The organism is Corynebacterium auriscanis (assembly GCF_030408435.1).
Lineage (GTDB): Bacteria > Actinomycetota > Actinomycetes > Mycobacteriales > Mycobacteriaceae > Corynebacterium > Corynebacterium auriscanis.
On the sequence record NZ_CP047046.1, the window covers coordinates 1,094,554 to 1,152,224 of the forward strand.

Annotated in this window: 43 protein-coding genes, 1 tRNA gene, 3 rRNA genes, 1 pseudogene and 1 riboswitch (2 of these 49 only partly in view); of the genes and pseudogenes, 29 read left to right on the forward strand and 19 right to left on the reverse strand. The window is 58.7% G+C overall.

Features of this window, described 5'->3' with window-relative positions:
* A protein-coding gene (locus CAURIC_RS04565) for an argininosuccinate synthase (protein ID WP_035113120.1) crosses the window boundary here: on the forward strand, positions 1-871 show its 3' portion. Its footprint begins 326 nt before the window's first position; only the last 871 of its 1,197 coding nucleotides appear in the window; its start codon lies off the left edge, out of view; it ends in the stop codon at positions 869-871.
* Between the two features lie 215 nt (positions 872-1,086).
* Positions 1,087-2,532, forward strand: a complete 1,446-nt coding sequence (argH, locus tag CAURIC_RS04570) for an argininosuccinate lyase (RefSeq protein WP_035113119.1) — start codon at positions 1,087-1,089, stop codon at positions 2,530-2,532.
* A 142-nt stretch (positions 2,533-2,674) separates the two neighbouring features.
* Here the strand turns inward: argH and CAURIC_RS04575 are convergent, their stop codons facing one another.
* The 6 genes from CAURIC_RS04575 to thiC all read right to left on the reverse strand — a co-directional run bounded on the left by CAURIC_RS04575 (position 2,675) and on the right by thiC (position 8,708).
* Positions 2,675-3,841, reverse strand: a complete 1,167-nt coding sequence (locus CAURIC_RS04575; RefSeq protein WP_290183386.1) for a ThiF family adenylyltransferase — start codon at positions 3,839-3,841, stop codon at positions 2,675-2,677.
* A 3-nt stretch (positions 3,842-3,844) separates the two neighbouring features.
* Positions 3,845-4,660: a thiazole synthase gene (locus CAURIC_RS04580; protein ID WP_035113117.1), complete on the reverse strand. Its 816-nt coding sequence runs from the start codon at positions 4,658-4,660 to the stop codon at positions 3,845-3,847.
* Positions 4,661-4,665: 5 nt separating this feature from the next.
* On the reverse strand, positions 4,666-4,878 hold the full coding sequence (thiS, locus tag CAURIC_RS04585; protein ID WP_035113116.1) for a sulfur carrier protein ThiS: 213 nt from the start codon (positions 4,876-4,878) through the stop codon (positions 4,666-4,668).
* Positions 4,879-4,988: 110 nt separating this feature from the next.
* Entirely contained in the window at positions 4,989-6,176 is a 1,188-nt protein-coding gene (thiO, locus tag CAURIC_RS04590) for a glycine oxidase ThiO (RefSeq protein ID WP_290183387.1), read from the reverse strand.
* Between the two features lie 17 nt (positions 6,177-6,193).
* Entirely contained in the window at positions 6,194-6,901 is a 708-nt protein-coding gene (locus tag CAURIC_RS04595) for a thiamine phosphate synthase (protein ID WP_412766388.1), read from the reverse strand.
* A 16-nt stretch (positions 6,902-6,917) separates the two neighbouring features.
* A complete protein-coding gene (gene thiC / locus CAURIC_RS04600) occupies positions 6,918-8,708 on the reverse strand; it encodes a phosphomethylpyrimidine synthase ThiC (RefSeq protein WP_070433582.1) in 1,791 nt (596 codons plus the stop codon).
* A gap of 4 nt (positions 8,709-8,712) precedes the next feature.
* Positions 8,713-8,841, reverse strand: a riboswitch (TPP riboswitch).
* A 146-nt stretch (positions 8,842-8,987) separates the two neighbouring features.
* On the opposite strand from thiC, the gene CAURIC_RS04605 reads away from it, so the two are divergent.
* Complete coding sequence (locus CAURIC_RS04605) at positions 8,988-9,164, forward strand: Trm112 family protein (RefSeq protein ID WP_035113114.1); 177 nt, start codon at positions 8,988-8,990, stop codon at positions 9,162-9,164.
* Between the two features lie 59 nt (positions 9,165-9,223).
* Entirely contained in the window at positions 9,224-10,588 is a 1,365-nt protein-coding gene (tyrS, locus tag CAURIC_RS04610) for a tyrosine--tRNA ligase (protein WP_052094721.1), read from the forward strand.
* Positions 10,589-10,804: 216 nt separating this feature from the next.
* On the opposite strand, the pseudogene CAURIC_RS04615 reads toward tyrS, so the two are convergent.
* The 6 genes and pseudogenes from CAURIC_RS04615 to CAURIC_RS04640 all read right to left on the reverse strand — a co-directional run.
* Positions 10,805-11,263: pseudogene (locus CAURIC_RS04615) on the reverse strand (IS30 family transposase); the annotation flags it as partial.
* A gap of 294 nt (positions 11,264-11,557) precedes the next feature.
* Entirely contained in the window at positions 11,558-12,256 is a 699-nt protein-coding gene (locus CAURIC_RS04620; RefSeq protein WP_290183388.1) for a helix-turn-helix domain-containing protein, read from the reverse strand.
* 136 nt (positions 12,257-12,392) lie between these two features.
* Positions 12,393-14,108 carry an ABC transporter family substrate-binding protein gene (locus tag CAURIC_RS04625; RefSeq protein WP_052095004.1) on the reverse strand — a complete coding sequence of 572 codons (1,716 nt, stop codon included), beginning with the start codon at positions 14,106-14,108 and terminating at the stop codon, positions 12,393-12,395.
* Between the two features lie 156 nt (positions 14,109-14,264).
* The gene (locus CAURIC_RS04630; protein WP_035114239.1) at positions 14,265-16,145 is read right to left on the reverse strand and encodes a dipeptide ABC transporter ATP-binding protein; all 1,881 of its coding nucleotides are present in this window, start codon (positions 16,143-16,145) and stop codon (positions 14,265-14,267) included.
* Positions 16,142-17,089, reverse strand: coding sequence for an ABC transporter permease (locus CAURIC_RS04635; RefSeq protein WP_035114241.1), 948 nt, complete (start codon positions 17,087-17,089; stop codon positions 16,142-16,144). The genes CAURIC_RS04630 and CAURIC_RS04635 overlap by 4 nt, the downstream gene beginning before the upstream one ends.
* A 1-nt stretch (position 17,090) precedes the next feature.
* Positions 17,091-18,074, reverse strand: coding sequence for an ABC transporter permease (locus CAURIC_RS04640; RefSeq protein ID WP_282941072.1), 984 nt, complete (start codon positions 18,072-18,074; stop codon positions 17,091-17,093).
* 1,328 nt (positions 18,075-19,402) lie between these two features.
* Here CAURIC_RS04640 and CAURIC_RS04645 point away from each other — a divergent pair.
* The 18 genes from CAURIC_RS04645 (at position 19,403) to scpB (ending at position 41,726) form a co-directional block, all read left to right on the forward strand.
* Positions 19,403-20,923, forward strand: a 16S ribosomal RNA gene (locus tag CAURIC_RS04645).
* A 414-nt stretch (positions 20,924-21,337) separates the two neighbouring features.
* Positions 21,338-24,420, forward strand: a 23S ribosomal RNA gene (locus CAURIC_RS04650).
* Positions 24,421-24,705: 285 nt separating this feature from the next.
* Positions 24,706-24,822: ribosomal RNA gene (gene rrf / locus CAURIC_RS04655) — 5S ribosomal RNA — on the forward strand.
* The 16S, 23S and 5S rRNA genes sit together here, the layout of an rRNA operon.
* A gap of 294 nt (positions 24,823-25,116) precedes the next feature.
* The gene (locus tag CAURIC_RS04660) at positions 25,117-26,127 is read left to right on the forward strand and encodes a tetratricopeptide repeat protein (protein ID WP_035115074.1); all 1,011 of its coding nucleotides are present in this window, start codon (positions 25,117-25,119) and stop codon (positions 26,125-26,127) included.
* 6 nt (positions 26,128-26,133) lie between these two features.
* On the forward strand, positions 26,134-27,126 hold the full coding sequence (locus tag CAURIC_RS04665) for an HAD-IA family hydrolase (protein WP_290183389.1): 993 nt from the start codon (positions 26,134-26,136) through the stop codon (positions 27,124-27,126).
* Positions 27,127-27,181: 55 nt separating this feature from the next.
* Positions 27,182-27,394 (forward strand): hypothetical protein, encoded by a 213-nt coding sequence (locus tag CAURIC_RS04670; protein ID WP_156963500.1) that lies wholly within the window; start codon positions 27,182-27,184, stop codon positions 27,392-27,394.
* Between the two features lie 38 nt (positions 27,395-27,432).
* Complete coding sequence (locus tag CAURIC_RS04675; protein ID WP_070433566.1) at positions 27,433-28,266, forward strand: TlyA family RNA methyltransferase; 834 nt, start codon at positions 27,433-27,435, stop codon at positions 28,264-28,266.
* The gene (locus CAURIC_RS04680) at positions 28,263-29,180 is read left to right on the forward strand and encodes an NAD kinase (RefSeq protein WP_035115069.1); all 918 of its coding nucleotides are present in this window, start codon (positions 28,263-28,265) and stop codon (positions 29,178-29,180) included. Before CAURIC_RS04675 ends, CAURIC_RS04680 begins: the two co-directional genes overlap by 4 nt.
* Positions 29,181-30,851: a DNA repair protein RecN gene (gene recN, locus CAURIC_RS04685; RefSeq protein ID WP_035115067.1), complete on the forward strand. Its 1,671-nt coding sequence runs from the start codon at positions 29,181-29,183 to the stop codon at positions 30,849-30,851. It begins immediately after the preceding gene.
* 1,249 nt (positions 30,852-32,100) lie between these two features.
* Positions 32,101-33,786, forward strand: coding sequence for a hypothetical protein (locus CAURIC_RS04690; protein WP_290183390.1), 1,686 nt, complete (start codon positions 32,101-32,103; stop codon positions 33,784-33,786).
* 58 nt (positions 33,787-33,844) lie between these two features.
* A complete protein-coding gene (gene steA, locus CAURIC_RS04695; RefSeq protein ID WP_035115061.1) occupies positions 33,845-35,038 on the forward strand; it encodes a putative cytokinetic ring protein SteA in 1,194 nt (397 codons plus the stop codon).
* Between the two features lie 14 nt (positions 35,039-35,052).
* Complete coding sequence (locus tag CAURIC_RS04700) at positions 35,053-35,973, forward strand: copper transporter (protein ID WP_035115059.1); 921 nt, start codon at positions 35,053-35,055, stop codon at positions 35,971-35,973.
* 105 nt (positions 35,974-36,078) lie between these two features.
* Positions 36,079-37,743, forward strand: a complete 1,665-nt coding sequence (pyrG, locus tag CAURIC_RS04705) for a CTP synthase (RefSeq protein WP_035115057.1) — start codon at positions 36,079-36,081, stop codon at positions 37,741-37,743.
* A 19-nt stretch (positions 37,744-37,762) separates the two neighbouring features.
* Positions 37,763-38,440 (forward strand): NUDIX domain-containing protein, encoded by a 678-nt coding sequence (locus CAURIC_RS04710; protein WP_052095097.1) that lies wholly within the window; start codon positions 37,763-37,765, stop codon positions 38,438-38,440.
* Entirely contained in the window at positions 38,437-39,342 is a 906-nt protein-coding gene (gene xerA / locus CAURIC_RS04715) for a site-specific tyrosine recombinase/integron integrase (protein WP_035115055.1), read from the forward strand. Before CAURIC_RS04710 ends, xerA begins: the two co-directional genes overlap by 4 nt.
* 152 nt (positions 39,343-39,494) lie before the next feature.
* Positions 39,495-40,313, forward strand: a complete 819-nt coding sequence (locus tag CAURIC_RS04720) for a ParA family protein (protein ID WP_371440925.1) — start codon at positions 39,495-39,497, stop codon at positions 40,311-40,313.
* Positions 40,314-40,322: 9 nt separating this feature from the next.
* Complete coding sequence (locus CAURIC_RS04725) at positions 40,323-41,126, forward strand: segregation and condensation protein A (RefSeq protein WP_035115050.1); 804 nt, start codon at positions 40,323-40,325, stop codon at positions 41,124-41,126.
* Positions 41,127-41,135: 9 nt separating this feature from the next.
* Entirely contained in the window at positions 41,136-41,726 is a 591-nt protein-coding gene (scpB, locus tag CAURIC_RS04730) for an SMC-Scp complex subunit ScpB (protein ID WP_035115049.1), read from the forward strand.
* A 44-nt stretch (positions 41,727-41,770) separates the two neighbouring features.
* On the opposite strand, the gene CAURIC_RS04735 is transcribed toward scpB, so the two are convergent.
* Entirely contained in the window at positions 41,771-43,360 is a 1,590-nt protein-coding gene (locus tag CAURIC_RS04735; protein ID WP_290183391.1) for an HNH endonuclease signature motif containing protein, read from the reverse strand.
* Between the two features lie 298 nt (positions 43,361-43,658).
* On the opposite strand from CAURIC_RS04735, the gene CAURIC_RS04740 reads away from it, so the two are divergent.
* Both CAURIC_RS04740 and der read left to right on the forward strand, forming a co-directional pair.
* Positions 43,659-44,702 (forward strand): pseudouridine synthase, encoded by a 1,044-nt coding sequence (locus CAURIC_RS04740; RefSeq protein WP_172644018.1) that lies wholly within the window; start codon positions 43,659-43,661, stop codon positions 44,700-44,702.
* Positions 44,703-44,735: 33 nt separating this feature from the next.
* Positions 44,736-47,078, forward strand: coding sequence for a bifunctional cytidylate kinase/GTPase Der (gene der, locus CAURIC_RS04745; RefSeq protein ID WP_290183392.1), 2,343 nt, complete (start codon positions 44,736-44,738; stop codon positions 47,076-47,078).
* A gap of 28 nt (positions 47,079-47,106) precedes the next feature.
* Here the strand turns inward: der and CAURIC_RS04750 are convergent, their stop codons facing one another.
* Positions 47,107-48,780 (reverse strand): formate--tetrahydrofolate ligase, encoded by a 1,674-nt coding sequence (locus CAURIC_RS04750; RefSeq protein ID WP_035112777.1) that lies wholly within the window; start codon positions 48,778-48,780, stop codon positions 47,107-47,109.
* Between the two features lie 238 nt (positions 48,781-49,018).
* On the opposite strand from CAURIC_RS04750, the gene CAURIC_RS04755 reads away from it, so the two are divergent.
* Genes CAURIC_RS04755 through CAURIC_RS04765 form a run of 3 tightly spaced genes read left to right on the forward strand, consistent with a single transcriptional unit; the run spans position 49,019 to position 53,183 of the window.
* Positions 49,019-50,470: a glyceraldehyde-3-phosphate dehydrogenase gene (locus CAURIC_RS04755; RefSeq protein ID WP_035112776.1), complete on the forward strand. Its 1,452-nt coding sequence runs from the start codon at positions 49,019-49,021 to the stop codon at positions 50,468-50,470.
* A gap of 51 nt (positions 50,471-50,521) precedes the next feature.
* On the forward strand, positions 50,522-51,805 hold the full coding sequence (locus CAURIC_RS04760; protein WP_290183393.1) for an alpha/beta fold hydrolase: 1,284 nt from the start codon (positions 50,522-50,524) through the stop codon (positions 51,803-51,805).
* 25 nt (positions 51,806-51,830) lie between these two features.
* On the forward strand, positions 51,831-53,183 hold the full coding sequence (locus tag CAURIC_RS04765) for an alpha/beta hydrolase (protein WP_052094641.1): 1,353 nt from the start codon (positions 51,831-51,833) through the stop codon (positions 53,181-53,183).
* A 27-nt stretch (positions 53,184-53,210) separates the two neighbouring features.
* Here the strand turns inward: CAURIC_RS04765 and CAURIC_RS04770 are convergent, their stop codons facing one another.
* Positions 53,211-54,662 carry a DUF5129 domain-containing protein gene (locus CAURIC_RS04770; protein ID WP_035112775.1) on the reverse strand — a complete coding sequence of 484 codons (1,452 nt, stop codon included), beginning with the start codon at positions 54,660-54,662 and terminating at the stop codon, positions 53,211-53,213.
* Positions 54,663-54,815: 153 nt separating this feature from the next.
* Here CAURIC_RS04770 and CAURIC_RS04775 point away from each other — a divergent pair, with 153 nt between their 5' ends.
* On the forward strand, positions 54,816-54,962 hold the full coding sequence (locus CAURIC_RS04775; RefSeq protein ID WP_156963320.1) for a hypothetical protein: 147 nt from the start codon (positions 54,816-54,818) through the stop codon (positions 54,960-54,962).
* On the opposite strand, the gene CAURIC_RS04780 is transcribed toward CAURIC_RS04775, so the two are convergent.
* The 4 genes from CAURIC_RS04780 to CAURIC_RS04795 form a co-directional block, all read right to left on the reverse strand.
* The gene (locus CAURIC_RS04780) at positions 54,959-55,705 is read right to left on the reverse strand and encodes a phosphatase PAP2 family protein (protein WP_156963319.1); all 747 of its coding nucleotides are present in this window, start codon (positions 55,703-55,705) and stop codon (positions 54,959-54,961) included. The two genes, CAURIC_RS04775 and CAURIC_RS04780, sit on opposite strands and share 4 nt — an antisense overlap.
* Before the next feature lie 12 nt (positions 55,706-55,717).
* Positions 55,718-55,791, reverse strand: a tRNA-Pro gene (locus CAURIC_RS04785).
* Between the two features lie 57 nt (positions 55,792-55,848).
* Positions 55,849-56,349, reverse strand: coding sequence for a ribonuclease E activity regulator RraA (gene rraA / locus CAURIC_RS04790; protein ID WP_035112771.1), 501 nt, complete (start codon positions 56,347-56,349; stop codon positions 55,849-55,851).
* Positions 56,346-57,191, reverse strand: coding sequence for an alpha/beta hydrolase family protein (locus CAURIC_RS04795; RefSeq protein WP_052094637.1), 846 nt, complete (start codon positions 57,189-57,191; stop codon positions 56,346-56,348). Before CAURIC_RS04795 ends, rraA begins: the two co-directional genes overlap by 4 nt.
* Before the next feature lie 102 nt (positions 57,192-57,293).
* Here CAURIC_RS04795 and secA2 point away from each other — a divergent pair, with 102 nt between their 5' ends.
* Positions 57,294-57,671: the 5' portion of an accessory Sec system translocase SecA2 gene (gene secA2 / locus CAURIC_RS04800; protein WP_035112769.1), read on the forward strand. The gene runs 2,022 nt beyond the window's last position; 378 of the gene's 2,400 nt are visible here — the first part of the coding sequence; the start codon lies at positions 57,294-57,296; the stop codon falls past the right edge of the window.

Sequence of the window (57,671 nt, forward strand, 5' to 3'; positions counted from 1 at the left end):
CAACGGCACCGCTGTTGCCCACGGTTGTACCGGTAAGGGCAACGACCAGGTGCGCTTCGAGGTGGGCTTTGCCAACACGGCTCCGGATCTGGAGATCATCGCGCCAGTGCGTGACTACGCATGGACTCGCGAGAAGGCCATTGCCTTCGCCGAGGACAACGGCATTCCTATCGAGCAGTCCAAGAAGTCCCCATTCTCCATTGACCAAAACGTATGGGGCCGTGCTGTGGAAACCGGGTTCCTCGAGGACCTATGGAACGCGCCTACCAAGGACGTGTACGCCTACACCGAGGATCCGGCTCTTGGCCAGGCTCCCGACGAGGTCATCATCAGTTTTGAAGCTGGTAAGCCCGTTGCCATCGATGGTCGCAAGGTGACCGTGTTGGAGGCTATTGAGGAGCTAAACCGTCGCGCTGGTGCCCAGGGCGTGGGCCGGTTGGACATGGTGGAAGACCGCCTCATTGGAATTAAGTCCCGTGAGGTGTACGAGGCTCCCGGCGCGGTCACCCTGATCCGCGCACACGAAGCACTAGAGGCCATCACCGTGGAACGCGAGTTGGCTCGCTACAAGCGACAGATCGATGCCGAGTGGTCCAACCAGGTGTACGACGGCCTGTGGTTCTCCCCACTGAAGCGCTCCCTGGATGCCTTCATTGAGTCCACGCAGGAGCACGTCACCGGCGATATCCGCCTGGTGTTGCACGCCGGCTCCATCGCCATCAACGGTCGCCGTTCCAGCAAGTCTCTGTACGACTTCAATCTGGCTACCTACGATGAGGGCGATTCCTTCGACCAGTCAATGGCACGCGGTTTCGTTGAGCTGCACGGTCTGAGCTCCAAGATCGCTTCCAAGCGCGACTTGGCCAACTAGTAGATGCGCGCGCCGCGCTCTGGCGTGGCGTGCAAACCCCACAAAGAGCCATAGCCCATTCGCGCGGTTAAACACAGCCGCCCCCGTCAAGCACAGTCGCTCATTAAGCACAGCCACCCTTTAAGCACAGTCGCCCCAGCAAGCACAGCCGCCCATTTAGTACAGCCGGACTATCAAGCACAGCCGGCCCAGAAAGGTATTCGGAAAGAAACACCATGACCACCCCAGCGCACGGAACAAACGAAGGCGCCCTGTGGGGCGGCCGCTTCTCTGGCGGTCCAGCAGACGCAATGGCGGCCTTGAGCAAGTCCACTCACTTCGACTGGGTTCTGGCGCCGTACGACGTGTTGGCATCTCAGGCACACGCCCGAGTATTGAACCGCGCAGGGTTGCTTTCCGATGCGGATCTGGAGACGATGCTCGCGGGATTAACGCAACTGGGTGAGGACGTAGAGTCAGGTGCCTTTGGACCGGAGCCGAACGATGAGGACGTCCATGGGGCAATGGAGCGAGGCTTGATCGACCGTGTGGGGCCGCAAGTCGGTGGCCGGCTGCGCGCAGGACGCTCCCGTAACGACCAGGTGGCGACGCTGTTCCGCATGTGGGTACGCGATGCCATCCGCGATATCGCCGCTGGCGTGACCGATGTTGTGGATGCGATTGTTGCGCAGGCAGACGCCCACCCAGATGTCATCATGCCTGGTAAAACCCACTTTCAGGCCGCGCAGCCCGTGTTGCTGGCTCACCAGTTGTTGGCACATGCGCACCCGCTGCAGCGCGATATTCAGCGGATGAAGGATCTGGATACCCGTCTGGCGGTATCCCCGTACGGCTCTGGTGCGCTGGCCGGTTCCTCGCTGTCCTTGGATCCGGAGGCCATTGCCGAGGAATTGGGATTTGATTCGGCCGCTGATAACTCGATTGATGCCACGAGTTCGCGCGATTTCGCCTCCGAGGCGGCCTTCGTGCTGGCGCAGACCGCCGTTGATCTGTCTCGCTTCGCTGAGGAGATCATTGCGTGGTCCACGCCGGAGTTCGGGTACGTGACCTTGGCCGATGAATGGTCGACGGGATCGTCGATCATGCCGCAGAAGAAGAACCCGGATGTCGCCGAGCTCATGCGTGGCAAGACAGGCCGGTTGATCGGTAACACGACTGGGTTGCTGTCCACCCTGAAGGCTATGCCACTGGCTTACAATCGCGATCTGCAAGAGGACAAGGAGCCGATCGTGGATTCGGTTACCCAGCTGAACTTGCTGCTGCCGGCGATGGCGGGTTTGATCTCCACCCTGACGTTCCACCCGCAGCGCCTGCGTGAGCTCGCACCTGCGGGATACACTCTGGCCACGGACTTAGCCGAGTGGATGGTACGCCAAGGTGTGCCATTCCGCGTGGCTCATGAGGCATCGGGTTCCTGTGTGCGCATCGCCGAAGGCAGGGGAGTGGATCTAGTGGACCTCACCGATGAAGAACTTGCTGGGGTCCACGAGGCCCTCACTCCGGACGTGCGTGAGGTATTGACGATCGACGGTGCCGTGGCATCGCGTTCCACGCGCGGCGGTACCGCGGGTGTGCGCGTGGCCGAGCAGCGCGAGCGCGTGCGTGCGCAGGCGGAATTGGACCGTGAATGGGCGAGGACATCGCCCATCCCTGGCCGTTAACCCGGCCTAGTTCCCAATTCGGCCTAGCCCCGCACCCGGCTCAGCCCCCAATTTGGCTCAGCCCTGCACCCGGCTCAGCCCCGAACCCGACTCAACCCCCAATTCGGCCTAGCCTCGAACCCGACTTAGCCCTGAACCCGGCTCAGCCCTGCACCCCACCTGGCAGGTTGTACAGCGACACACCAACATCACCGGCGACTTGCCCGTATGTATCCACGAAATGCTGGCTACGCACCCCTGAAGCGCAGTAGACCACTACATCTTCGTTGGCGTGGCGCTGTAGGAAGGCGTTGACTTTTTCCGACGCCTCGTCCAGCGTGCCATCGGATGCCGCCAATTCGGACATGGCCAGAAACTCGGAAGCTGCACCGGCGCCCACCTCGGGCAAGTCGGCCAGTAGCTTTTCGTGATATTCCCGCACGTCCAGCGCTACTGCCCCGCGGCTGGCGATGAGCTCCAGCAATGTGCTGCGCACATCGTTGGCACCATGGTTGGGTACACCGCACGCAACCGTATCTTCAGCGGTTTCTGACAGCTCGCGTACTGGGGTGCGCTCGGGGTCTGCAGCGACGGTGTACACCCGTGTGGTGGCACTCAGTGCATCGTAGGAGAGCATTTTGCCTTCCAAGGGTTCGCCAATGCCAGTAAGTAGCTTGATGACTTCCGTGGCGGCGAGGGAACCCATGACCGCGGTCGTGGCCCCCAGTACTCCCGCGGAAGCGCAATCCGGGATGGAATCCCCGGAGGGCTGGTCGGGAAAGATATCCCGCAAGCCAACAACCCCGGTGCGGAAGACCGAAAGCTGGCCGGCATAGCGCAGAACGGTCGCCCAGACGAGTGGGACTGCGGTGATCTCGGCGGCGTCGGCAACCAAAAACTTCGTAGCGAAGTTGTCCGAACCATCCAGTACAACATCTACCCGTCGGCAGGCTTCGAGGATATTCGCCTCGGTGAGGCGTTCGCGATGGGTCTCAACCGTGAGCTCGGGTTGAAGGCGCCGCAGCTGCTGCGCAGCTACCTCGACTTTTGGGCGCCCCACGTCCGCGGCGCTGAACAGGATCTGGCGCTGCAGGTTGGTTACATCCACCACATCGTCGTCGTACAACACGATGGTGCCCACTCCGGCTGCCGCCAATGATTGCATGGCGGGGCACCCCAAACCACCGGCGCCAACGATCAGGACCTTGGCATCGTGCAGGCGCTGTTGCTGCTGAGGGCCGAACCCAGGCAGGTTCAGGTGGCGGGCGGTGCGCAGTTGCTCCTGCGTGGGCAAACTGAGGAACGGCTTTTCACCGTGGTGGGTAGTCACGGACTACAGCACCTCCTCGGCCCAGTCGGCATCCCATGTTGCCAGACCATCGAAACTGGAGCTAGCCAGTGCCCCCTGCGCATGCGTGCGCTGCGGAATACGACCGGCCGTGCGCGCTAAACGGCCCGCTTCCACTGCGAGCTTCATGGCAGTGGCCATGGCGACGGGGTCCTGGCAGCGATTCACCGCACTGGCGAGCAGCACACCACTGCATCCCAGCTCCATGGCGAGGGTGGCATCCGAAGCCGTGCCCACACCGGCATCCAGCAATACTGGCACGCCAGCACGTGCACAGATCAGCTCGATATTGTGGGGGTTAAGAATGCCCAGGCCGGTGCCAATCGGCGATCCTAACGGCATGACCGCGGCCGCACCTACATCCTCCAAGCGTTTGGCTACCACCGGATCATCGCTGGTATAAGCCAGAACCTCGAAGCCCTCGGCAACCAGCATCTCGCAGGTATCGACTAGCTCCACAACATCTGGCAACAGTGTGCGATCATCTGCGATGAGTTCCAGCTTGACCCAGTTGGTGCCCAACGCCTCGCGCGCCAACTGCGCCGTCAACATCGCGTCTTTGGCTGTGCGACATCCGGCGGTGTTGGGCAACACGTCGATGCCCAGTCGCTCCAAGAGCCCAAATACGGTTTCACCAGCGCCATCTGCCTGCGGTTGACCTGCACGGAAGCGACGCATCGCAACCGTCGTGAGCTGCGTTCCACTGGCCACCAATGCCTTTTCCAACTGAGCCTGGCTGGTCGCGCCACCAGTACCCATGATCAGGTGGGAGGAAAAATCCTTCCCGGCAATCCGCAACATCGCTTTTAACCACCCTGCACTGCGACGAGCAGATCGATCTCATCGCCATCGTCAAGTGTTTGTTCGTCCCAACGACTGCGTGGGACTACAGATTGGTTCAGTGCAACGGCCAGCCCTTTGGCATCGGTCCCGTCGGGGCCGATCTCTTGGCGCACGACCTCTGCGATAGTCACAGGCCCATCGCTGGTGCGCTCTTCCTGATTTACCGTGTAAATCATTGTCACACTCCTCTTTCTTATCGTTAGTTACAGCCCAGCCCAGTATTCCGAACCAGCCCGCCACAGACCGGCCCGCTCCAGCCCAGCATCCACTGGGTTCACAACCGGGTTCACAGCCGGCCTAGGGCACAGGCGCTCAGGTCCACACCCACCGCGCGCGATGCCACATCGAGCGGCTCGTCCGCAGTAGCTTCCGCAGCAGCAGCCTCCGGAGTGGCTAGGTGCAAGCCCATTGCCACACCTGCGCGGGCCCCAAGGGCAGAAAGCAGGATTCCGTGTCGGAAGTAACCGTTGGAGACCACCACGTTAGTCCCCACTGTACCCAGCAACGGCAAGTCGTCTGGAGTACCCGGCCGCGCTCCGGCCAGGGCTTCCAAAAACTCGCATTCTTCCAGCCCAGGCACTACACGGATAGCATCGCGCAGCAGCGTGTGCACCCCGCCAACACCGGGGCGCACACGATCGTCCTCACGGCTAGTGGCGCCAACGGCAATGGTCGCATCAGTACGCGGAATCACATAGATCGGTCGATCTTCTACAAACCCTCGAATTACCCGGTCAACGGGCGTGGGAAGACTGTGCGGAACAGCTAAGCGCACTAGGTCTCCGCGCACAGGGCGTACCGGTAGCCGTGGTGCACCTTCCACATCGTTGGCGCCAAGTCCGTTGCACAGGTACACACTTTTTTCCACGCCCACATCGTTCCCATCCCGCAGTTTCACCGCAGTACACGTGCCGGCATCGGTGATAAGACCCGTGGCTTGCGCCCGCACCATCGTGACACCGCACTGAGCCAGGGCATCCATGGTGGCAGCGCAAAACAGTCGGGGATTAACTTGGTGGTCACCGGGGATCTCCACGGCACCGGAGAGCTGCGGGGACAGGCCGGGTTCAATGGCCCGCGCCCGGCGCAGGGGAATACGACGGATCGTCATCCCATTGTGGCTTTGGTGCTCCATCAGTTCCGATAGATGGGTGGCATCCGCCCGATCCGCTGCCACCACTAGGGTGGATTCGTCGCGGAATCCCGTGGGTAGATCGGAGAGCCGCCGCACGAACGCGATCAGATCCGGCCACAGCTCCGCCGACCGCATCATCAAGGGATAGAGGGCCTCTTGGCCGTACTGCACCTCTGCCACTGGTGCGAGCATCCCACCGGCCACCCACGAAGCCCCACTGATAGGGGCCGGATCCACCACCGCAATGGACTGTCCGGGAACACCCTCGCGCACAAGCTCCAACGCCGTCGTAAGACCAATAATCCCGGCACCGATGATTACGTGCTGGAATGTCCTCATGGAAGGTGACCCTCCTTTCACTGGTCTACATTCGGCACCGACGGGGCGTCGGTAATAAAAGCTCGCACAACTTGGCGCGCCACAGCGGCCGGATCCGCCGCATTCATGAACCCCCGAACGATGGCCACACCGGCCACGCCCGTAGCTGCGAGGTCGGCAGCATCCTCGGCGCGAACATCGCCAATGGCCACGATCGGCACATGGGAAGCCTCCACCAGAGGCGCGTATCCCTTCAACCCGAGGGGCTCCCTACCGGATCGCTTGGTGGGCGTGGGGCGGAACGGGCCGGCGCCAATATAGTCGATGACATCGGCATAATCATTCGCGCCGCGCACCAACTCCAGCGTGCCGGTTGTCAAGCCAATGATGGCTCGCGGTCCCAGTACGGCGCGGGCTAGGCGTGGATCTAGGTCATCCTGGCCGATGTGGACTCCGTGCACGTGATGTTCACCCTGCAGGGCTGCCACCACATCCACGCGGTCATCCACTACAACCTTGGTCTGCGGGTTCGCGCGCTTCACAGCATCGGCAATTCGGATGGTCAGCTCCGTGAGCGCTCGTACCGTAATCGGTTTGCTGCGCACCTGGATGATTCCCGCTCCACCTTTGGCCGCTTGGATAGCGACGCCCACGATGCGTTCGACCTCGTCCTCCGTTGGGGTTGGGGAGGGCTCGGTGACGGCACGACCGGTGACGAAGTAGCAGCCTAAGGTGCGGGGATCCAAGGATGAACGGGTGCGGTTACTTGTCTCGGACAACCGCGGATTCCTCCAAGTAAATCTGGGCACCTTGCTCGCGGAATTCCTCGGCCTTTTGTTCCATCCCGGCCTCTGCGGCTTGAGCAACCTCGGGGTCTAGCTGCTCTCCAAAAGTAGGCATGCCCAGGTCGGTGCCAAGGTCGTCCTTGAATGTGTCGCGGATGTCCTGACTAATGCGCATAGAGCAGAACTTCGGGCCACACATGGAGCAGAAGTGTGCGGTCTTCGCTGGCTCCGCCGGCAGGGTTTCATCATGGTAGGCCTGCGCGGTATCGGGATCCAGGGACAGCGCAAACTGATCGTGCCACCGGAATTCGAAGCGGGCCTTACTCATTGCGTCATCCCACTCCTGGGCGCCGGGATGGCCTTTGGCCACATCGGCTGCATGAGCGGCCACCTTGTAGGTGATCACACCAGTTTTCACGTCATCTTTGTTCGGCAGACCGAGGTGCTCCTTGGGCGTGACGTAGCACAGCATCGCGGTACCGCCCATGGCGATGTTCGCAGCGCCGATAGCGCTGGTGATGTGGTCGTAACCCGGTGCGATATCGGTGACCAGTGGGCCCAGTGTGTAAAACGGTGCGCCTCCACACCACTCTTGTTCCAGTTCGTTGTTGACTTGGACCTTGTTGAGTGGGACGTGACCGGGGCCTTCCACCATGACCTGCACGTCGTGTTCCCACGCCCGACGGGTCAGTTCGCCAATGGTTTTCAACTCGGCGAATTGAGCCTTGTCGTTCGCATCGGCGATGGAACCCGGCCGGAGGCCATCGCCTAGGGAAAACGCCACGTCGTACTGCGCGAAAATCTCGCACAGCTCGTCGTAGTTTTCGTACAGGAAGCTCTCCTTGTGATGCGCCAGGCACCACCCAGCCATGATCGAACCACCGCGAGACACAATGCCGGTGACGCGCTTGGTAGTCAGTGGCACAAACGGCAGGCGCACGCCAGCGTGAATGGTCATGTAGTCCACGCCCTGTTCGCACTGCTCAATGACGGTATCGCGGAAGATTTCCCACGTGAGATCTTCGGCCACACCGTCGACCTTCTCTAGCGCCTGGTATATCGGCACGGTACCGATAGGCACGGGGGAGTTGCGCATGATCCATTCGCGGGTGGTGTGGATATCGTTGCCGGTGGATAGATCCATCACCGTATCCGCTCCCCATCGGGTGGCCCACCGCAGCTTGTCCACTTCTTCACGGATGGAGGACGTCACCGCGGAGTTACCAATGTTCGCGTTGATCTTGGTGAGGAACGCGTTGCCGATGATCATCGGTTCGCTTTCCGGGTGGTTGATGTTGCTGGGGATAATTGCACGCCCCGCGGCGACCTCGCTGCGCACCTTTTCCACGTCGCAGTGCTCGCGCAGCGCCACGAATTCCATCTCCGGGGTGATGTCACCGCGGCGGGCATAATGCATTTGCGTTACTCGCTTACCGCTGGTGGCGCGCAGCGGTTTGCGTGACTGGCCTTTCCATTCCTCACTGGCCGCCCCGCGCTTAGCCGCTCGGTTGCCATCGTCCAATAGGTTCCGACGCCGACCCTCGTACTCCTCGACATCACCGCGTTCTAGGATCCAATTGCTGCGGAGGCTGGGGAGGCCCTCAGTGGGGTCCGCCCATGGGCCACGTGTGCGGTAGATCTTCAGTGGCTGATTCGGGCCGGTGGGGGAATCATCCAGTTGAATCTGTGTTTCCGGGACCTCTAGACCGTTGTGGCGGATTGGGGCATAGCTGTGCTTTGGGTGAATTTCGGATGCGTAGGCGTCCATGAAAGGTTCAGCTCCTTCAACTTCCTTCGCTGGTTCTAACCAGACAGGTTCGGACGGTTCCCGCGCCCCAGGGGTGGGTTGTGTCTAGCGCGGATCTCAGCTCGCTAGATTGCGAGCACCCGTGTTCGGTCTAGTCCACACCTTAGCGAAGCAAGCGGACACTGTGGGGAAGGTTTTTACGACAACAGGGCAATGCGGGGGTATCGCAGGTGCGCAGCGCGAGGGCCAAAGGGTGACCTGACCTGCTGAGCATGGGGGCGTCGGGCTAAAGTAAGAAGCATGATCGATCCGAAACTTCTAGAGATCCTCGCGTGCCCGAAAGATAAGCAACCACTGGAGGATCACGGCGATTATCTGGTCAACCCGCGTTTGGGCTTGGCTTATCCGGTGCAGGATGACATCCCAGTATTGCTAGTGGATGAGGCCGTGGAATGGCCGTTGAGCCCGCGCGCATAAGCCCTTGCAAGTCTCAGTTTTCATGTCAAAGATCGCTTTTTAGAGTTTGAGGTATAGCTATGTCTGAAGATGTTTCGGCACCAACCACGTCCGCCACGGCGAACCTGGTGGATGAGTTGCAGTGGCGCGGGCTGATCGCGCAATCGACGGATCTGGATGCATTGCGCGAGCAGCTGGAAACATCCACCGCGGTGTACGCCGGTTTCGACCCAACTGGTCCTTCACTGCACGCGGGCCACTTGGTTCCACTTCTGCTGTTGCGTCGGTTCCAGCTGGCCGGGCACAAGCCGTTCGCACTGGCCGGCGGCGCTACGGGCATGATCGGCGACCCGCGTGATGTGGGCGAGCGCTCCATGCTTACCGATGAGCAGGTGGGGGACAACCTCGATCGCATCAAGAACCAACTGCGGGCGTTTCTGGTGTTCGAGGGGGAGGAACCCATCGCGGAAGGCGACCGGACTGAGAAGGATAGGGCCCAGGGACATTGGGATGAGGAATCCATGCAGGGCGCGAAGTTGGTGAATAACGCCGATTGGACCGCAAAGATGTCCGTTATCGATTTCCTGCGTGACCTGGGCAAGAACTTTTCGCTCAACACGATGCTCTCCCGCGATACCGTGAAGCGCCGTTTGGAAAACGACGGTATTTCTTACACTGAGTTTTCCTACATGCTGCTGCAGGCCAACGATTACCTGCACTTGCGCCGCGAGTACGACGTGCGCGTGCAGGTGGGCGGCTCTGATCAGTGGGGAAATATCGTTTCCGGAGTGGACCTGAACCGCCGTGTGGATCAGCAGTCCGTGCATGCGCTCACAGTGCCGTTGGTCACTGATTCGGAGGGCAATAAGTTCGGTAAATCCACCGGTGGAGGCAAACTGTGGTTGGATCCGCAAATGACCAGTCCGTACAGCTGGTACCAGTATTTCTTTAACTCTGCTGATGCCGACGTAGTGCGTTACCTGCGGTGGTTCACCTTCCTGGATCGTGCGGAGATCGAGCGTTTGGAGGGCGAGGTTGCCGAACGCCCATTCAAGCGCGAGGCGCAGCGGGTACTGGCCCAAGAAATGACCAAGCTGGTCCACGGCGCCGATGCCGTAGAAAAGGTTGAGCTGGCAGCCCAGGCCTTGTTCGGCCGGGCCGAATTGGACGGGCTGGATGAGGCCACTCTGGCTGCTGCATTGCAGGAGACCGAGGTTGCCGAAGTTTCTTCCGACGCCACGATCGTGGACCTTTTGGTCGCCACCGGGCTAGAGGCTTCCAAGGGTGCGGCCCGGCGCACGGTCGGCGAGGGTGGTGCATACGTCAACAATGCGCGCATCGAGGACACGGAATGGGTACCGGCCCGCGAGGATATGCTGCACGGCAGCTGGTTGGTGCTGCGCAAGGGCAAGAAGCGCTTCGCGGGGGCGAAGGTACAACCCTAGCGCGGGAGCGAAGGTACAACTTAGGCGCGGGAGGGAAGCTACAACCCTAGCGCGGGAGCGAAAGTAGAACTCTGGCGCGGGAGGGAAGCTACAACCCTAGCGCGGGACAGCCGGGCACCCACCCTCAGGTCCTGCTTTCGCGGCGCGGCCGGGCACCCACCCCACCCCCAGGCCCGCACAATGTGCAGCAGAACTCTGACAAAAAGACCGGAAGGGTCAGGCGGTGAATGCAACATCTTCGGATGGGTCGAGGTTAAAGAATACTTCCCTCGGGGTCAGTCCATCTAGCACCACCCGTGGAGTGTCGTTGATGAGGTCTTCATATTCCTGGAGTTGCTCATGGGTCACCGTGGCAAGATCGGTGCCTTTCGGAATGAATCGGCGTAGCTCGGCATTAATATTCTCGTTACTCGGCCGCTGCCATGGGGAGTGCGGATCGCAGAAGTAGAGCTTCAACCCCTCAAAATGTTCGGCCAGCTGACCACTGGCAGCCATTTCCGCGCCCTGATCCCAGGTCAGGGTCTGGACGCGACGGTCTGGGGCGATAGCCATCTGGTTGATCTGCCCGAGCATGTCTTTCAACGCGGTGACCACGGTCTGGGACGTGTGATCGGTGGTTAACAACCTGGCCATGAACAACCGGCTATGCCGTTCTATCAAGGTGATGATCGCGTGCTTTCCACCCTGAGCGCCTCACACGAGGTCACCTTCCCAATGTCCTGGCACTGCCCGGTCAGCAGCGTGTGGTGGGCGGGTGGAGTATTGTCGCGCCATGAACCCATGGTTTCGCCCCGCGTCCGCGAGTCGGTAGCTTCGAGCGGGGTCGTCGTCCTGTGCGACCTGATCGAAAGGGCGTAGTCGACGGTTAACTCATGGCGTAGCCCACCAGCTGCTTGGACGTAGAGGGCTTGGTACATCGTTTCGTGTGACAAGGTCAACTCCTGATGAATGCCGGATAAACGTTTCAGCCTAGCTACGATACGTTTCGGTGAGACCTGCCGGTTCAAGCAGTCGAATGACGATACGTCGTAACGTGGTATGAGCATCAAGTTTTCGCGGTTTCGGGCGTTTGGCTGCATCGATGCTGCGTTGCTGGGCTATCAGTGGGTGATACACCCCGTCGATACTGTTGCGGGTGACTTCGCGGCTGATCACGCTGGGATGCCTGCCGAGTTGTCGGGCGGTCTGGCGGATGGAATAAGACTGGTCCAGGCAAAACTTGATGTAGACCCTGTCGAACGCGGTTAAGCGCATACCCCGGCCGACTTTGACTGTCGCTGGCTGATAATTCACCACCACGGGGTCTACTGACAACACAATGGGTTGATCACGGTTACTTGTCGACGATACCGACGGGCGGGACACAGGCATGACAGAATTATGTACCCACCGGTACACGGTAACTGGGTGGACACCAGTTCTGGCGGCAATATCGTGATCACTTCGCCCAGCACATGCTAAGAACATGACCATCATCTGCGTGGCTGTCTTGCCGGTGGCAAGACCACCACCACGTCCCCGCGCAAGGCGCGCACCTTGGCTTGTGATGTAGTCCCGCAACGCACGGTCGGTACAGCCGGTGGCTTGGGCTGCGTGCAGTGCGCTGTAGCGGTGGTTGGCGATCAGGTCGAAAGCAGCAACAACAGCAGGATCGGGAGTGTAGGACATAATCAACACCTCATGAACAAATCAGGGTGTTGCATTCACCACTAGACCCCACCACCGATTTTTGTTGGACTTCTGCTGCACATTCGTTTCGCTGTTTACAGATTAGATTGGGAGACCCCCGCAATCCAATCGAGTTTTACTTCTCCCAACCGATGTCCTGGACTGCGACGGAAGCAAAGCCCATCGCGCCGTAGTTGGCCAGGCCTGGCTTCACCGCGACAATGTCCGGACCGTTGGCGAAAGGCAGGATACCGTACTGTCCGAAGGCTTCCTTTTCCAGTTCGTTGGCTTTCTTGATCTGCTCATCCTTGCTGCCAATCTTCTGCAGCTCGCGGATCTTGGCGTCAAACTCCTTGGTGCCGGTGCCGGAGCGGTTGAGCTGCGAGTTAGACAGGTAGGTCTGTCCGAAGTACGCCACGCCGAATGGGTCGGAAGAGTTGAAGCCCATGGGGAAGATGTCGAAGTCACGGTTGGTGATGACCTTAGAGAAGTCCGCGGATGGGCGCTCTTCAACCTTAACGTCGATTCCAATGTCCTTGAGCATCTTCTGGGTGGCAGAAGCAGAGGCCTTCACCATGGGGCTATCACCGGTAATCACATAGCGTAGGGACAGTGGCTTGCCATCCTTTTCGCGGATCCCGTTGGAGCCTTCCTTCCAACCTGCTTCGTCAAGTAGCTTCTTAGCTGCTTCGTTGTCGTGCTTGACTACAGATCCGAAGTTGTCTTCGTAACCATCTTGCGTGCCAAATAGCGCGAAGGATCCAGGCAGGGGCTCGCTGTAGTCCAAGCCGTTGAAGCGAATGCTGGCCAGCTGGGAACGATCAATACCGGTCATGATGGCTTCGCGGACCTTGATGTCCTGCAAGATTGGGGATTTTGCATTCAGAGTTACCAGGAAGTTGGATGGTCGCTGCGCGGTGCGGATTTCCGCCTTGTCACCCATTTGTTTCACCGCTGCGTAGCGGTCCTTTGCCCCAACTGCTGTGGCATCAATTTCTCCAGCCTTGAACGCGTTCAGACTTGCTTGGTCCTCCATTTGGCGGATGGTAACTTTTTCCAGTTTGGCGGGTTCTCCCCACCACTTTTCATTCCGAACGAAAGTGACTTCGCCACGCTGGAAGTTGGAACTTGCGGCTTTGAATGGACCCGCGCCCCACTCTGGGTGCAGCTTCTTCAGGTAGTCCTTGTTGAACTGATCAGCGGTTTTAACCTGTGGTGGAAGCAGGTAGTTGAAGAGGCCACCCCACCATGGGTAAGCCTGCTTGAACGTGACCACGGCCTCGTGCTCATCTTTGCCTTGCTTGACGGACTCAATGAGCTCATAACCGTCAGTGGACGACGGCACGTAGGCTTCATCTTCACCGTTGTTGGTCTTCCACGTGTGCTCGAAAGTCTTCCAATCGATGGGGGTGCCGTCGTTGTACTTGGCGGCATCATTGATGGTGTAGGTGATGACGGTCTTGCCGTCCTTATCCTCTTCTTTGACGTCCGTGAGGTAGTCCTTGTTGGGCATGACATCGCCCTTTTCACTGAACAGGATCACCTGCGGGTTGTACATCTTCCACACATTATTGGTGTAGAGAGTACCGTCACCGTGGAATGGGTTCTGTTGCTCGGATATTTCAGAGATGGGCAGTACTAGTTCGCCACCGTCTTTGATCTCATCGCGGCTCTTGGCGTTGTAGGCGGCGGGGGCTACGGATTCGTTAGTAGAGCCTTCGCCTTTTTTGCTGCCTTTTTCACCGTCACCGCCTCCGCAGGCCGCCAGCGTCAATGACGCAACTGCCACTGCGGCGATCGCTCCGCGGCGGGTGTATAAACCCTTACTGCCTCGCGTAGTTTTGATGTTCATGCTGTCGCTCCTCTTGTGAAATGTAAGGGATGGAGTGTGCCCTAGACGTCAGGGGTTTGTTGCTTTGCTTATCGATTACGCAGCGCGTGGCTTAGCGTGGTCGAGTTGCGAAGAACAAAGGGGGTGGCGGTTCTCCGCCGAATCGGTTTTTTCGCATCATGCCTTTTCTCTTTCTGCCCGAGGGTCGGGCACCGGAATAGCTTTGAGCAGCTTCTGTGTGTATTCGTGCTGAGGGTTGGAGAAGATTTCTTCAGCATCGCCTTGTTCGACGAATTCGCCCTTGTACATCACGGCCACGCGGTCGGACAGGTGGCGGATAACGGATAGATCGTGGGCGACGAATAGGTAGGAGAGGCCCAGCTTGCGTTTCAAATCATCAAGCAGGTTGATCACACCGGCCTGGATGGACACATCCAATGCAGAGACCGGCTCATCCAAGACAATGAGTTTCGGGTTTGTTGCTAGGGCTCGCGCTAGGCCGATGCGCTGACGTTGGCCTCCCGAGAACGCACCAGGGAAGCGGTCCACGTGGATGGCGTCGAGACCGACAAGCCCCATCAATTCCTCCACGCGGGAGTCAATATCCCCCTGATAGCCCAGCGAACGTAGGGGCTCGGAAATCACTTCGCGCACCGTCATGCGGGGGTTGAGGGAACTCATCGGGTCTTGGAAAACGATTTGGATATCCTTGCGTGCTTCCAAGCGCTGCTTGTTGGTCATAGTCGCGGTATTCACACCACACAGCTCAATCGTTGCTCCATCGGCAGGGTTCAATTCCATGACCTCTAGCAGCGTGGTGGTTTTGCCCGATCCGGATTCACCCACGATGGCCATACACTCACCAGCTCGGATATCGAACGAGACCGACTTGACGGCGTGTACCGTACCGACACGGCGCTTCACCAATGCGCCCTTAGTTAAGGGGAAATCCTTAACTAGGTTTTCCACGCGCAGGACCTCTTCGCGTTCTTCCCGCGCAATGCCGGCGAATTTATCCTCGGCAAGCTGAGGCTGCGGGTACATTTCTTGCCCGTCGATTTGTGAACCATTGATTTCAGCGGCTCGAATGCAGGCCACAGAATGGGAGGGCTCGTCCGTTAACGGCACAAACGGTGGTTCCTCGGCGGTACACGCTTCGATTTTCACCGGGCAGCGGGGAGCGAAGGGGCATCCCGGTGGCAGGTCCACCACCACCGGTGGCGAACCTTGAATGGGTGTGAGCGGACCGGGGTTGGGCTTGTCCACTCGTGGAGTAGATCCCAGCAGTCCCACGGTGTAAGGCATCTTGGGGTCTTCGAAAGTGTTGAATACATCGGTCTTTTCCACCGGCCGTCCGGCGTACATGACCAGGACCTCGTCCGCCATTCCGGCCACTACACCCATGTCGTGCGTGATCATGATGGAAGCCGCGCCAGTTTCGCGTTGCGCGACTCGAATCACATCGAGGATCTGTGCCTGGATCGTGACATCCAGAGCGGTGGTCGGCTCGTCGCAGATGAGCACCTTCGGCTTGTTGGCGATAGCCATGGCAATGACTGCACGTTGCCGCATGCCGCCGGAAAACTGGTGGGGGAATGCCCGAACCCGCTTGTCCGGTTCGGGAATCCCCACCAAGTCCAGCAATTCAACGGCTTGCTGCCAAGCTTGCTTATTGGATACGTCTTGGTGGCACTGAATTGCTTCGACTAGCTGAGCGCCGATACTGAAAACGGGCGTGAGAGCCGACAGCGGATCCTGGAAGATCATTCCGATTCCCGCGCCCCGAATCTCGGTCATCTGTTTATCGGTGAGACCGATGAGTTCCCTGTCGTTGAATCGTGCGGAGCCCTCCACCTTGGCGTAATCAGGCAACAGCCCCATGATGGCCAGGGAGGTCACCGACTTGCCCGAGCCCGATTCACCGACGATACCTAAGGTCCGCCCGGGGTGTAGATCGAAATCCACTCCGCGCACCGCGCGTACCAGACCCGATTCCGAAGGGAAGGTGACGTTGAGGTCTCGGACCGAGAGGATTGGAGAAGGGTTGTTATTCGTCATGCTCGGCCTCCAGCGTTGGAGTTCGGATCAAGGGCATCGCGCAGACCATCGGCGATGAATGCCATGGACACGGTCAAAAGGGTCAAAACGGCAGCGGGGTAGTAGAACTGCCAGGGGCTGGATTCCAAGGAGGCTGCACCGTTTTGCAGCAGCGTTCCCAAAGAAACGTCCGGGAGTTTCACGCCGAGCCCCAGGAAAGATAGTGCCGTTTCCGAAACCACGGTGGCGACAACCCCCAGGGCGAATTGGATGATGAGGAGGGACCCGATGTTGGGGATGATGTGCCGCAAAATCGTCTTGGGCTTGGATACGCCCATGTACCGGGCCGCTTTCACGTAGTCGTTTTCACGTACGGACAGCGCCAGCGACCAGATCACGCGGGCCGGATACATCCAGCCGAACCCAATCAACACCAGGATGAGGACTTTCCAGTCGCCACCGGAATCGCTTGTAATCAAGGCGATCAGCAGGAACGAAGGGATCGCCAGGAGGAAGTGAATGACCGCGAGGACGATCTTTTCCAAAGGACCGCCGTACAGGGCTGCACCGGCTCCAATGATCGCGGATAAAATGCTGGTAGCTAGCGATACGGCAACGGCGATAGTCAGTGAGCGACCTAACCCATGGACGGTTTGCGCGAATAGGTCGTGGCCGGCGTCGGTAGTGCCAAAAAGGTGTTCAGAATCCGGCTTGGTTGCCAAGTTGAGGAAGTCGGGATCATCGAATTTCCACTCCGTGAACATGCCACCGAACAGCGAGAAAAAGATGAGGCCTACGAAGATCAACAGCCCGACAACTGCCAGCTTATTGCGTACGAATCGCTTGGCGTACAGTTTTAGTTTGCCGTTGTTGGTTTTCTTTCCTGCTTTCTTATCGACGCCCCTCGCCAACTCGTCTTCGCTGTGAATAGGGCGCTTAAGGTCTGCTTGGTTGGGATTGGTCATGCTAGCTCACCCTTACGCGAGGATCGAGGGCCACGACGACGAGATCGGCCAAGATGGCGGAGACAGCAACCATGAGTGCGCCGAATGCCGCAACGGCCACCACTCCGTGGATGTCGTTCTTGGAAATTGTTTCGATGAAGTATTGACCCATGCCACGCCAAGCGAAAATGCGCTCAGTCATCACGGCGCCGGTGAAGATTCCTGGTACGGAAAAGGCAACGGATGTGGCTACGGGAATAATGGACGTGCGCAGCGCGTGTTTCCGAATGGCTTGCCCGCGGGTCAGCCCCTTGGCCCGTGCGGTACGAACGTAATCCGCGTTGAGATTGTCGAGCAGCAGGGAACGCTGCATCATGTGGTAGCCGGCGTAGCTGATGATGATCAGTGAGATGGTGGGTAGCGCAAGGTGCTGCAAGGTATCCACTAATTTCGGGAAAAATCCCTCGATATTGGGGTTGGCGGCACCGGTGACGTAGAAAATGCGCTTTCCCGATGCCTCATTGATCTTGAGGGCGATAGCGACCACAGCAATGGAGGCAACCACCACGTGGGTGTTCATGGTGATGATCGATATTCCCTGCCATGCGCGGTCGCCGAACTTGTACTGCCGTGATGCGGTATACACACCTACAGCCACGCCGAGCACGACGGAAATGATCGTGGCCAGGAGCAATAACTGGGCTGATACCCAAATGCGATAACTAATCTCCCCGTTCACGGGCACACCGATGGGCGAGTTGCCCCAGTCCCAGTGGAACAGAATTCCCGATAGCCACGTCCACCATCTTTCTAGTAGAGGTGTTTCGGGGGATAGGTTTTGCGCTTCTAGAAGTCGGTTGACTTCCTCGGGTTGCAAGGGAGGGCGCCGCCCTACGTAGTTGGATCGGGGGTCAAGGAAGAGTGAGGCTAGGAAATAGGTGAGATTGGTGGCGAGAAAAATCACCACAAGCCAAGTTATTACTTTCTTGGCTAGGTACTTGATCATCAGCGACGACTTTTCTACTGGGGTACAGAGTTTCGTTGCAGCCTCGCCCTTGTGGGCGAGTTGCCTAGCGACGTGGTTCGGTCCGGAGGCGGAGTTGGACTTGCCGGGTTATCCAGCGGGGCCAGGTTGGCTTCGAGAAGGAGCCGGTCGCGGTATGGCAATAGTTACCAGTAGGTAAACATCAGCCGAGGGGAATTGAAGAAAAAAGACTGAGAAAAAGATTGGCGAAAGCATTCACTGCCGCAAAAGTGCAGTTCGCTCACGGGTTCGGCCGAACGGAAACAGCGGGCTGGTCGCCGCGACATGACTAGCTCTGATGCGCCGCACCAATGGGAAGGAGCCAAGTGGCCATAAATCTATGCGCATCGCAGGCGGGGTTGGCAGGCAGAGGTGTGGTGGGTGTGTGGTGGTGGGTTGGTTTGTTGGTGAGGATTCCTTGGGGTTGTGTGGGGTTGGTGTTGGTTGGTGTGTGGTGGTGGGTTGGTGTTGTGTGTTGTGGTGTTTTGGTGGTGTGAGCTGGGGATTTGTGGTTGGTGTGTGGGGTGTGTAGATTTATGCAAGTCAGCGCGACGGGCTGCCCCGTGTTTGTAAGGCTTTTTTGCTTGCCGATGGTGGTGAGTGTGGCTGGGGTGTGTGTTGTGTTGGTTGTTAGGTAAGTAGCACGTTGGGTCCTGCGGCAGTGTGGGGCGGTGTTCACCCGGATTTTGTTTTTTGTTTGGGTCTAGGTTACACTGTGATTCCGTTGCAGCATGATCGCCTCAGTTTGTTGGGGTGTGGTTGTTGTGTGCGAATGTTGTTTGAGAACTCAATAGCGTGATGAACCGAAACAGTGATTGTTGTTGTTTTTGACGTGATACACGGTGACGAAACGATGCATGGTTAGACTGTCCGGATGATGCTGCCTGCGTGCCCTTTGTGTGGTGCGTGGATCATACTGTGTGTGTGGTGATGGTGTGTGGTTGTGTGTGTTATCAGCATGTGGTCGCATTTCTGTTGTGGTGTTGTTTGTGGTGGTGTTTGTGTTTGTCTGATGGTCATGCCGGTCGTGTGGTAACTCGCACGGTGATGCCTGCCTATTGTTGGTGGGGTTGGTTTGAATTGTAATCATCATGTGTGCACGTTGTGTCGTGTGTGTGTGGTGTAGGACGTGTTTTGTTTTTGTGGTCATGGATGAGTCGATGATTGTTGTTTCAATTGTTTTTGTGTGTCGGTGAGGTCACCCCCGTGACTGTTTGAGCTGATGCATTTGATTTATTTTTTGATCAGTAGTTCTTATTTTTTTGGCCATGGTTTGTGGCTCTCTTTTTTGTTGAGTCTGTTGACTGGCTTTTATGGAGAGTTTGATCCTGGCTCAGGATGAACGCTGGCGGCGTGCTTAACACATGCAAGTCGAACGGAAAGGCCCTGCTTGCAGGGTACTCGAGTGGCGAACGGGTGAGTAACACGTGGGTGATCTGCCTCGTACTTCGGGATAAGCCTGGGAAACTGGGTCTAATACCGGATAGGACCGGCCTTTAGTGTGGTTGGTGGAAAGTTTTGTCGGTACGAGATGAGCCCGCGGCCTATCAGCTTGTTGGTGGGGTAATGGCCTACCAAGGCGACGACGGGTAGCCGGCCTGAGAGGGTGTACGGCCACATTGGGACTGAGACACGGCCCAGACTCCTACGGGAGGCAGCAGTGGGGAATATTGCACAATGGGCGGAAGCCTGATGCAGCGACGCCGCGTGAGGGATGACGGCCTTCGGGTTGTAAACCTCTTTCGCTAGGGAAGAAGCCACGTGTGGTGACGGTACCTGGATAAGAAGCACCGGCTAACTACGTGCCAGCAGCCGCGGTAATACGTAGGGTGCAAGCGTTGTCCGGAATTACTGGGCGTAAAGAGCTCGTAGGTGGTTTGTCGCGTCGTTAGTGAAAGCCCGGGGCTTAACTCCGGGTCTGCTGGCGATACGGGCATAACTTGAGTGCTGTAGGGGAGACTGGAATTCCTGGTGTAGCGGTGGAATGCGCAGATATCAGGAGGAACACCGATGGCGAAGGCAGGTCTCTGGGCAGTAACTGACGCTGAGGAGCGAAAGCATGGGTAGCGAACAGGATTAGATACCCTGGTAGTCCATGCCGTAAACGGTGGGCGCTAGGTGTGGGGGTTTTTCACGACTTCCGTGCCGTAGCTAACGCATTAAGCGCCCCGCCTGGGGAGTACGGCCGCAAGGCTAAAACTCAAAGGAATTGACGGGGGCCCGCACAAGCGGCGGAGCATGTGGATTAATTCGATGCAACGCGAAGAACCTTACCTGGGCTTGACATATACGGGATCGGCGTAGAGATACGTTTTCCCTTGTGGCTCGTATACAGGTGGTGCATGGTTGTCGTCAGCTCGTGTCGTGAGATGTTGGGTTAAGTCCCGCAACGAGCGCAACCCTTGTCTTGTGTTGCCAGCACGTTATGGTGGGGACTCGCGAGAGACTGCCGGGGTTAACTCGGAGGAAGGTGGGGATGACGTCAAATCATCATGCCCCTTATGTCCAGGGCTTCACACATGCTACAATGGTCGGTACAGTGGGTTGCGATACCGTGAGGTGGAGCTAATCCCTTAAAGCCGGTCTCAGTTCGGATTGGAGTCTGCAACTCGACTCCATGAAGTCGGAGTCGCTAGTAATCGCAGATCAGCAACGCTGCGGTGAATACGTTCCCGGGCCTTGTACACACCGCCCGTCACGTCATGAAAGTTGGTAACACCCGAAGCCAGTGGCCTAAACTTGTTAGGGAGCTGTCGAAGGTGGGATCGGCGATTGGGACGAAGTCGTAACAAGGTAGCCGTACCGGAAGGTGCGGCTGGATCACCTCCTTTCTAAGGAGTTTTTATTTTGTGTTTTTGTGTTCCGGGTGAACATGATTGTTGGATACATCCTGCGTGTTGTTGTGGGGTGTGCATCACGGTCATCGCATGGTTGTGTGGTGGTTGATGAGTTTGATGTGTGTTGGTGTTGTTGTGTTGTGTTGGGGATAGCAGCGGTGTGCGTGCCTTTTTGTGGGTGCGTGTGTTTCGGTTTGTCATGTCTGTTGGGTGTCTGGGACAGCATTGTTGTGTGTGATGCATGAGAGTGTGTTCCTTGTTGTGGGAAGCGTGTGCTGTGTGTGCTGCCTGGTGGTGGTGCGTGTGGTGTGTGTTTTCGTGGTGTTTGAGAACTGTATAGTGGACGCGAGTATCTTCTTTATTTTTTTGTGATTGTAAGTGTATCTATCTGCCATTGTTTGTGGTGTTGTGTTTGTTGTTAAGGGCACACGGTGGATGCCTTGGCACAGTAAGCCGATGAAGGACGTGTAAGGCCGCGATAGGCCTCGGGGAGTTGCCAATAGAGCGTTGATCCGAGGGTGTCCGAATGGGGAAACCTGGCTGCAGTGATGTGTAGTCGCCCGCTGGTGAATTCAATAGCTGGTGTGGAGGGAACGCGGGGAAGTGAAACATCTCAGTACCCGTAGGAGAAGAAAATAATAATGATTCTGCTAGTAGCGGCGAGCGAACGTGGATTAATGGCTAAACCATATGCGTGTGATACCTGGCAGGGGTTGCGTGTGTGGGGTTGTGGGGCCTTGTTGTGCGGTGCTGCCATGGCCGTGCATCAGTCATGTGTGTTAGCGGAAGTGGTTTGGAATGGCCTGCCGTAGACGGTGAGAGTCCGGTACGTGAAAGCATGTGTGGTTGGTGTTGATGAGTGTCCCCGAGTAGCAGCGGGCTCGTGGAATCTGCTGTGAATCTGCCGGGACCACCCGGTAAGCCTGAATACTTGTATTGTGACCGATAGCGGATTAGTACCGTGAGGGAATGGTGAAAAGTACCCCGGGAGGGGAGTGAAATAGTACCTGAAACCGTGTGCTTACAATCCGTCAGAGCCTCTTTTTGTGGGGTGATGGCGTGCCTTTTGAAGAATGAGCCTGCGAGTCAGCGGCATGTCGCGAGGTTAACCCGTGTTGTGGGGTAGTCGTAGCGAAAGCGAATCCTAATAGGGTGTTGAGTGGCATGTCCTGGACCCGAAGCGGGGTGATCTACCCATGGCCAGTGTGAAGCAGCTGTAAGAGGTTGTGGAGGCGCGAACCCACTTAGGTTGAAAACTGAGGGGATGAGCTGTGGGTAGGGGTGAAAGGCTAATCAAACTCCGTGATAGCTGGTTCTCCCCGAAATGCATTTAGGTGCAGCGTCGTGTGTTTCTTCCTGGAGGTAGAGCTACTGGTTGGTTTAGCGGGACTATCATCTTAGCGACATCAGCCAAACTCCGAATGCCGGTGAAGTGAGAGCGCGGCAGTGAGACTGCGGGGGATAAGCTTCGTAGTCGAGAGGGAAACAGCCCAGATCGCCGGCTAAGGCCCCGAAGAGTGTACTAAGTGGAAAAGGATGTGGGATCGCGAAGACAGCCAGGAGGTTGGCTTAGAAGCAGCCATCCTTGAAAGAGTGCGTAATAGCTCACTGGTCGAGTGGTTCTGCGCCGACAATGTAGTGGGGCTCAAGTACACCGCCGAAGCCGCGGAACTCAACTGTTGTTGGGTTGGTAGGGGAGCGTCGTGTGGCCGGTGAAGGTGCGGGGTGACCCAGTGCTGGAGGCTATGCGAGTGAGAATGCAGGCATGAGTAGCGAATGATGCGTGAGAAACGTATCCGCCGGATGACTAAGGGTTCCTGGGTCAAGCTAATCTTCCCAGGGTGAGTCGGGACCTAAGGCGAGGCCGACAGGCGTAGTCGATGGACAACGGGTTGATATTCCCGTACCCGTGTATGTGCGCCCAATGGTGAATCAGTGATACTAACCACCCAAATCCATGCGTGTAGCACTTTGTGTTGTGTGTGTGGGGCTGCGTGGGACCTGAGCTGGTAGTAGCCAAGCGATGGGGTGACGCAGGAAGGTAGCCAAGCCACTTATTGGATTGTGGTGTAAGCGTGTGGCCCGCGCCCAGTGGTAAATCCCGGGGCGTGTATGGGTGAGGCGTGATGCGTACCCGTTGTGGGGATGTTGGTGATCCTATGCTGTCGAGAAAAGCCTCTAGTGAGTGCATACATGGCCCGTACCCATAACCGACACAGGTGGTCAGGTAGAGAATACTAAGGCGATCGGGTGAACTGTGGTTAAGGAACTCGGCAAATTGCCCCCGTAACTTCGGGAGAAGGGGGACCACTGCTGGTGACAGACTGGTTTTGAGCTGGTGGTGGTCGCAGAGAATAGAGGGAAGCGACTGTTTACTAAAAACACAGGTCCGTGCGAAGACGGTGAAGTCGATGTATACGGACTGACGCCTGCCCGGTGCTGGAAGGTTAAGAGGACCTGTTAGACCCCCTTTGGGGGTCGAAGCGGAGAATTTAAGCCCCAGTAAACGGCGGTGGTAACTATAACCATCCTAAGGTAGCGAAATTCCTTGTCGGGTAAGTTCCGACCTGCACGAATGGCGTAACGACTTCCCTGCTGTCTCAACCACAGGCCCGGCGAAATTGCAGTACGAGTAAAGATGCTCGTTACGCGCGGCAGGACGAAAAGACCCCGGGACCTTCACTATAGCTTGGTATTGGTGTTCGGTTCGGTTTGTGTAGGATAGGTGGGAGACTGTGAAGCGGCCACGCCAGTGGTTGTGGAGTCGTTGTTGAAATACCACTCTGATCGTATTGGATATCTGAACCTCGGCCCGTGATCCGGGTTAGGGACAGTGCCTGGTGGGTAGTTTAACTGGGGCGGTTGCCTCCCAAAGAGTAACGGAGGCGCCCAAAGGTTCCCTCAGCCTGGTTGGCAATCAGGTGTTGAGTGTAAGTGCACAAGGGAGCTTGACTGTGAGACTGACAGGTCGAGCAGGTACGAAAGTAGGGACTAGTGATCCGGCACCGGCTTGTGGAAGCGGTGTCGCTCAACGGATAAAAGGTACCCCGGGGATAACAGGCTGATCTTCCCCAAGAGTCCATATCGACGGGATGGTTTGGCACCTCGATGTCGGCTCGTCGCATCCTGGGGCTGGAGTAGGTCCCAAGGGTTGGGCTGTTCGCCCATTAAAGCGGCACGCGAGCTGGGTTTAGAACGTCGTGAGACAGTTCGGTCTCTATCCGCCGTGCGCGTTGAAACTTGAGAAAGGCTGTCCCTAGTACGAGAGGACCGGGACGGACATACCTCTGGTGCGCCAGTTGTCACGCCCGTGGCATGGCTGGTTGGCTACGTATGGAAGGGATAACCGCTGAAAGCATCTAAGCGGGAAGCCTGTTTCAAGATGAGGTTTCGTTTGAGGTTCCCTAGAGACTATGGGGTTGATAGGCCGGATCTGGAAGCGTAGTAATACGTGGAGGTGACCGGTACTAATTGACCGAGACTAAACATGATAACCCGTGACTGGCTAGAGCAGTGGCATACCATGTGGTGGTGTGTTGGTGTGTGGTTGGTGATGATGGTTGGTGTGGTACACGCACAGTCCATGCCGTGTGGTGTGGTTGTGAGTCGCATAAAAATTGCGTGGCACTAGTTTTTTGTGTTGTAGAGGATCTATCGTGTGTAGCTGCCTGTTGTGGGTGGGCTCGCGTCTGTTATGCAGTGTCTGGGACACTACGGCATACCAGCACCCTGTTTGTGGGTGGTTGGGTGTGTTGTTTGTTTCCTGTTGTTGGTTTGTCGGTGGTTTTTGCGATGGGGTCACGCCCGGTCCCTTTCCGAACCCGGAAGCTAAGCCTATCCGCGCCGATGGTACTGCACTCGGGAGGGTGTGGGAGAGTAGGTCGCCGCCGGCATTTATACTGTTTTTGTGTGTGTGATGGTGTGGGGTGTGTTGTCAGCAACGTGGTGTTGTTGGTGGCATGCCCCGCACCATCACACACTTTTTTTATGCCCATGTGTGGTGGGGTGGGTGGTGTAGATCGTTGTCGGTGCCACACCACCACACACTTTTTTTATGCCCGCGTACCCAGCGGGCCGGCTAAGCAGGAGCCTTCGCCAAGCGACGACTGTTTTCCATCTACAATGGGAAGTATTGTACGTGGCGATCTCCTGCCAGTTTTTGAATGTATTGAAAGGCTCTTAATCCTATGTCTGAACACTCCGACGGTTCCCGTCGCCAAGGCGGCGGCGGCCGTGGCCCACGTGGCGGTTCCAACCGGGGCTTTGGGTCCCGCGGGCGCGATGGGCGCCGCGGTGACAACCGGGACCGGGGATTCCGAAACCGGGATGAGAACCGGGAAGGGGGGCGCGGGGGGCGTCGGAATGAAGAGGGCGGCGGCAACCGCGAACAACGCCGAGGTAACCGCGGGGGCTTCAAGTCCAACCGCGGTGGCCAGCAACAGCGTGAGCGCCACCACCACGCCGGACCTCAGCGCAGTGGATACCGTGAGGAGCGGATAAACAAGCGTATTAGCGAGCCATCCGTGCCTAACGACATTGACCCGAAGGATCTGGACCCTTCGGTGCGCCAAGAATTGCGCAGCTTGTCCAAGGACAATGCCGATATGGTCGCAAAACACCTGATTATGACCGCACTGCTGCTGGATGAAAAGCCAAAGGAAGCTCTCGCGCACGCTCGGGCCGCGAAGGACCGTGCTGGTCGTGTGGCCGTAGCCCGCGAGACCTGTGGCATCGCCGCTTACCATGCAGGAGAGTGGAAAGAAGCTATCGCAGAACTTCGTGCTGCTCGCCGAATGTCGGGTGGCCCCGGCATGCTAGCGGTATTGGCAGATGCGGAGCGCGGCTTGGGGCGCCCCGATAAGGCACTCGAGGTTGCTAACGAGTTTGACCCTTCTGAGCTGGATGCCGAATCCCAGGTGGAATTGGCCATCGTTGTCGCCGGTGCGCACTCCGATATGGGCCAGTACGAGGATGCGGTGTTGGCGCTAGAGAGCCAGCTGGATAACAGCAGCGCCCCACAGATCACGCAGATGCGCCTGTTTTATGCCTACGCCGATGCTTTGGTGGAGCTCAACCGCCTGGACGAAGCCCACGATTGGTTCTCGAAGGCTGGCCAGCTGGACGAGGAGAAGTTCTTGGACATCGAGGATCGTTTAGAGGAGATCTCCCGTCGTCGCAGCCAAGACGATACCGAGTAGACCGCTATGCACCCAATTCTGCGCGAGTACCAGGGCCTAATGGTCGATCTAGACGGCACAGTTTTTGAAGGCAACCGCCCGGTTGACGGTGCCAAGGAGGGCTTAGCGGATCACCAAGTCGCATACATCACCAATAACGCATCCCGCTCTCCACAACAAGTGGCTGAGCACCTCACGGAATTGGGTTTTCCCACTTCACCAAACCAGGTGATGACCTCCGCGATGGCCGCTTGTCTTATGGCCCGGTCGGTTCTTGACAACAGCGATGGCGTGCCACCCAAAGTCTTCGTGATCGGTGCGGACTCCTTCAAACAGCTGGCTCGGGAGGCTGGCCTCGTCGTCGTGGACTCCGCAGACGATAACCCAGCCGTGGTGTTGCACGGCCACAGCCCCGACAATAACTGGGCCCGCCTATCCGAAGGTGCACTGGCGATCCAGCGGGGTGCTCGGTACATCGCGTCCAACCTGGACTCCACCCTCCCCACCGAGCGGGGCTTTATGGTGGGGAATGGCTCTATGGTTGCGGCTGTCACCAATGCCACGGGGGTGGTACCCGACGCCCCTGGCAAACCCCAGCCCACCATGTTCGAGGCTTGCATGCCCCAGTTTGAAGGTCGTGATGTGTTGGTGATCGGTGACAGACTCAATACCGATATCGCCGGCGGCAACAACGCAGGATTGCCTACGTTATGTACCGTCACCGGTGTTTCGACCCACCGAGATGTTCTGGCGGCTGCCCCCGGGGAGCGCCCGACGTATATTGCTGCGAACATGCGTGATCACCTGCCTGGATGGTCTGCCACCCTGCGGGAATCCGGCGGGGCCGAGATTCTCGTCACTGCCGGTGAAGAAGGACCTACCAACGTCATGGCCGCGGAGGCACTGGCTGCTGTGGCCCCGATCGTGTGGCAACAGGTTGATGCGGGTGTGTCTGTGGAGGCTATTACTATCAACGGGGATGGCGCGAGTGCGCAGGCTGCTATCGACGCATGGCGCTAAGCAATGTCAGCGCCAGCCACTAACGTGACTTGAAAGGACAAATCCCGTGGACCACATGAACGCTAGCCCCCAGGCCCCATCACCGGCGGCGGTGGCGGAGCAAGCGGGGCGTCGACGAGAGGAAGAAAACAAAACCCCAGAACAAAAAGCCAGCGAGCTAGCAAGAACGGTTGATGAGCTATTGGCTAAAAACGTTGACGGCAGCGACGAAGCCGCCGTGCTGGAAGAAGCACACCGGGTCGTGAACCACGCTTTGGGCAGCAACTAGCCGGGCGCGCAAGAGGGACGAGTAGAACACACAAGCACATGGGGAAAAAGGGATCCAAACTACAGCGGTTGGACGCCGAGCTGGTGAAACGGAAAATTGCGCGCAGCCGGGAGCACGCCCAAGAGATGATCAAGGCTGGGCGAGTGTCCGTTAACGGAATGAAGGCCACGAAGCCAGCGACCGGTGTGACTGGTGAGGTGTCGATCAAGGTGGCGGAATCCGAAGACGATCGCTGGGCCAGTCGCGGCGCGCACAAGTTGTTGGGCGCCTTGGGTGCATTCGAACCTCGCGGATTGGCCGTGGAGGGGAAGTTCGTGCTGGACGCGGGGGCCTCCACGGGCGGTTTCACGGACGTGTGCCTAGACCGAGGGGCAGCCAAAGTAGCTGCGGTGGATGTGGGCTACGGCCAGCTCATTTGGCGCTTGCAGGACGACAGCCGCGTGGATGTCCACGACCGCACCAACGTGCGAACCCTCACGCCGGACATTCTGGGTGGGCATGCCGATGTGATGGTTGGGGATCTGTCTTTCATCTCCATAACCCTGGTTTTACCGGCCATTGCTGCGTGCATGCGCGATGGGGCGGACTTGCTGCCCATGGTAAAACCCCAATTTGAGGTGGGTAAGGATCGCCTGGGCCACGGGGGTGTAGTTCGCAGCCCCGAGCTGCGGGAAGAAGTCACGCTAACTGTGGCGCGGGAGGCAATGAAGTATGGTTTATCTACGAAGGGTGCGGTTGCTTCTCCGCTTCCTGGACCGAGCGGGAACGTGGAATACTTCCTCTGGCTGGTCAAGGATGGCGGGGCCAGCGCGCCGACCGATGAAGAGCTCGTCACCATGGTGCGCCAAGCAGTGAAGGAGGGTCCGCAATGACCGAAAAGCCACAACGCGAGGTACTCCTCGTCGCACACACTGGTGTACACGAAAACCTGGGGTTAGCAGCTGAGGCGGCATCGCGTCTGCAGGAGGGGGGTATTGATGTCCGCGTGATGGCCACGGCTGATCCGGCGCCTGTCGCGCGCCACGAGATCCTGGGTCGTTTCAAGCGCTACGGCCACACTACGGAAGCCGCGACCGGTGTGGAAATGGTGTTGGTGCTAGGTGGCGACGGTACGTTCTTGCGCGCAGCTGATATTGCTCACGCGGCCGATGTGCCGGTGCTGGGTATCAATATGGGGCACATTGGTTTCTTGGCGGAGTGGGAGCAGGAATCCCTGCAGGAGGCCATCGAGCGGGTGATCGCTAAGGATTACCGCGTGGAAGATCGCATGACCTTATCGATTACAGCCCGCGATATGGATGGCCGCGTGCTGGGCACGGGGTGGGCGCTCAACGAATGTTCGGTGGAAAACCTCAACCGCCAAGGTGTGTTGGATACCATTTTGGAAGTCGATGAACGCCCCGTGTCTTCTTTCGGCTGCGATGGCGTTCTTGTGTCGACGCCCACCGGTTCCACCGCCTACGCCTTCAGTGCGGGCGGGCCTGTGCTGTGGCCGGAGTTGGATGCGATCCTTGTGGTGACGTCCAATGCGCATACTTTGTTTAGCCGGCCACTGGTGGTATCACCGAATTCTATGGTTGCGGTGGAAACTAACCCCAGCACGTCGCCTGCGACCGTGGTCATGGATGGTTTCCGTCAGATCCACATGCCCCCGGGCGCGCGGGTGGAGATCCGCCGTGGGCCGCAGCCCGTGCGTTGGGTTCGTTTGGACTCGGCACCTTTTACCGATCGCTTGGTGCACAAATTCCGACTGCCCGTGACGGGCTGGAGGGGCCCCCGCCACTAAATGCTGTCTGAGATTCACATTCGCAACCTCGGTGTGATCGCCGAGGCCGAAGCCGAGTTTTCTGATGGGTTAACCGTCGTGACGGGTGAAACCGGCGCCGGGAAGACCATGGTAGTGACCAGCCTGCGGTTGCTTTCGGGCCATCGCGCGGATGCCTCCCGGGTGCGTGCGGGCGCGGATAAAGCCAGTGTGGAGGGCATTTTCGCCACAGACTCCGCCGAGGTGGCTGCGATGGTAGAGGACATCGGTGGTTACGTGGATGGGAGCGAGGTTATTGCTTCGCGTACCGTGACCGCGGCCGGCAGGTCTCGGGCACATTTGGCGGGCAAGACGGTGGCCGCGGGCGTGTTGGGGGAATTCGCTGGGCACGTTATTACGATTCATGGCCAGAACGACCAGTTGAGGTTGCTGGATAGCGTTCGCCAGTTGCACGCGCTGGATGAGTTTGCCGGGGTGGAGGAGCTCGTGGCGTCGTATAAAGAAAAGCGCAAGGACTGGAAACAAAAAGCAGCCGACCTGAAGCGACGACTGGAGGCCAAGAGGGAATTGGCGCTCGAGGCGGAGACGCTGCAGCGGGCCGTGGAGACGATTGACGAGATCGATCCGCAACCCGGTGAGGATGAGGAGCTTAAGGCGTCCATTCAGCGCTTACAGGACGCCGATGATGTGCGAATGGCGTTGCAGCAGGCCCTGGGGGCTATTGATGGTGATGAGGACGACCCGGAAAACGCGGGTGCGAGCGATCTGCTGGGGCAGGCCACGAGCGCTCTGACGAACGGGTCGGCGGGGAATGACCAGCAGTTAGCGGTGCTGGCTGATCGGTTGCAGGAGATCCTAGCCCAGTTGAGCGATGTGGCCATGGAGCTGGGCCAAGCGATGCTGGACGTGCCGGATCCGGATTCGCTGGAACAGTTGTTGGAGCGTCAGCAGCAGTTGCGGGAGCTGCGGAAGTTTGCCGTGGATGTGGACGGTGCGATTGCGTGGCGCGATGAGGCGCGGGCGAAGTTGGAGACCATCGACGTGTCCGGGGCGGCGATCGAGGAGCTGACAGCGAAGGTCGAGGCAGCGCGGGCTGCGATGATGACGGTGGGTGAGAAGCTGTCTAAGACTCGGGCGAAGGCCGCGACGCAGTTCGGTGAGGCTGTGACGAAGGAGATTCGCGGGCTGCACATGTCGGCTAAGGTGCGCGTGGATATCACCAAGGGGGAGCCGAACGCGCACGGGTTGGACGAGGTGGAGTTCCGTCTGGTTCAGGGCGGGCATGATACGGCGCTGGCGGCTTCGGCTTCCGGTGGCGAGCTTTCGCGTGTGATGTTGGCGTTGGAGGTCATTTTGGCGGGCAAGGGCCGCACAATGGTCTTTGACGAGGTTGATGCCGGAGTGGGTGGCAAGGCCGCTGTGGAGATTGGGCGGAGGCTGGCCAGGCTAGCTGTGGACAACCAGGTCATCGTGGTTACCCACTTGCCGCAGGTTGCTGCTTTTGCCGACGCCCACGTGTATGTCTCCAAGGCCGCCAGCGAGGACTCGGTATCGTCTTCGGTTCGGACTCTGTCCGCGGAGGAGCGAACGGAAGAGCTGTCGCGCATGTTGGCGGGCCTAGAAAGCGAAACGGGCCGGGCCCATGCAGAAGAGCTGCTGTCTATGGCGCGTGAAGCTAAGGCCGAGCTTTAAACTTTTTGAAAAAATTTTCGCTGAGTTAGCTCTACTTACATTAATGTGTTTTTGCACTTAAGACTGCAGATGTGGAGCAGGGGCTTGCTATCCAGGGGTTTTGTGGCTTCAGTTCTGCGAAAAAATGCACTGATGGCGTAAAGCAAGCTGTGTATAGTTTGGCAATGTAAAGCAGGCGATAGTCGCTAGGGGCAGGAGCAAGCTTTGCCAGGTGTTCGGGTAGTCCAGGAAGTTCGTGTTGGTGGGACTGACTGGAGTTACGGGGACGAGTGCCTGCCAGTGCAGTTTTACTGCTGTGGTTAAGTTGCGGGATTGAGCTTGGCCAGCGGTGGGGAGCTGGAGCTGGGAATGAAACCACCAAGTAAGAGGATGCTTCATGCGGAAATATTTTGGGGGCGCTGCAGCGGCTTGCGTTGCCACAATCGCGGTTGTTGCGTTGAGTGGCTGCAGTGTGTCTCTTGAGGACGCGATGTCGGGCGCGGAGACGACCATGGGGGATCGTTTCGGGGAATCGACTCGTGCACGCGAGGGGCAGGCGCATGATCCGAAAGGGGAAAGTGGTAGCTCTGGGGCTGGCACTGGACGCGGAACTGGAGGCGCAGATGATTCCTCATCTGGGCGGCCAGGAGCACAGGAGAAGGGGAGCCCCGCCGGCGAGGGGGCTCGGCCGGCGGGGCATGAGGGGCTGTGGTTCGACTCCGAACCTGCGGACCCCTGGGACAGATACGTTTGGAAATCGCAGAAATACATCGGCAAAGGGGGTGATATTCCGAAGCTGGGCCCGGGCACAGCGGACAAAGCATTTTGGGGGTTGCCGGACCTGTGTTCCCGGCAGATGCAGCTACGAATGAAGGACGTGGGGTTTGTGTTTGCTGAGGTCGGCGCCAACGACTCAGGGTTGCGCGATTGCTACTACCGCGAACATGGAAAAAGCGATTCTTTACTGAACGGCGGATTCGTCTTACTTACGTTCACTACAGAGTTTCACCGCTTTCAAAAGCTTGAAGGGTGGCCGATTGTGAACCCCGGTAGTTCCTTTTCTCCGGTTCATAGAAAAAACCAACTCCCTGAATTTCAATGCGGGGCACAAATGATGATGAATCGAATATCTGTTTCCGCGACTTTTTACGTTGATATGTTGCAAAGGACGGATTTTGAAGACAACTGCCATAAGTCCGTTTCGTTAGCAGAAGTGGTATCCAATATAATAAGTTAATTTATGAATAAATTCCTATTAAGGGGGAATAGTATGTTATCTTTCGATGTCCGTGGCCTATCCAATGTGAATAGAGCACTTGAGAATGCTCTTTTGCAGCTCCTGAAGCTGCGACAAGCTGCCGGGGGTACTGCGCCATTCACCACCGTCCCATCAATAAACACGGCCTTCGCGCAGCACCAATCCATCTGGGCTGGCCAATCAGGGTCTGGGGTGGATACCATTGAAAACATTCGCGAACGCATCCAATGGGTTCACCACTTATTCGCCGCCCATATTTCGGGGTTCGAACTCCAAGAAGAATTATCCAAAGCCTCTCTAGATAGCGTCCATTCTCACGTCACACGCAATGCCTCCGAGCATCAGTTGCAATTACCCAGCAACGCGGAACGTCAAATAGACAACCTCATTTACAACGTTCCCATCGCAGCAGGCGAAGCCACAACACCCTTGGCCGCACTCATCGCGGCCTTTCAAGGCGACGATTCCGTTCCGCTCCTCGCTGCGAAGCGTTGGAGTGACGCAGGCCGCCAACTCGGCACCGCCATGGCCAGCCTTAACAACGCGTCCAACATGATCGCCGCCAGTGCACAGGGGACCTCCTTCGACGCCGCCCGCGCTGCCATCGGCGACCTCGTCAAACTCGGCACCGTGGTCAGCGCCAACACCATGACAATGGCCGCTTCCGTGGGGCAATTCCCCACCATCCGCGCCACCAACCTCGCCGCTCTGCACTCAATCCAGGCCAGCACCGCGCTGATCACCTCACCCGCTGAGCGCCTCGCCGCCGAGCAAGCCGCGGTGGCATCGTTCGTGTCATCGCACTTGCAACCCTCGCTTGAGTTAGTCAAGCCACCCGTATCCAATCTGGGTGTGCCCATCACAATCCGCTCTGGCGGCGGCACATTGAGTGCCGGTGCATTCGGCGACTCTTCCGCACCCGCCGTCATCAACACCATCAACGGGACGACCGAATCTGCTGCACCAACCGCCACCGGCACCATGGCTCACCATGCCTCCCATGCTGCGGCCCAGGCCGGTCACGGGTCACCGTCGCAGGTTGTCGCCACCCCGGCTAGCGCTGCTACTTCCCCTGTCTCGACGCCACCCAGCCCTCCCCATCTCACACCCGCAACAGGTGCACCTGTCGCAGCGCACGCGCCGTCCGCCGGGTCTCCGCTGCACCTCGTGTCACCCGCGCCGACGGCCAATGCTCAGGTCGCGTCCGTCCGGCCTGCAACGGCTGGCCCTGCGCCTGCGCCCGAATCCGCGCAGCCCGTTTCTCGGACTGTATCGAACGTCACCCCGCTTTCCGCTCCGCGCGCGACACCACCAGCGGGCGGAGCTACGGGGATCGTCCGGGGTGTGTCTGGGCCGTCTCCGCTGGGATCCTCCGGTGCGATTGCAGCGGGAGGTACCAATCCAACCGCGGGACGCGCCGCCGGTTCCCCTCGCGTGCCCCGTTTACCATATGCTGCCCAGACCGTCGGCCAGTCCAACGTGGTGCGCGGCGCGTTCGGCGCAGCCCCGGTTGGCTCGGGCACACAATCATCGGCGGGCGCGCGGGGAGCGATGGGCGTCGGCGGTAGAGGCACAGCAACCAAAGCCAGCGCCAAGGTATTCAACTTCAGCAAGTCCGACCGCGAGTATTTCGCTCGGCAGTTCATGGGACGGCAGCAGAAGCGGAGGACCGTGCGGAAGGTGATTACTGGGAAATAGCCGCGCAACCCGGCGCGCCTACAACAACATCAGTCACAGCGGCACCACAATAGGCGCCATGACTCGATCCCGCTCCGACCAGCCCGGCCTCATCGGTGCCACCCGCGACCTCACTGGCCCCAAGGGGATTCACAAGAACCTCACCAAGGGGAAGTTGGGCGCTGGTGACATCGCCGTCATCAATCAACCTGATATCAACCGCTCGATGGCGCAGCGCTTCATCGATGCCCAGGTAGGTGCAGTTGTGAACGTCGCGCCCTTCACCACCGGTCGCGTACCGAACTTCGGTCCGCAGATGATGCTGGATTCCGGGATTATCCTGGTGGAAAATGCCGATGACGAAGTGGCTCGCAAGATCAAAAACGGCAAGAAAGCGCGCCTCGATGAAGGCAAGGTTTTCTACGGTGACCGGTCCATCGGCGGTGGTGATGAGCTGGACCTCGATACCGCAATGGAGCGTTTCGACGAGGCCCGCGATTCCCTGGGCGATCACATGGAGGCCCTTAGTGGCAACACGGCGGAGTTTGTGCGGAGTGAGTCCCCGCTGCTCATCGACGGGTTGGGCATTCCGGAAGTCGATGTGGACATGGACGACCGCAAGGTGCTGGTGGTCAGCCCAGATCCGCGGCTACACGAGAAGTTGAAGGATCTGCGCTACTTTATCCGCGAGTATGACCCGATCATCATCGGGGTTGGGGCTGCGGCCGACGAACTACTGGCCGAGGGGCACAAGCCGCGGATCATCCTCGGCGACCCCGAGACCATTGCGACGAACACCCTGCGTTCCGGCGCGTTGGTGGTCCTGCCCGCTGGTCCGGACGGGCACGCACCCGGTTTGGAGCGTATTCAGGACCTCGGCGTGGGCGCGATGACATTCCCCGCTGCGACGAGCAACCCCACTCACTTGGCGCTGCTGCTGGCGGAGTACCATGGCGCGTCCATGGTCGTTCACCTCGGTGAGAACCTCAATCTGGATACCCTGTTCTCCCAAGCTCACGATCCCGAGACCCCTTCTGCGATGCTCACCCACTTGAAGGTCGGCTCCCGACTTGTCGATTCCACCGCCGTCGCCGAGCTGTACCGGGTGTCCAAGTCCGGCAGCGGCTGGCTGTGGGCGATCTTGGGCGTGTTGCTGGCTATCGTGGTCATTATCGCGATAGCCGGATTTAGCGGGGATCAGGGATTCGTGGATAATCTCATCGATACCTGGAACGGCATTGCATTGAGCTTCCAGGACCTCTTCAAGAATTAGGGAGGATCCTTCCATTGAGTAAATCCCGAGTGATCGCGGGTCTGGGCCTTGGATTGGCTGCGGGCACCGCTTTAGGTTTCTACGCGCTTGCGCCGAATGTCCCGGGTGGCCCCAGCAGCACGGGTTCTGCCACCCACCGTGAGCTGGAGGAGCAGACCAGCGCCCGCGAGATTGCCGAAGGCAAGAACAAGGCCAGTGATGCCGTTCTTGAGGATGTGGCAAGCTCTGCTGTTCGCGGCAAGCTTGATGGTAAGGCTGTGGTTCTTATCTATACCGACGACGCCCCGCGCTCCGATGTGGAAGCCACCCGCCGGCTCCTGCGGCAAGCGGGCGCGAAGCTAACGGGCAGTGTGGCTCTAACAGATAAAGCCGTGCAGTCAAACAGTGGCGACGACATCAAGTCGATTGCCGCGAACTCGCTGCCAGCAGGGGCCAAGTTGTCCGAGAAGAACCTGACCCCAGGCATGCACGCCGGCCAGCTGCTGGGCGCAGCGTTGAAGTCTGGAAGCAAGGCCGCGAGCGAGACGGACCGTGGCGTGGTGTTTGGCAGTCTGAAGAAAGCCGACTACATCAAGTATGACGGTGAGGCTCCGAAGGCTGCGGAGGCTGCCGTGATCATCACGGGTAACCGGGCGGACGATGCCGATAACGGGAATTACGCAACGAATTTTTTCGCCGATTTCAGTGCGGGTGTGGATCAAGCGATGAAGAACGTGGTTTTGGCCGGCCAGCCGCAGAGCGCGGAAAAGAACGGTGCCATCGGCATCGTTCGTGGCAAGGCTGAGTACGCAGATGCGTTCAGCACGGTGGACAACGTCGACAGTGTGGCAGGGCGGATCACGGTGGTGCAGGGGCTTGCCCGCGAGGTCAAGGGGCGCTCAGGGCACTTCGGTGCTGCGGAGAATGCTGCTGCTGCCAGCGCTAATGACGGATAATTACAACCATGTGTTAGGCTGAAGTCCCGTAGGTAAGCACCTGCGGGATTTTTGTTTTCCCGCTTGTGACGAGGCTTGAGTAAATCGGATCTATCGGGAGCAGCCATGTCGAACGGCCATTCAGAACGTAAGACCAAGTTCATTTTCGTAACCGGTGGCGTGGCGTCCTCGCTGGGCAAGGGTTTGACCGCTGCCAGCTTGGGTCAGCTGCTCGCCGCCCGGGGCTTGCGCGTGACGATGCAGAAGCTGGATCCGTACCTGAATGTGGACCCCGGTACCATGAATCCGTTTGAGCATGGCGAGGTGTTTGTCACTGAAGACGGCGCAGAGACCGATCTGGACCTGGGGCACTACGAGCGCTTCCTGGACCGCAACCTGTCCGCCACCGGCAACGTCACCACCGGCAAGGTGTACTCTAACGTGATCGCCAAGGAGCGTCGTGGTGAGTACCTAGGCAAGACCGTGCAGGTTATTCCTCACATCACCGATGAGATCAAGCGCTCCGTCTTGGCCATGGCCAATCCTGACGAAGAGGGTGCGGTTCCCGATGTTGTGATTTCCGAAATCGGTGGCACCGTGGGTGATATCGAATCCCAGCCCTTCCTTGAGGCAGCCCGTCAGGTGCGCCACGAGGTGGGCCGCGAGAATATTGTGTTCATCCACGTTTCCTTGGTTCCGTACTTGGCGCCGTCGGGCGAGCTGAAGACCAAGCCAACCCAGCACTCCGTGGCTGCATTGCGGTCCATCGGTATTGTTCCGGATGCTCTGGTGCTGCGCGCTGACCGCGATGTTCCGCAGTCCATGAAGGACAAGATCGCACTGATGTGTGACGTTGAGGAAGAGGGCGTTATCGCCTGCCCCGATGCGCCGTCGATTTACGACATCCCCAAGGTGCTGCACTCGCAGCACTTGGATACGTTCATCATTCGCCGCATGAACTTGCCATTCCGCGATGTGGACTGGACAGTATGGGGCACGCTTCTGGACCGCGTGCACAAGCCCGAGGGTGAGGTAAACATCGGAATCGTCGGTAAGTACATTGACCTGCCGGATGCTTACCTGTCCGTCGCGGAAGCCGTCCGCGCTGCGGGCTTTGGTGCCAAGGTGAAAGCCAATGTGAAGTGGATCGCCTCCGACCAGTTGGAAGACCCAGCGCGCGCAGAGCAGGAATTGGCCGATGTAGATGGAATTGTCATCCCAGGCGGATTCGGCATCCGTGGTATCGAGGGCAAGATCGGCGCTATTCGCTATAGCCGTGAAAACCGTCTGCCGCTTCTGGGGATCTGCTTGGGCCTGCAGTGCATTGTCATTGAGGCTGCGCGCCAGGCGGGACTGGAAGACGCATCCTCCACCGAGTTCGATCCCGAGGCAACCACGCCCGTCATCTCCACCATGGAAGAGCAGAAAGCCGCTGTATCCGGTGAGGCGGACTTGGGTGGCACCATGCGTTTAGGTTCCTACCCGGCGAAGTTGGCCAGTGGTTCCGTGGTAGCCGGGCTGTACGGTAAGGAGGATGTGACCGAGCGTCATCGCCACCGCTACGAGGTCAACAACCAGTACCGGGACCAGATCACGGAAGGCTCCGGCCTGCTTTTTTCCGGCACATCACCAGATGGCAAGCTCGTGGAGTTCGTCGAGTACCCAACGGACCTGCACCCGTATTTCGTGGCAACCCAAGCACACCCTGAATATAAGTCTAGGCCGACCCGTCCACACCCACTGTTCCAGGGGCTGGTGGATGCGGCATTGGAACACCGCGATAACCGCTAAAATCACTACACTCGTTGTCATGACTGAACCCCTGTCACGCGAACAACATCCAGATGCCACCGACAAGTATCCCGTCAAGGCCTCGAAGGTCCTGTTCGATGGCCCCATCATCGCGGTTCGTCAGGACACGATCGATGGTCCGACTGGTGAGATGACCCGTGAGATTGTCGAGCATTTCAGTGCCGTGGCCATCGCTCCCGTACGGGATGGAAAAGTGCTGCTGATCCGCCAGTATCGGCACGGAGTAGGCCGTTACCTATGGGAGATTCCCGCGGGGTTGTTGGACATGGCCGGTGAGAACCCATTGGATGCAGCCCGTCGCGAGTTGGCGGAAGAAGCTGGCCTTGTGGCGGAGCGGTGGCATCTTTTGGGTGACGTGGTGACGTCCCCCGGCTTCTGTGAAGAGTTCACGCGCATCTACCTGGCTGAGGGCCTATCTAATGACCTCAGCGAATTGGATTTCGAGATCCCAGATCCCGAGCACGAAGAAGCAGACCTCGAGACCCGATGGGTTCCCGTGCCGGAAGCCATCGAATGGGTGCAGATGGGCAAGGTGGAAAACTCTATTGCCGTGGCCGCGTTGCTCCACTTGGCTGTTGGTACCAAGCGCGACGTCAGCGAGCCTTATTACTACCACTCCGGTATGGCCGAGCGCCGTGGCCACGAGCCGGGTCAGGACATGAAATTCGTCCGGTGAATAACAACGACCGCTTAATTCACCAGTGGCGCCGGCACCTGCAGACTGAACGCAATGTCTCCAGCCACACTCTGAATAATTATCAGCGCGATATCGACCGCTATCAGGAATGGCTTGGGGACAAGGATCTTACGAACGTCACCAGCAACGATATCGAGAAGTATCTGGTGTGGTTGCAGACGGACCAGTCAGGGCACAAAGGGATAGCGCAATCTAGTGCGGCACGCGCACTCGCCAGCATCCGCAGTTTGCATGATTTCGGCGAGCGCGAGAAACTCCTCGCCAGCAACGCCGCCGCCACAGTCCCGGTGCCGAAACGGGGTGCACCTATCCCTAAGGCGCTGACCGTCGAACAGGTCATTAGCTTGCTTGACGCCACGCCGAACAGCGATGCCGCCTCTCTCGTAGACATCAGGGATCGCGCGGTGTTGGAGATGCTGTATTCCACGGGTGCGAGGATCAGCGAACTGTTGGCACTAGATGTCGACGATGTGGATCAGGGGGAGCGCATGGTTCTGGTGCGAGGCAAGGGTGCAAAGGAGCGACTGGTGCCGCTTGGCAGCCCGGCGTCGATGGCCCTAGAACAGTATGTGGTGCGAGCGAGACCAGCGATGAATAAGAAGGGGTCACCGGCGCTATTTTTGAATGTGCGTGGCGGACGGATGGGGCGGCAGTCCGGGTTTAAAGCCGTGACCCAGGCTGCAGAGCGGGCAGGTTTGCCACCGGTGTCGCCCCACGCGTTGCGGCACTCGTTTGCTACGCATCTGCTGCAAGGTGGGGCGGATGTGCGAGTTGTGCAGGAGTTGCTGGGGCATAGCTCGGTGGCGACGACGCAGATTTATACCAAGGTGACCGCTGATCACCTGCGCGAGATGTGGGCCACTTCGCACCCCCGCGTGTGAGTGGCTGATAATCTATAGCGTGTAATTAGTTCGCAATTACCGTTGATGGTTTTATTGGACAAGGGTAGGACAAGGGAAAGGGCTTGACTGTGTCAGAATCCGACGCGCTTTTCGATAAGCCCGAGCAGAAGATCGGCCTGACCGGTCGGCCCATGCGGGAGTTGCCGGATCCGGCGCCGTTGAAATCGCATGGGCCTGCCAGCATCATTGCCATGTGTAACCAGAAGGGCGGGGTGGGGAAGACCACCTCGACTATCAATATGGGTTCGGCTCTAGCTGCCTTCGGGCGCAAGGTTTTGCTGGTGGACTTGGACCCGCAGGGTGCCTTGTCAGCCGGCTTGGGGATTGGTCACCAGGAGCTGGACGTTACGGTGTATAACCTGCTGGTGGATAATTCGCTGTCTATTCTAGATGCAATCCACGAAAGTCCAGTCGAGGGGCTTGACGTGGTGCCGGCGAATATCGATCTGTCCGCTGCTGAGATCCAATTGGTCAATGAGGTCGGCCGTGAACAAGCACTGGCGCGGGCGTTGCGTCCAGTGATGAACGACTACGATTTCATCGTCATCGATTGTCAGCCATCGTTGGGGTTGCTGACGGTGAACGCGCTATCGTGTGCGGATTCTGTGATCATTCCCGTCGAGTCCGAGTATTTTTCCTTGCGTGGTTTGGCACTGCTGATGGACACGGTAGAAAAGGTGCGTGATCGGCTGAACTTCCGGCTGGAGGTTTTGGGCATTCTGGTGACGATGTTCGATCGTCGCACCTTGCACTCGCGCGAGGTGATGGAGCGATTAGTGGAGGCCTTTGGTTCTAAGGTCTTCGACTCGGTGATTACACGCACCGTGCGGTTCCCGGAAACGTCCGTGGCTGGCGAGCCGATCGACACCTGGGCACCGAAGTCATCTGGCGCAGTGCAGTATCGCAACCTTGCCGCAGAGGTCATCGAGCGCGTAGCTGCCCAACCTTAGGATCAGCCGGTGGAATCCACACAGCCGGAGATCACAGGCTTCCGTGTCGCTTTGGCCAACTTCGATGGGCCGTTTGACCTGTTATTGCAGCTGATTCACTCCCATAAGTTGGACATCACGGATGTTGCCTTGGCACGAGTGACCGATGAGTTCATTGCGTACACGAAGGGGTTATCGAAATCCGCGGAGGATTTGGATGAGGTCACTGAGTTCCTTGTGGTGGCCTCCACGTTGTTGGATCTGAAAGCCGCGCGGCTGGTTCCACGGGGTGAGGTGGAGGATGAAGAGGACCTCGCCCTCTTGGAATCTCGTGACCTGCTGTTTGCTCGTTTGCTGCAGTACCGGGCGTATAAGCAGGTGGCGCAGATGTTTGCGGAGTGGCAGCGCAACGCGGCGCGGCGCCACCCGATTGGGCTGTCGCTGGAGGAGCACCAAGCGAACCTGCTGCCTCCCGTGGAGATCGGTCACACTGCTGACAGCTTCGCGGAACTTGCCGCTGCTGTGTTCCGTCCGCGGCCGTCGGGTGTGGATACGGGGCACGTTCACCAGGTTGCGGTGAGTGTCCCGGAGCAGGCTGGGCACATTCTTAATACATTGAAAGTCGCTGGTGAGAACAGGTGGGTGAGTTTCGGTACGTTGATAGCCGATTGCGAGCTGAATATGACTATCGTGGGGCGCTTCTTGGCGTTGCTGGAGCTTTACAAGGCCCGGGCCATCGGAATCGAGCAGGAGATCCCGTTGGAGGAAATGTCCGTGGCCTGGACTGGGCTGGATGTGGACCCGGCCGTGGTTGCGGCATCGAACTGGACGTAACCTGAATTCATGAACGACCATGAAAACGAGTCTGCGGCCGCTGTGCCTCTGGCACCTGTTTCACTTTTGCGCAGTCGCATCGAATCCCTGTTGCTTGTGAGTGACGAGCCGGTCACCGCTGCTGAGCTTGCGCGGGTTCTTTCCACCGACGCCACGGTGGTCCCCGCCAACGAGATCGAGATGGTGTTGGTGGAGATTCGGGACGAGTTTGATGCGCGAGGTTCTGGCTTCGAATTGCGTGAAAGCGACGGGGCTTATCGGCTGTACACGCGGAGGGAGAATTCGGAGGCCGTGGAGGCAAAGCTTCTGGATGGTACGCAGCAGCGGTTATCGCGCGCGGCTCTCGAAACTTTGGCGGTGGTGGCGTATCGCCAGCCGGTGACGCGAGCGCAGGTTTCGGCCGTCCGCGGTGTTAACTGCGACGGCGTCATGCGTACATTGGCGTTGCGTGGCCTGGTTTCGGAGGTCCCCGAAGGACCGGGTGGAGCGAACTTGTACTCCACCACGGACTTATTCCTCGAACAGCTGGGTATTGCTTCTCTCACCGAACTGCCTGATTTGGCACCACTTCTTCCCGAGGTTGACTCGATTGACGATTAGAGCCATGGAGCGGGATCTATAAATTCTCGACCCTGGGTTGGTGTTTAGAATGGCGGCTCGTCGTTGTTGCTATTGGGTTCGTCTTCCTGGTCGATGATTCCTAGTCGTCGTTCGTTATAGGCATGGGTGACCCTGATGCGCCTGGTGGCTTTGTGTTGGAATGTTTCGCGGCCGAGGGGGCCGTCGCTGGTGGTGGTGATGGTGTGGCCGTCTCCGTGGCTGGTCCAGGTTTCTGTGCCGTCGGGGTGGAGGGTTACATCCCAGTTTCCGGCGGTTTTCAACCGGTGGTGCTTAGCGCACAGCAGGTGCAAATTGTCGGTGGACGTCGGCCCCGACGCGGTGGGGTTGGTGTGGTCGTAGCGGTGGACGTGGTCGATTTGGCATCGGTGGGCGGGGATGGTGCAGCCGGGGAATCGGCAGTGCCCGTCTCGTCCGGCGACCATGGCAGCGGTGCGGGCGGATGGTTGGTAGCCGTTGTTATCGCTGGTGCCGGCGCCGGCGAGGTGGGTGATGCGGTCGAGCCAGGCGGCGGAGGCGGCGGTGGTGAGCCAGTGACCTTCGCCGAAGACGTCGTCCAGTGGCAGGCCGAAGGTGTTTTTGTAGAGGTTGAGAGTGATCGATGCGGTGGTCTGGCCGCGTAGTAGCCCGAGGAAGGCTTGGCCTTGGGTGGTGTTATTGGTGGTGGCGGCGTTGTTGATGGCTTTGAGTAGTTCGACGCCGGTGATGGCATCGACGGTGAGAGTGAAGGTGGTGTAGTTCGGGTCGCGGTTGTCGTAGCTAAAGGAGCTCACACCATCGTGGTAGGTATCCTCATCCATGGGTGGGACGTCATCGGGGTTGATGCCGTCGTTATCACTGTCAGCATCAGTGCCGGCATCCGTGTCAGGGGTGTCTTTCGGGACTGGAACCGCTAAGGGGTCGATGAACTCCATGAGGCGTGCGAATGTGTCATCGATCCATTTGAGGGAGCGCATCGCTTGATTAGGCACCGTCGGTTCCAGCAGTTTGACCACTGCATGATCCACCAGTTTCCGATGATTGGTTTTAACAATGGATAGGTGCTCGCAAAGCCGGAATACCAGCTGGAAATGAAACGCGCCACCACTGACTAGGTGGGCGAACCGGGGAAAATTCGTGAGGGTCAGTCCAACCATGGCGATCTGTTCGGCCTTCCACGCCGTTAAACCCGTCCGCGCGTGAACGCGGGTGGTGTGGTCGTCAATCATGTCCTCCATGCTGGGCAATGTCAGATAGGCGAGGTAAACGTGAAGTGCATTGATGGTCTTGGAAGCCAGGCTGACAGGATCGCTTGGGTCGTCTACACGCCATGAGGCTTCTGGATGACGCCACTGCGGTTCCAGCTGCTCCAGGATGAGAACGAGCTCTTCGGGCAGTTCCTCATCCGGTGGCTCGGGTAGTCGTCCATGGGGAGGTTCGTCAGAAAGGCCACTCCCTGGCGGGACGTTATTTTGTTCGAAATTATCCATTCCAGGAATGGTTTCTTGGCTTTGATGTTTCCCCTCTGGGGTGGGCCCGGACTGAGCTGCGGATTTATCGTATGGAGCGTTGGTTGAGGTGGAATGCTGTTGTGGCGGTGAATCTTTATGGTCGTTGAAGTCTTTGTGATTACTCACGTTTCCCCCGTTTCGTCCCCTTTGTTACCCCAATATTAGAACGGCTGTACGAACCAGTCAATAGTTTGTTAGAAGAATTCCTAGGAAATAAATCAGCATCTCAGAGGGGGCTAGCATCTCAGAGAGGGTGGGCTAGCATGGCGGGGGCAGGGACAAGTGGGTGGCGTAGAAGCTGGATGGGAAGCGGCCGGGGGACTAGCAGTGGAGAAGGGGGCCCAGCTGCAATGGTTCACTATGGCTGCCTACCTGCTAGGATGTGGGAGGATATATAACACACTTCTCATGTGAGGAAACACAGTTGAATAGAACCGCTCGCCGAGACGGCACACCGGAAAATGATCGTCAACGAAATCAAGATAATTCCCGAAATGGGCAGCAGGGGCGGGGCTCGGCTGCACGCAACGGTGCACGCACCAATCCGCGCGGTGCTGCGCGGGGTGCGGGACGAGGTGCGGGACGGAACAACGCACGCAAAGCACCCGTGCCACAGCCAGTCGACAGCAGCCCGCGCGACGTGGACCGCTTTGTGCCCAACGTGAACCCAGCCAAGCACCAGCATGTGTCGGAAGATGAAGCGGCGCAGATTTTGGCGTCAGAAAAGAAAGAAAAGCAGCAGGTCAGGCTACAGAAAGTTCTTGCATCCGCCGGAGTAGCAAGCCGGCGCATGAGTGAAAAACTGATCGCTGCGGGCCGAGTTGAGGTCAACGGCGAGGTCGTGCGGCAAATGGGGTTGCGGATTGATCCGAGCGTCGATGTCGTTCGGGTGGATGGCACCCGCGTGCAGGTCAACGAGGAAATGGTGTACTTCGTGTTGAACAAACCACGCGGTGTGCACTCGACGATGCACGACGATTTAGGGCGCCCGCACGTGGGAGAGCTCGTGGAGGCCAAGTTCAATCAGGGGCAGGGGTTGTTCCACGTGGGTCGATTGGATGCCGCGACAGAGGGGCTGTTGCTGCTCACGAACGACGGTGAACTGGCCAACCGACTGATGCACCCGAAGTACGAAGTCCCGAAGACGTACATGGCAACGGTGCTTGGTGAGGCGGACCGGGCGCTCATCCGAACGCTCAAAGAAGGCGTGGACCTGGAAGACGGCATCGCTAAGGCCGACTACGTGCAGATCGTGGACGTATGGCAAGGCAAATCGCTGGTCAAGATTGAGCTGCATGAGGGGCGTAAGCACATCGTGCGCCGCATGCTGAAAGCTGCTGGTTTCCCCGTCCAAGCGCTGGTCCGCACCAAGATCCACACCGTGCAGCTAGGCGAGCAAAAGCCCGGCACCGTACGCGCACTCAATAGCTCGGAGCTGCAAAGTCTTTACAAGGCCGTGGGGCTGTAGGCCTCCCCAGAAGCATCCCGAAAGGATCGTTGAATGACTACTAACCCCACTCACGCCCTCGCAACCCACGAAAACACTGCCGGTGGCGGGTTCATCGTTGCAGTTGACGGCCCTAGCGGCACGGGTAAATCTACTGTTTGTCGACGCCTTGCTGAGCTCGCCAACGCAAAATACTTGGACACAGGCGCGATGTATCGCGTCGCTACGCTGCACGTTCTGCGGCAGCGAATCGACCCCACCCACGCGGACGCTACGAACGCGATCATTGCCGCCACCCAGAACCTGCCACTCGAGGTCAACGAAGATCCCCGCAGCACGGAAGTCCTGCTGGACGGCCAGGACGTATCCGGGGAAATCCGCGGGCCGGAAGTCACAGCGCACGTTTCCGCTGTCTCGGCAATCCCGGAGGTACGCGAGAACCTGGTGAAGTTGCAGCGCGAGCTGGCCGAGAGGGCCGGGCGATGCGTGGTTGAGGGGCGCGATATCGGTACGGTCGTGCTGCCCGATGCGCCCGTGAAGGTGTTCATGACCGCCAGCGCAGAGATTCGGGCGCGACGCCGGTTTGACCAGGACGTTGCGGCCGGTCGCGACGTGGAGTTCGACGCGGTCCTCGCCGACGTGCAGCGCCGCGATGAAGCGGACTCTTCCCGCGCAACGTCGCCACTGCGCCCCGCGGACGATGCCACGGTTCTGGATACCGGAGAGCTCAGCATCGACGAGGTGTTGGCGGTATTTCAGGACCTCATTCTGAGCGAGAATGGGGATGGCGAGGGGCGTCGGGAAGAAGAGGCAGTAGAACTTGACGACCTAGTGTTCCGCACCACTGACGGTGACGTGATCGGCGACGGCGAGAGCTATAGCGACGGCGAGAGCGATGAGATCGACGAAGAGAACTTCGACGAGGCCGAATTCAGCGAAGCCGACTTTGGTGAAACTCAATTCTTCGTCGCGGGTCAGGATGCCGAGGAATTTGACCTGCTGAGCAGCGGTGAAGATCAGACTGACTGGGATGCCGTTGAGGAAGCGTTCGGGGTGTTCGGCGATGATGAAGCCGAACGCGAGGCCCTGTGCACCGTTGCCATCGTGGGGCGCCCCAACGTGGGTAAATCCACCTTGGTGAACCGCTTCATCGGGCGTCGCGAGGCAGTGGTGGAGGACTTCCCGGGTGTCACCCGCGACCGCATCAGTTACTTGGGTGAGTGGACCGGGCGTCGATTCTGGGTGCAGGATACCGGTGGCTGGGATCCCGACGCGAAGGGTATCCACGCGGCCATTGCTCGTCAGGCGGAAACTGCGATGGATACGGCCGATGTGATTGTGTTCGTCGTGGACACCAAGGTCGGCATCACTGCGACCGACGAGGTGATTGCACGCAAGCTACAGCGCTCCAACATCCCGGTGATTCTGGTGGCCAACAAGTTCGATTCCGATTCGCAGTACGCCGATATGGCCGAATTCTGGGGCTTGGGTCTGGGCGAGCCATTCCCGGTCTCCGCGCAACACGGCCGTGGCGCAGCCGATGTCTTGGATCAGGTCCTCAAGGACTTCCCCGACCAGCCACGGCAGACGTCGATTGTTTCGGGTCCGCGGCGCGTTGCGCTGGTGGGTCGTCCCAACGTGGGCAAGTCCAGCCTGTTGAACAAGGTCACGGGCGAAGAGCGCTCGGTTGTCGATAATGTCGCTGGTACCACCGTCGATCCCGTGGACTCCATCGTTGAGCTGGACGAGAAGACCTGGCGCTTTGTGGACACCGCCGGAATCCGCAAGAAGACTAAAACCGCACGCGGTCACGAGTTTTACGCTTCATTGCGCACTCGGGCTGCTATTGATGCCGCAGAGGTCGCTATTTTTCTGGTTGACGCCAGCGAGCCCATCGCCGAACAGGATCAGCGAGTACTCCGGCTGATCCTCGACTCCGGTCGTGCCCTAGTGGTGGCATACAACAAGTGGGATCTCGTTGACGAGGACCGCAGGTGGGAACTGGAGCGCGAGATTGATCTGCAGTTGGCACATGTGCCTTGGGCGCGACGCGTGAACATTTCCGCGAAGACGGGGCGCGCGCTGAAAAAGCTGGAGCCTGCGATGATCGAGGCACTGGAGAGCTGGGATCAGCGCATCCCAACGGGCCAGCTGAATACGTGGTTGCGCGCCGTTATCGCGCAGACCCCGCCACCTATGCGCGGCGGTCGACTGCCTCGCGTATTGTTCGCTACCCAGGCCTCCACCAAGCCTCCGGTGATCGTGCTATTTACGACCGGATTCTTGGAGCACGGCTACCGGCGCTTCTTGGAGCGCAAACTGCGTGAGGCATTCGGCTTCGAAGGATCCCCGGTCCGCATTGCGGTTCGTGTGAGGGAGAAGCGCAAGCGGAAGTAGGGGCCCTAGGTAAATAGCCCTACCGGGTCTAGAAAAGTCCGCGGATCTGACCCGACTCGTCGAGGTCGATGCCTTCTGCAGCTGGGCGCTTAGGCAGGCCGGGGAGGGTCATAACATCCCCGGTCAGGGCGACGATAAAGCCCGCCCCAATGCGGGGCACCAGTTGTCGTACATGCAAAGTGTGACCACTAGGTGCACCGAGGGCCGCGGGGTCGTCGCTGAAGCTGTACTGGGTTTTCGATACACACACGGGAAGCGTGTCCCAGCCGTTGTTGCGCAGGAACTGCAGATCCTTGCGTGCTGCGTTCGATAGTTCCACGCCCTCCGCGCCGTAGATCTCGGTGGCGATCGTATGCAAGCTAGCCTCGATTCCCGCGGCTGGGTCGTACAACTGCTGGTTTTGGGCGGGCTGAGTGAGGACTTCCGCCACCGCGTCGGCCAAGTCCAACGCGCCGTCGCCGCCCTCAGACCACACTCGGGTTTCCACAACACGCACGCCGTGGTTTTGTCCCCATGTGCGCAGAATTTCGCGTTCGGCATCAGTGTCGCTGGCAAAGGAGTTCAGTGCCACCACGGGCTCCACATTGAATTTGCGGGTATTTTCCACGTGACGCTCTAGGTTGACCAGCCCGGCCTTCAATGCGGCGAGGTTTTCCTCCGTGAGAGAATCCCGGGCAACACCGCCGTTGTACTTCAGCGATCGAATGGTTGCCACCACAACCACAGCACCGACGTTGAGGTCGCCAGCGCGAGCCTTGATGTTGAAGAATTTTTCCGCTCCCAAGTCAGAACCAAACCCAGCTTCGGTGAGCACCACATCGGCCAATCCCAGAGCGGTTTTGGTAGCAACGAGAGAATTGCACCCGTGCGCGATATTTGCGAAAGGCCCGCCGTGAACCAAAGCGGGTGTGCCACCCAGTGTTTGTACCAAGTTGGGATTGATGGCGTCGCGAAGCAAAACAGCCAGAGCGCCGGTGGCCTTAAGATCGGCGGCGGTGACAGGCGTGCGATCGTAGGATTGCCCAACAACTATGCGGCCCAAACGCTGCTTAAGATCAGCAAAATCGCTGGCCAAACACAGGATCGCCATGATCTCGCTGGCGGCGGTGATGTCGAATCCGGCCTCGCGTGGAACTCCTTGAACGGGGCCACCTAGGCCAGTGACAATGTTGCGCAGTGCGCGGTCGTTGACGTCCAAGCAACGGCGCCACGTCACGCGACGGGGGTCGATGTTGAGCGCATTGCCGTGGTGGACATGGTTGTCGACGATGGCCGCCAGTGTGTTGGTTGCCGCCGTGATCGCATGCATATCACCGGTGAAGTGAAGATTGATGTCCTCCATGGGCACAACCTGCGCAAAACCGCCGCCGGCCGCGCCGCCCTTGATGCCCATGACGGGGCCTTGGGAGGGCTCGCGGATGGCAACGATGGAGTTGTGGCCACGCATATTCATCGCGTCGGCCAAGCCAATCAACACCGTGGATTTGCCCTCGCCCGCTGGGGTGGGGCTCATGGCGGTGACCAGCACCAGCTGACCACGTTTCTGGGGTTCTAGTGCAGCGATATCGATTTTTGCCTTCGCACGTCCAAACGGCAGCAACGCTTCAATCGGGATGTTTGCCCGGGCCGCGATCTCATCGATCGGGGTCACGTTATGCGCCTGAGCGATCTCTACATCAGTAGGTTGCGATGCGACTGACATCTGTTGTGCGGGGGATGCCTTTGGTTGTGTGGTCATAATTTCACTCTAGGTGCAGCCAGCCGAAAGACACTACACCACCAGTAATCCACTCACCCCCAATACGGGAAATGTTCCCCAATAAAGGTAGGGTAGGAGGGGTAACTGCGAAACCCCCGCACGTCGATGACGATCGTGGTCGATGGACATCGACTGATCGGGAATTGACGACGACTAACGAGAATCGACAAACGAGGAACTGATGACTTCCCACGTGCCCAACCAGAACGACTGGAACGAGCGCCTGCACCTTGCACAGGAAATGCTCCCACTGATCTCCCGCTTGCACCGCGAAAACAACGTGGTGACCAGCATCTTCGGTCGTCTATTGGTCAACGTCACCGACATTGACATCATCAAGAGCCACCGCTACGCCCGTCGTGTGGTGGAAAAGGAGCTTCCACTGAGCTCCACCCTCCCGGTTCTGCAAGAACTGGTGAAGATGGACCTGGGTACCTCCTCCATTGATATTGGATCCCTCGCATCCCGCTTTGAGAAGGCGGGCGAGACCGACCTGCGTGCCTACCTGGACAAGGAACTGGCCGACGTGATTGGCACCAACGACCACCGCGAGCCACGTGATGTGGTGCTCTACGGCTTCGGTCGCATTGGCCGTCTGCTGGCCCGTATCCTCATTTCCCGCGAAGCCACCTACGGTGGCGCCCGTCTGCGTGCCGTCGTCGTCCGTTCCAAGGGCGAGGGTGACATTATCAAGCGTGCGTCCCTGCTGCGTCGCGATTCGGTCCACGGTGCCTTTGACGGCACTATTTCTACTGACCTTGAAAACAACATCATCTGGGCCAACGGCACCCCCATCAAGATGATCTATGCGTCCAACCCCGCAGAGATCGACTACACCGAGTACGGCATCAAGGACGCAATCGTTGTGGACAACACCGGTGTGTGGCGCGACCGCGATGGCTTGAGCCAGCACCTGCAATCTAAGGGCGTGGCCAAGGTTTTGCTCACAGCTCCGGGCAAGGGCGACATCAAGAACATTGTTTACGGCATCAACCACGGGGACATCGCAGAGGACGATACGATCCTGTCCGCTGCTTCTTGTACCACTAACGGCATTACGCCAGTTCTGAAGGTCATCAACGACCGCTATGGTGTGCAGCACGGTCACGTGGAGACGGTTCACTCCTTCACCAACGATCAGAACCTGATCGACAATTTCCACAAGGGCGAGCGCCGCGGACGTGCCGCGGGCCTGAACATGGTTTTGACCGCCACCGGCGCGGCGTCGGCGGTAGCTAAGGCCCTGCCTGAGTTCAAGGGCAAGCTGACCGGCAACGCCATCCGCGTGCCAACCCCAGATGTTTCCATGGCGGTGCTCAACCTCTCGCTGAATCAGGAGGTGGATGCCGACGAGGTCAACAACTACCTGCGCCGCGTGTCCCTGCACTCCACACTGCGCCAGCAGATTGACTTCATCAAGTCCCCTGAGGTCGTCTCCACCGACTTCGTGGGCACCACCCATGCGGGTATCGTTGACGGCCTAGCCACCATCGCTTCCGGTAACCACCTCGTTCTATACGTGTGGTACGACAACGAATTCGGCTACTCCAACCAGGTTATTCGCATCGTCGAGGAAATCGCGGGCGTGCGTCCAAAGGTACTGCCACAGCGCGCCAAAGCCCTAGATCTCTAGGACTAGGGGGTTCGGGTCCCCCTCACCACGCCGTCGGTTAGCCTGTAGTGCATGAACACAACTCGTCACTTCAGGCACACTATCCGCGAACACACTCTCGAGGTTCCGTGGGATCACTTCGATCCTGCACGCCTCGGGAGTTTTTCGTTGTATGCCCGCGAGATCGTCGCTGACGGCGGGGAAAACCGTCCTTACTTGGTGTACTTCCAAGGTGGACCGGGATTTCCCGCGCCGCGCCCGGAGGGTATTTCCGGCCTTCTTGCCGAGGCATTAAAGCACTACCGGGTGCTGCTGCTGGATCAACGTGGCACCGGTCGGTCCTTTCGTCTCGACGCCGCGCTGAGCCCGGATGAGTTTTCGCCGGAGCGCCTAGAAGTTCTGCGACAGGAGCAGATCGTGGAGGACGCAGAAGCGCTTCGCCGTCACCTCGGTGTGGATTCATGGTCGGTGTTTGGCCAGAGCTTCGGTGGCTTCATCATCACCAGCTACCTTTCGCGCTATGCCGAGGCCGTGGACCGGGCCTACCTCACAGGCGGACTGCCGACCTTGGACGCGCCCGTGGACGAGTTGTACCGCACGACGTTCGCGAAACTGGAGTTGCGGCACGGACAGTTCTACCGCGAATTCCCGTGGGCGGAGCAGAGGATTCGGGAAATTGCGCACCACTTGGACAATTCCGACGAGCGCCTGCCCACCGGGGAAAGGTTGAGCTCGCGCCGATTCCGTACCATCGGCATAGATCTGGGGCGAGGCGCGGGGTTCTATTCTCTGGCATACCTGCTGGAGGAGCCTTTCCACGAGCTGCGCGGGGAAAAGCGCTTGAAACGCGACTTCCTCGCGCGCGTGGGATCTGCCGTCAGTTTCGAAGCTGGCCCGCTGTACGCCGCCATCCATGAATCCATTTATGGCGGGGTGGGTGGCCAGTCGGTCACAGGGTGGTCAGCTCACCGGGTTCGTGAGGAATTGGCCGGTTTTGAAGAAAACGCCGACCCCCAGGGCAGCGATCCGTATTACCTGACTGGTGAGCACATCTTTCCGTGGCAGTTCGACGAGGATCCCGCGCTGCGGGACTTCAGGAGCCCAGCGGAGGCGTTGGCTGGGAAGGAGTGGGCGTCGAGCCCATATGACGAAAAGGGCCTGCAAGCTGCGACTGCAACTGCGGCGGCCGCCGTGTACGTCGATGATGTGTTTGTGCCCTTTGAATACTCGATGAAAACGGCCACAGCATACAGGGATTTGCGCCCGCACATCACGAACAAATTCCAGCACGATGGCATTCGTTGGGCCGGTGGGCCGATTTTCGCCGAACTACATGGAAAGATTCGGGATCATTAACCAAGCAGCGTAGATTTATGAAATTGTGCAAGCAATTTTAGATCTGCCGTTGACCGACTTCACGGCGTCGGTGGTTATTACAATCTTGTCGGTGATTGCCATTATCGCCGCTACGTGGGGCTTTCGAGGGCATTCACTAGGGCGATCCATATTTCGTCCGGCGGTGTTGGCGCTAGGGATCGCGTACTTCGGCAAGCTGGTGTTCGAAAACCAATGGGGGGTTATTCCGGATAGGGTTCCGTGGGAATTGACTCTGGCGGTGGCCGGCACCATCTTTGTGGTCCTGTGCGCGTTTATGCAGCGCAGGCGCCGCGTAGTGGTATCGCTGCTGGTGGTTTTCAGCGTGCTCACGACCGTGATGCAGTTTAATGCTTTCTACCAAACGTTTCCCGATTTGCAGACATTGGAAGCCAGAAGCGTTGCTGCACAGATGGACTACCGGGAGTTTCAAAAACAAGACCGTGTTCCAAAAGTGAAAGGGCGCGAAGCTGGCGCCTTGGTGGAAGTTGCGTTGAACGGCGGGGAATCCGGATGGAATCCGCGACCATCATATGCGTACCTGCCACCAGCGTACTGGACTCGTGAGGAACCACTACCCGTTTTGCTGTTGATGGCGGGGAATCCCGGCACCCCTGACGAGTGGATTGATTCCGGCCGTGCTGTGATGATTGCCGACGCCTACCAGCAGGCCCACGATGGAGTATCGCCCATTGTGATGACGGTCGATGCCACGGGGTCTTTCACAGGAAATCCCGGTTGCACAGATGGGCCCCGCGGTAACGTGATGCGTTATTTGACGCAGGATTTGCCGAGGATTATTGGCGAGAAATTTACGGTCCAGCCAGACCGCTCCACTTGGACGATAGGGGGATTGAGTTACGGCGGAACGTGCGCACTGCAAGTGGTCACGAATCACCCGGAGGTCTACGGGAATTTTCTGGATTTTTCTGGCGAGCCCGAGATGTCGATTGGATCGCGCGAGGCCACGATCGGTGAGATTTTTGGTGGCGATGCCGACGCGTTTTGGGCGCAGGACCCGCAGGCGCAACTGCGAGCTGCTATGAGGACACGCGATCCAAAATACCGCGATATCCACGGGATCTTCGCCGTGGGAGTGGATGATAAAACCGTGCGACCACTGATGGAACCCATCAGTCGGTTAGCCAACGACGCCGGGATGCATACACGTATTCACGTTGTGCCGGGCGGGCATGATTACCAGGTGTGGAGGGTGGCTTTGGCGCAGACGTTTGAATGGGTGGCGCAGCAGGGCAAGTTGGGACCGCACGCCGAGGATGCCAAAGTGGTCGGCACCAACCGCGATGCTCTCGATGGCAAACCGCATGAAGATGCATTACCTTCGGAGGATCAACGCTGATGATCACGCCCTCAGGGCGGGCTGGTCTTAGAAACTAGAGGATCCGCCGCCACCGGAAAACCCAGAACTGAAACTGGTGTTCACGCCCGAACTCCCGGAACTGGAGGCAGCTGCCGTATCCGAGGAATGCCAGGTAGATAACAGCAGATACGGGTACCAGCCGTGATAACCGTAACCTGGGCGCCACGTGGAATCCCCAATATTGGGCGTGGAGTGTTCGCTGAGCTTGAGGTTCTTCATCTGCTTACTCAGCTGGTCCATGGCGTGGCCATGTTTGCGTAGAGCTAGAGCAAAGCGATCCATGAAATCCGGGGCAGCGGTAGTGCCCTCGAGGGCTCGCAGTTCCCCGTCTACTTCCTTCAATTCCGCCACCACAGTATCGAGCTGATGTCTGCCCAGTGTTTTGTTACTCAGGGTTTTATCATTCAGGGCTTCGGAGACGTCTTCACGCAAGGCAGCTAACTCGCGCCTGCGGACAACCTCATCGCCACGCTCCATCTCGAACAGCGTATTGATGTTTTGATCCGCGTTTTCTAGCGCGGAGACGGAGGCATGCGCGGTGGCGATATCTTTTCGCTTGGCGTAAAAGTCCTTATCTTGCGAATCGAGCGTCAAACCCAGACGATCCACCTGGTCATGCACCTGCAGGAAATCATCGCGGATGGTAGCCCACTGGCTGCGCAATTCCGCATGAGCTAGGGGAGAAGCGAGGGAATTGGCGCGAATGTCGATCTGGTCCAGTCTTTGCGCGGTGTCGCCGTAGGTGGCGGAAATATGGGAGAATTGCTCCTTAGCTGTCGCGATCTTCTTCTTTCGGGATGTCGCATAGGCCCCAATGGCGATGCCTCCACCCACTACCGCCACTCCACCCCCGATGCCGCCCACCACACGTGGATCAACGTCACTGGTCTCCGGCTCTAAGGAAGGATCGGCGGCAGCCTTTGTGCCCTCCAGTAACCCGGCGGCCCATTTTTGGTCCCTCAAGCTGGGTTTCATGTCGTCGAGGGAACGTTGCAGATGGCCATCGCCCGGCGTCAACTTGAGATCAGAGCACACATCGTTGCCGCAGTAGATACCGTTGTGGCGCTGCTCGGTGGAGACAGCGACAATGAGTTCGCCCAGTTTCCAGGTTCCGCCCTTATCAGTGCCGTCGGGTACTAGGTCCGGACGATTCGTGCCGATCCATTGCACGACATCATCGTTGAGGTTGTCGCTTCTGCCGTCAATAACTAAGTACGTCACGCTCTTCACGGATGGCGGGAAGTCAATCTTCTGCGTCTCCTGGATAAGAAAGCGCTCGTCGTTGGGCTTGATCGTGCCGGACGGATTCTCCACCTTCACCTGGACACTCTCTGCCCGTGTGGACTGACTAACCGGCGCACTAGGCGCGGTCGAGAGTGCTGCAGCTGTGGGCGTCGTCCCCACAAGAGCAATAACCGCAGCAGAGAGAGCTAGTGAACGAAGTCCCAAGTGAGTCATGCTTGCCAGTCTAGAGATTTGAAGCGAAAGCTGGGCGGAGAACTAGGGTGCTTGACGTGTCACCAAAAAGAGAGTTATGCTAGCACTGTCCGGTTGGCACACCCAAGCGGGCGGTTTGAATCAGGAAAACAATCACATTGAGGAGAGTTGACCATGAAGAAGATCGCAAATCTCGCTACTGCCGTTGCTGTTGCCAGTGGTCTGGCCCTAGGCGGGGCTGCTGCAGCTAACGCCAGTGAGCCGACGACGGAGGAACTGCGTCAGCAATACGCTGACACCCTGTACCAGTACTACCGTTAGGACACAGTGATCGCCCGCGTCGAAGAGTTACTTCGGTGCGGGCGATTTGCTATTCCTTGGGATAAGCACATCAGTAAGTGCCACACCAAAGGTGTTACGGTGATGGCCCATATCAACGACGCCGCGGAGTCCGTGGGGTAGTGCACGCCCCGGGTGACGACCGTCAACCAGATCGCGAACATCAACACCCCGGCCACGATTAACACCACAAGATGCGCTCTGTGTGCAGTTCGAGCATTGGGGAACTCGTAGGTCATCACCAGCATGACGAGGCTTACCGCCACCACGCCGAAAAATGCGCTGTGGCCACTGGGGTAGGACCAACCGGCCTGCAATGAATCGGTAGGGTTGCTCAACAGGGGCAGATCGGGGCGCTCCCGAGAGAAAACAAATTTGGCGCCCCACAGAGGGGCCCATGAGATCAAGATGGTGAAACCGCACACCCAGGGGTGCAGCGTGGGGCGGCGCAGCAGGGCGAGCACCACTATCACGATGAGTGTATAGATTGCCGCCTTCCTAGGGAGGAAGGTGACGTAAAACCAGTCCACTGTGGCGCCGAATGCGCCAGTGCGGTGATTGTTGAACCACTGGACTACGGGTAAATCGATCGCGCTGTGCTGGAGGGCGAAACCACCGGCCAGTACGAGTATTGCCCCCGCCATGGCTATTAAGACCAGGCGGGGGAAATGTGGACGGGGTGCGTCCGTATCCGGCGCAAGAGAAGATGGAATGGGATGGGACAATGTAAACCTTTGTCGGACTGACAGGATTTGAACCTGCGACCCCTACACCCCCAGTGTAGTGCGCTACCAAACTGCGCCACAGCCCGCTTGCTTAACCGTTTGGCTAAGCGTGGACTAGATTACACCATAGGGATTCGGGAATACTAATCGCCTTGCGTAACGGGTTCCTCGGTGATGATAATTCCGTCCGAATCGCAGTAAACGTAGTGGCCAGGGACGAAATCTACGCTACCCAGGCTGATGACCACGTCGCGGTCGCCCTCGCCGGTCTTGGAGGACTTTCGAGGGTTGGTGCCCAGAGCCTTGCATCCGAATTCCATGTCACCGATGACCTTGGAATCGCGGATGGGGCCGTTGACGATAACGCCCTGCCAGCCGTGTTCCTTACCTAAGCCCGCGATGATGTCACCAACCAGAGCGCTGCGCATAGAGGCCCGCCCGTCGATGACGAGCACTCCGCCTGGGTTGTCCTCACTCAGGATGGACTTCAGCAACGCATTGTCCTGGAAGCACTTCACCGTGGAGATCTTGCCGCAGAATTCCACGTTGCCACCGAAGTTGATGAACTGGGTATCGCAAGATCGCACGTCCTCTCCAATGATGTCTACGAGGTCGGCAGTGGGGATAAATTGAAGTTCGCTCATAGGAAAAGTGTACGTCGGTGGTCGAACCAGGTTGCGATGAGTTCCCCCACGCGCTGCCCACTGCCGCGGCGCTGCAGAAGATGGTCAATGTCCGGCATGGTGAGCAGACTAGAGATACGCGCAGGGGAGGAAACGAAGGAAAGGGCCTCGGCGTAATCCACCACATCATCGTCTGGGGCGTGAATCCCCAGGTGTTGGATTCCGCGCTGCTTGAGGGCTTGCATGTCGGCCTCAGGGTCAACGGAACGCAGATCGCGGAAGAATTCCGTCCCCACTGATACGCCGCGGTCCGAAATGGGAACCGTGCAGTCGTCGCGACTATCCTCCACGGCCGCTCCCAGCTCCGCCGCTACCTGGGGGATGGAATCCCACACATGGCGGGGGTCAAATGGCGTGCCAATAGTGGCCACCGCACGTACGGAATCCACCTGCGCAGCCGCCCGGATAACAGCGCACCCTCCCAAGGAATGCCCCACCAACAAGGACGGGCCCTGCGCGTGTGTTTCCAACCACGCGGCCGCAGCTAAGACATCTGCCACGTTGGAGCTGAGGGTAGTTTTCTCAAACGCGCCCCCGGACGTTCCCAAACCCGCCAGGTCGATCCGCAGGCTGGCCATCCCATGTTTGGCCAAGGTTTTGGAAATACGTGTGACCCCCACTGCCGTACGTGCACAGGTGAAACACGCCACCACGATGGCAGTGGGAACCCGGCCCTCTTGCAGCGTTTCTGCAGTCATTCCCGCTGGTGCGTCCACGGTGGCGCCTAGGTTGTAGGTGCCGTTGGGACCATGTGCCTCACCCGCGGGAATGGAAACATGGGTTGAAATGGTAGCGGGACTCATGGCGGTACCTTCTGGGGCTCGACTATCGTTGGTCTATTAGTAACAAACGCCTTGCGCCCCGCAAGGAACAGACGTCGATTATTCGAAGGGTAGGCCGCTCGCATGGCATTTGACTGGTTCTGGAAGGCAATGGGTTCCTCGCCAACGAAGAATCAGAAGAAAAGCAGGGCTGTCGTGGCGCAAGCCGGGGCGGAGCGTTTCGCGGAAGCCAGCGACGCGCAGCTGCGCGACGAGGCCGCGGCCACTATCGCCAACGCATGGCCACAGGCATCCTCGAGTGCCCACGATCCAGAAACGCTGGATGGGCCCCAGCCCACCGTTAAGGATGCACCAGCGCTGTTGGCAGTCCTGCGTGAAGCTGCGCGCCGCACATTGCACTTGGCCCCGTTCGACGTGCAGATGCAAGGCACTCTGCGATTGCTACATGGTGACGTGGTGGAAATGGCGACCGGTGAAGGAAAAACTCTCACCGGTGCAATG

Coding starts and splice junctions, on each gene's coding strand:
- argH (WP_035113119.1), top strand. CDS start 1,087: ATGACCACCCCAGCGCACGGAACAAACGAAGGCGCCCTGTGGGGCGGC.
- CAURIC_RS04580 (WP_035113117.1), bottom strand. CDS start 4,660: ATGTTGCGGATTGCCGGGAAGGATTTTTCCTCCCACCTGATCATGGGT.
- thiS (WP_035113116.1), bottom strand. CDS start 4,878: ATGATTTACACGGTAAATCAGGAAGAGCGCACCAGCGATGGGCCTGTG.
- thiO (WP_290183387.1), bottom strand. CDS start 6,176: ATGAGGACATTCCAGCACGTAATCATCGGTGCCGGGATTATTGGTCTT.
- thiC (WP_070433582.1), bottom strand. CDS start 8,708: ATGGACGCCTACGCATCCGAAATTCACCCAAAGCACAGCTATGCCCCA.
- CAURIC_RS04605 (WP_035113114.1), top strand. CDS start 8,988: ATGATCGATCCGAAACTTCTAGAGATCCTCGCGTGCCCGAAAGATAAG.
- tyrS (WP_052094721.1), top strand. CDS start 9,224: ATGTCTGAAGATGTTTCGGCACCAACCACGTCCGCCACGGCGAACCTG.
- CAURIC_RS04620 (WP_290183388.1), bottom strand. CDS start 12,256: ATGTCCTACACTCCCGATCCTGCTGTTGTTGCTGCTTTCGACCTGATC.
- CAURIC_RS04625 (WP_052095004.1), bottom strand. CDS start 14,108: ATGAACATCAAAACTACGCGAGGCAGTAAGGGTTTATACACCCGCCGC.
- CAURIC_RS04630 (WP_035114239.1), bottom strand. CDS start 16,145: ATGACGAATAACAACCCTTCTCCAATCCTCTCGGTCCGAGACCTCAAC.
- CAURIC_RS04635 (WP_035114241.1), bottom strand. CDS start 17,089: ATGACCAATCCCAACCAAGCAGACCTTAAGCGCCCTATTCACAGCGAA.
- CAURIC_RS04640 (WP_282941072.1), bottom strand. CDS start 18,074: ATGATCAAGTACCTAGCCAAGAAAGTAATAACTTGGCTTGTGGTGATT.
- CAURIC_RS04660 (WP_035115074.1), top strand. CDS start 25,117: ATGTCTGAACACTCCGACGGTTCCCGTCGCCAAGGCGGCGGCGGCCGT.
- CAURIC_RS04665 (WP_290183389.1), top strand. CDS start 26,134: ATGCACCCAATTCTGCGCGAGTACCAGGGCCTAATGGTCGATCTAGAC.
- CAURIC_RS04670 (WP_156963500.1), top strand. CDS start 27,182: ATGAACGCTAGCCCCCAGGCCCCATCACCGGCGGCGGTGGCGGAGCAA.
- CAURIC_RS04675 (WP_070433566.1), top strand. CDS start 27,433: ATGGGGAAAAAGGGATCCAAACTACAGCGGTTGGACGCCGAGCTGGTG.
- CAURIC_RS04680 (WP_035115069.1), top strand. CDS start 28,263: ATGACCGAAAAGCCACAACGCGAGGTACTCCTCGTCGCACACACTGGT.
- recN (WP_035115067.1), top strand. CDS start 29,181: ATGCTGTCTGAGATTCACATTCGCAACCTCGGTGTGATCGCCGAGGCC.
- CAURIC_RS04690 (WP_290183390.1), top strand. CDS start 32,101: ATGTTATCTTTCGATGTCCGTGGCCTATCCAATGTGAATAGAGCACTT.
- steA (WP_035115061.1), top strand. CDS start 33,845: ATGACTCGATCCCGCTCCGACCAGCCCGGCCTCATCGGTGCCACCCGC.
- pyrG (WP_035115057.1), top strand. CDS start 36,079: ATGTCGAACGGCCATTCAGAACGTAAGACCAAGTTCATTTTCGTAACC.
- CAURIC_RS04710 (WP_052095097.1), top strand. CDS start 37,763: ATGACTGAACCCCTGTCACGCGAACAACATCCAGATGCCACCGACAAG.
- CAURIC_RS04720 (WP_371440925.1), top strand. CDS start 39,495: ATGCGGGAGTTGCCGGATCCGGCGCCGTTGAAATCGCATGGGCCTGCC.
- scpB (WP_035115049.1), top strand. CDS start 41,136: ATGAACGACCATGAAAACGAGTCTGCGGCCGCTGTGCCTCTGGCACCT.
- der (WP_290183392.1), top strand. CDS start 44,736: ATGACTACTAACCCCACTCACGCCCTCGCAACCCACGAAAACACTGCC.
- CAURIC_RS04750 (WP_035112777.1), bottom strand. CDS start 48,780: ATGTCAGTCGCATCGCAACCTACTGATGTAGAGATCGCTCAGGCGCAT.
- CAURIC_RS04755 (WP_035112776.1), top strand. CDS start 49,019: ATGACTTCCCACGTGCCCAACCAGAACGACTGGAACGAGCGCCTGCAC.
- CAURIC_RS04760 (WP_290183393.1), top strand. CDS start 50,522: ATGAACACAACTCGTCACTTCAGGCACACTATCCGCGAACACACTCTC.
- CAURIC_RS04770 (WP_035112775.1), bottom strand. CDS start 54,662: ATGACTCACTTGGGACTTCGTTCACTAGCTCTCTCTGCTGCGGTTATT.
- CAURIC_RS04775 (WP_156963320.1), top strand. CDS start 54,816: ATGAAGAAGATCGCAAATCTCGCTACTGCCGTTGCTGTTGCCAGTGGT.
- rraA (WP_035112771.1), bottom strand. CDS start 56,349: ATGAGCGAACTTCAATTTATCCCCACTGCCGACCTCGTAGACATCATT.
- CAURIC_RS04795 (WP_052094637.1), bottom strand. CDS start 57,191: ATGAGTCCCGCTACCATTTCAACCCATGTTTCCATTCCCGCGGGTGAG.